This window comes from Pseudomonas sp. W2Jun17 (assembly GCF_023127795.1).
Classification (GTDB): domain Bacteria; phylum Pseudomonadota; class Gammaproteobacteria; order Pseudomonadales; family Pseudomonadaceae; genus Aquipseudomonas; species Aquipseudomonas synxantha_A.
Map to the genome: position 1 here is coordinate 58,632 of NZ_SPKO01000039.1, position 55,704 is coordinate 114,335.

A 55,704-nucleotide genomic window follows, 5' to 3' on the forward strand; every position below is an offset into this window, starting at 1 on the left:
CCTCAATGATCGTCGGTTGCTGCTGCAAGGCGAGGCTGTCGAGCATCCCAATGGCCGCCGTGAACTGCTTATTCGCTGACTGCGTTTGTACCCTCCATAACAATAATCAGCTGGTGCGCAGGTGCCGGCCCAGGAGTTCGTGATGATCGCTATTCGATGCATGCAATGGGGGCTGGCTGCCGTTATCAGCGGCGCAATGGCATGCGCTCAGGCGGCGGAGCCGAAGGTCAATATCTATAACTGGTATGACTTCATTGCACCCAACACGCTGAAGGATTTCCAGGCGCAGACCGGCATTCAATCGGCCTACGACGTGTTCGACAACAGCGAGGTCATGCAAAGCAAACTCATGGCCGGGCGCAGTGGCTATGACGTGGTGGTCGCTACCGGCGACCTGTTGCCGAACCTGATCAAGGCCGGCGTGCTCAAGGAACTGGATCGCTCGCAACTGCCCAACCTGTCACATCTGGATCCGGATATCCTGGCAAAGGTCAGCAGCAACGACCCCGGTAATCGTTTTGCCGTGCCTTATCTGTGGGGCACCACCGGCATCGGTTACGACGTCGCCAAAGTCCACGCGCTCCTGGGTGACAACGCACCGGTAGATTCCTGGGACCTGATTTTCAAAGAAGAAAACCTCGCCAAGCTGGGCGAGTGCGGCGTAGCCATGTTGGATGCACCCGCTGAAATCATCCCGATCGCCTTGCAGTATCTGGGGTTGCCCTATAACAGCCAGAACCCGGAAGACTACCTCAAGGCCCAGGCCCTGCTGTTGAAACTGCGCCCGCACATTCGCTACTTCGACTCCTCGCGCTTTATCACCGATCTGGCCAATGGCGATATCTGCGCTGTCGTCGGCTGGGCGGGCGGCGTAATGGACGCTCGCAAAGCGGCCGATGCCGCCGGCAATGGTCGCCGGATCCAGTACAGCATTCCCAAGGAAGGCGCGCCGATCTGGGTGGAAAACCTGGTGCTGCTCAACGATGCACCGAATCCCCAGCAGGGCCTGGCGTTCATCGACTACATGCTGCGCCCGCCGGTGATTGCCGCGTCGTCCAATTACCTCAGCTATGCCAATGCCAACAAGGACGCCAAAGGGCTGGTTGATGCGAAGGTGCGCGATAATCCTGGGGTTTATCCTTCCAAGGCAGTGCTGGATACGCTGTTTGCGCTGGAGCCGCTGCCGTTGAAACTGGAGCGGGTGCGTACGCGGGTCTGGAGCAAGGTCAAGAGTGGGACCTGAGCTTGCGTAGCCAGGTGCTTATGGCTTCAACGAGTTCGACCTTGCATTCCACCGGCAACCAATGCCCGCCGGGTAGGCTTGCCACGGTGAGATCTACGCAGGCCGCCCGCATTGGATCGCCCAGCTGATTACCTTTGATGGTGTTCATTTGATCGTAGTCGCCGTTCACAAACAGTACGGGCAATGACAAGAGGCCGCCATTTAACGCCCGGTGCGCATATTCAATGTTGGCATCGTCGTTTAAATACCAGGCGCAGGGAGCGCGGAAACCCTGCGCCTGGAAACTGCGCACCAATTGCGCGAAGTCTGCAGGCGGCCAGAGTGCAAGGTCTGGCTGGGTGAGGGGGGCCCGGTGCGCTTGGCCGAACCGCCCGCCCTTGCGGGTCACTTCGGCATTCGCTGCAATCTTGCCGATATTCGCCGGGTCGCCTCGGCGATAAATCGACGCCAGCGACGCGGCTTTATCCGCATCAAGGTCAGCGACAGCGCACGCAAAGTGCGTGTTGTAGTAGCGGTAATAATCCCATTGACCGTCCGGATACGTGTCCGCCGGGTAGATCGAGCGATCAACCAGCGGGACGAGCGTTGGCAGCGCGTTAGTGGTGGGGAAGTACGGGACCGAAATCAATACAACACCGCAACTGCGCTGAGGCTCATGAGCGACCAGTTCACCCGCCACGACGCTGCCCCAATCGTGGCCTACCCAAATGGCGGGCCTGCCACCGAGATGGTCGTGAAGCTCTGCCATGTCGGCCACGATGTTTTCAAGGGTGTACGCCTGCGTGGGCGCGGGTGCAGAAGAACGACCATAACCGCGCATGTCGGGTGCAACGCAGTGCCAGCCTTGTGCCGCGAATGCTTGGATCTGTGCGCGCCAGATCAGGCTGAGCTCCGGCCAACCGTGCAGGAACAGCATCAATGGCCCATCGGCCGGTCCCATCTCTACATAGTGCGTCGTATGGCGCGGTGTATTGAGAACACGCGAGGTCAGCTTGGAAGTGGACACAGTCTCTCCTCATGCTACGTCGGCTGATAAACTCGAAGCGGCAACACTATACTGAGCGGTAGGCTTCATGTTTCGTTCCCATTCGGCGCTTCCAGCGCCCGAGGCAAAGTCTTGCGTGTGAATGAAATTTATCCAAGGTGGAATGCTTTCTCGGTACATACACTCAGGGAAGAGCGAAAGGCGGCAATAGCAGTCGCGTTTTTCAACACAGGTGCATTGAGGATCAAGTATGTTGAATGTTGACCAGCCCCCCACAACCACACGCGAACCCAGTGAATACGAGAGCCTGGTCGCGATGGGGACTCACTTGCTCGATGTGATTCCGGGGGCAATTTACCTCTGTGACCGCGACGGGTGGCTCGTCAGGTTCAACAGCGAAGCGGTTAGTTTGTGGGGACGAACACCAGCCCTCGGTAAGCATGGCGACCGCTATTGCGGCTCATATCGACTTTATACGACAGACGGCGCTCCATTGGCGGTCGACGAATGTCCGATGGCGTCGACGCTCAACGCTGGCCTGTGTGCGCGTAACCAGGAAGTCTTGATCGAGCGCCCTGACGGATCTCGATTCGTAGCGCTCATGAATGTCCGCACGCTTAGCGATCGCCATGGACGAATCCAGGGCGCGATCAATTGCTTTCAGGACGTCTCGGCGCACCACGCAATAGCCGAGGAGCTGCGACGCAAAAGTTCCGACCTCGAAGACTTTTTCGAAAACAGCGCCGTGGGCCTGCATATTGTCAGCGGCGAAGGCATTATCCTGCGCGCCAATAAAGCCGAGTTATCGCTGCTGGGCTATTGCGCGGACGAATACATCGGCCGTCACATCACTGAATTTCATGTGGATGAACCGGTCATCGGCGACATCCTCCATAAACTCGGCAGCGGCGATTGCCTGAACAGCTACCCGGCGCGCCTGCGGGCCAAGGACGGCAGCATCAGGCACGTAGCGATTACCTCGAATGGGCGATTCGAAGACGGCAAGTTCTTCAACACACGTTGCTTCACGATTGACGTGACCCGCGTGCACGACGCCGAAACCGGGCGCCAGGAGAGCGATGACCGGCTGGCGGCGACCTACGAGGCGGCGACCATCGGCATTGCCGAGGCTGGCGAGGACGGTCGCCTGCTGCGGGTCAACGATGCCCTTTGCACCATGCTCGGGCGCCCTCGTGAGCAATTGCTGGCGATGACCTTCCTGGACTACACCCACCCAGACAGTGTCGAGCAGGACGCGGCGTTATACGCACGACAGGTGGCGGGTGAACTGGACAACTACGTGTTGCGCAAACGCGCGTTCAAGCTCGATGGCCAGGCGCTTTATCTGGATGTTCATAGCTCGTCGGTCAGGGCGCCGGATGGCCGATTCCGCTATGGTGTGCGGGTCATTCAGGACGTCACGCTGGCCCGAAAAATGGAAAACCGCGTGCGTGAAAGCGAGCGGCACATGCGCGATCTGCTCGAGGCGCTGCCGGCAGCGGTCTACACCACCGACGCCGAAGGGCGTATCACTTTTTATAATCGTGCGGCCGTCGAGTTGTCGGGGCGCACGCCGCAACTGGGCGACCTGTGGTGTGTCACCTGGAAACTGTTCAACACCGACGGCTCTTTTCTGCCTCACGACCAATGCCCGATGGCCGTGGCACTCAAGGAAAACCGCGCCATACGCGGCGTCGAGGCCGTCGCCGAGCGTCCGGATGGCACCCGCGTGTCTTTCACGCCGTATCCGACCCCGCTGCACGATGCCGATGGCAATCTGATCGGCGCGATCAACATGCTTGTGGATATCACCGAGCGAAAGCAAGCCGAAGACCGACAAAAGAACTTGATCGATGAACTCAATCATCGGGTCAAGAACACTCTGGCCACGGTCCAGTCCCTGGCGTCCCAGACCGCGCGTAACGCGCAGGATGCCAAGGACGGCTACACCCGGTTCGAAGCCCGATTGCTCGCCTTGTCGCGTGCCCATGACCTGCTGACGAAGCGGCATTGGGGCCTTACGCCGCTGGGAGTGCTGGCCCAGGAAGTGTTGGTGCCGGTGTTTGGCCATGATTCCGGTCGCGTGGTGATTGCCGGTGATGCCATCGAGGTCGACACCCGCGTCGCCCTGAACCTGACCATGACACTTAACGAACTGGCGATCAACGCCCTCAAATACGGAGCGATGTCCACCGACACCGGGACACTCTCGGTGAGCTGGAGCGTGCGACCCCAGCCCAGCGGCGCGCTGCTCACCGTGGACTGGCGCGAACAAGGCGGGCCTTCGGTATCCACGCCGGAGCGCGAAGGCTTGGGGTCGCGGTTGATGAAGCGCTGTATCGAGCGTGATCTAGGCGGTTCGTTCGAACTCGACTTCGCCCCTGAGGGCGTTCACTGCCGCTTCTCGTTTATGCTCGCTGAGAACCAGACATGACCACGTTCCCAGGCACCAGAGTGCTTCTGGTTGAAGACGAGGGCACCATCGCCATGTTGATCGAGGAAATGCTCGAAGACCTGGAGTGCACCGTAGTCGCCTCCGTGGCCCAACTCGCCAAGGCGATACACGTGGCAGGGGTGGTGGATGTCGACTTGGCGATCCTCGACGTGAACCTGGCTGGAGAATACGTCTTCCCAGTGGCGCGGATTCTGCGCGCACGCCACATTCCGTTTTTGTTCAGTACGGGCTACGGCGGCAGTGGCCTGCCGGAAGAGTTCAGGGGCTGTCCGGTGTTGCATAAGCCATTTGCGGAAAAGGATCTTCGGTTGAAAATTGCGCTGACGCTGGAGTCTTAGGTAACACCCACGGTGTTGCGCAGGTAACGGGCCGGTGAGGTGCCCAGGGTTTTACGAAACATCGTGATGAACGAGCTGACTGACTCGTAGCCGAGCGCTTCAGCGGTTCTCTGCACTGATTGCCCTTCGGCCAGGCTTTGCAGGGCGACGATGATCTGCCATTGCTTGCGCCATTGTCCGAAGGTCAGGCCGGTTTCGGCTTTTACCAGGCGGGCCAGCGAGCGTTCGCTCATGGCCACGTGGCGTGCCCAGTTTGCCATGGTGGCGCGGTTGGCGGGATCTTGCGCCAGGGCCCGGGCGATGGTACGCAACGGGTTCGAGGCGGGTAGAGGCAGGTAGAGTTGTTCGGTGGGGGCCAGTTCAAGCGCTTCGAGCAGTACGTGGGCCAATCGAGCAGTGCGTGAATCGGCCGGGTAATCCTGAGCCTGGCCGCTCAGGTGCAGGATCAGCTCAAGGATCAATGGCGACAGCGCCAAGGTACAGCAGCGATCCGGCAGCGATGCAGCGCCGGGCTCCACGAACAGAAAACACACCTGCCCGTTGGCTGTCACGCGGTTGCTATGGGCGACGCCCCCCGGGATCCACACGCCGAACCCTGACGGCACCATCCACACGCCATCTTCCACCGTACACACAATGCCACCGCAACACGCCACCACCAGTTGCCCCTTGCGGTGCTTGTGTACGGCAGACTCGCTGTCGTTGCGCTGGGGTTCCAGCATCAGCGCTACGGCGGGCTGGGAAAGGGTGTCGTACTCAAACTGATCGACTTGGATCTGTGTCATGCAAGGTCATCCAGGGTTGTCCGGATTTGATTATATTTTGGCAGTGTACTCAATATCGGCAGTGGCAGTAATTCCCTAGCATCACCTACAAGCCTTGCCTTCCTTGGGCGGGCGACTGCTAGAACCTTCCGAATCCCGGTGCTTGCCATGCTTAGCGAAATCTCGATTGCCAACCTCTACTTTCCGCCCTTGTTGATCTACCTCGGTGCGTCCCTCCTGGCCTACCGGCTGATCGAACGTCTGGCCGGTCGCTGGCTGGACCGAGCGTGGCACCCGGCGCTGGCGCGTTTTTTTGTCTCGCTCATCGTCGTGTCGACGATGGTCGTCCATTGCTGAGCGAGGCCGCGCATGTCTATCGTCAAACTGCTTAAAACTGCCGCCACCGTGGGGCTTGGCGTGCTGGCCCTGGTGTTTTGCCTGCAACTCTGGCGGGCATACGTGCTGGCGCCCTGGACGCGGGATGGGCGGGTGAGTGCACAGGTGATCCGCATTGCGCCCGAGGTGTCCGGCCAAATCGATCAGTTATGGGTCAGTGACAACCAATGGGTGGCAAAGGGTGCTTTGCTCTATCGGATTGATACGCGTGCTTATCGATTGACCCAGCAGCAGCGCGCAGCGCAATTCGCAGAAGCGCGGAGTGTGTTCGAGCAGCGCAGTGCGCAGTTCAAGCGGCGCGCGCAACTGGGCGGCGCCATCGCCCGGGAAGAGATCGACAACGCGGCGCGTGACTTGGCCGTGGCCCAAGCACGTTTGGACGCGGCACGCAGCCAGTTGGCCCAGGCCCAGCTCGACCTTGACCGCACGACTGTGCGTTCGCCAGTGGACGGCTACGTCACGCAACTGCGGTTGCAGCCCGGTGACTATGCGCAGGCGGGTGCTACCAACCTGTTCGTGGTCGACGCTCATAGTTTCTGGATCACGGGCTATTTTGAAGAGACCAAGCTGCCGGGTGTACTCATCGGCGCACCGGTGTCGATCAAGCTGATGGGCTTTGACCCGCTGCTGGAAGGCCACGTGGCAAGCCTGGGCAGAGGCATTGCCGACACCAATGAGTTGCGCAACGACAGCGGCTTGCCCCAGGTGAGCCCGACCTTCAGTTGGATTCGTCTGGCCCAGCGAGTGCCCGTGCGCATCGAGTTGGACAAGGTGCCGGACGGGGTAGAGTTGGCGGCGGGCATGACCGCCAGTGTCGAAGTGACGCAGCCGGGCGCCGCAGCGCGCTGGCGACTCACCCAATGGCTGCAGGCGTTCATGTGATGACTGGCCTGGCGACACGCTTTTTCGCGGCGATCCCTCGGCCCTGGACGTCCGCCACGCTTGCCTACGTGCTGCGCAGTATCCTGGCGGCAAGCCTGGCACTCTGGCTTGGTTTCCAACTGCATCTGGATTCGCCATTCTCGGGTGCGTCCACGGTGTTGTTGCTGGTGCAGCCCATCCAAGGGGCAGTGCGAGGCAAGGGTGTGTACCGGATGCTGGGCACCCTGGTCGGCATGGTCGCAGCCTTTGTGCTGATGGGGCTGTTCGCGCAACAGATGCTGTTGTTCATACTGGGCGTCGGTATATGGCTGGGCCTGTGCGTCGGTGCAATGACGGTTTTGCGTCATTACCAGGCCACCGCGGCAGTGGTGGCGGGCTATACGGTGTGTTTGGCGCTGGGCCCTGCCATCGTCGCCCCGGAACAGGGCTTCGACCACATCATCACTCGTGGCACGGCGGTAGCGCTCGGCGTGCTCAGCTTGAGCCTGGTAGCGACGCTGTTCAGCGCCAAGACCATGGCGCATAAAGTTCGAAGCTCGCTGATCGACGCCTGTGCGCGCAGCGCCCGGCTGCTCGCGGCAAGCCTTGTGGGTGAAGAGCCTGCGCAGCTGGCGATGCAACGGCACCAGCTCGCGATCGATATCAGCAAGGTGGACGACCAGCTTGGGCTCGGCCGTGGCGAATCGTCGCTGATCCGCTCGCGGCAGCTGGCGATTCAGGCCGGCCTGGCGCATCTGCAGTCGGCTGTGCTCGACGTGCACCCGGACGACCCCGACCCCGCAATCGACCCCGCGTTGCGCGCCCGCATAAGCACAGGCTTGCAGCAACTGAGTGAATGCCTGGCGCAGGCTCGCTGCGACTTTCGCGCCGCGGCCGCGACACTGGAGCAACTGCGTCGCTGGGTGGATGATTGCGCCCACTCAAGCCCACACCTGCGGTTGCGCAGCGAACGCTTGGACGACCAATTGGCGGACTTGGGCGAGGCCCTGTTGAACTTCGCCAGCCTCGACCAGGCTCGCCGCGCACCGGTACGCGCCGTGGGGTATCACCGCCATTACGCGGATGCGGCGCGAAACGGCATCCGGGCACTGCTCGCCATACTGAGTGTGGGTGCGATCTGGTATTTCAGCGGCTGGGATCAAGGGCCCACATTACTGGCGGTGCTGGGGCCGTACTGCAGCCTGGTGGCGACAGCTGCCGCGCCAGCCCAAGGTATCAACGGTTTTATCCGCGGCACGCTCTACGCGATTGTGGCGGCGGCGCTGTGCAAATTCCTGTTGATGCCACAGATCAACGGCTTCCCTCTGTTGTTGCTGGTCATGGCAGGCTTCTGGTCGTTCGGCATCCATGCCACGAGCCAGCCGCGCCATGCCCTGCAAGGGGTTGCCTACCTGATCGGCTTCAACACCTTGGTTAGCACCGGCATGACCGCCACCTACGATTTCGTCGGTTTCGCCAACCAGGCGCTGGCCTGGATCGTGGCGATGATTGTGTGCCTCCTGGCGTTTCAGATCCTGCCCAAAGATCCAGCCAGGCAGGTACGCGCATTGACACGTGCGCTGCACCGGCACACACGCCTGCTGCTACGCCAGGCAAATACAATCGATCATGCTCAATGGCAAGCGGAGCAACAACACCGGTTAGTTACGTTGAAGAGTTTGCTTGGCGCTGATCACCCGCACGCTGACCCGGCGGGCTACTTGTCGCTGCAACTGAGCAAGCAATTGAATCGGCTACAGCGCAAAGCCAGCGGTGTTGATCCGGCATCTCCCGTGGCCCGATGCGTGCAAAGCGGTGCGCGGCGGGTTGCACGATATGCCCATCATCCCGCGATCGGCGCCGCACAGGCGCGGCGCACATCCCGGTCGTTGAGCAGGCTTGGTGCGCCTCATCTGGCGAGCGGTTATCAGAACCTGGCGCGGCTGCTGGAGCAATACGCGAACCTGGTGCTTTAGGGCTAACATGAGTCAATGCTCATGCTCAGCGCTTACTGCTAACTCGCCGGACACCCTATCTATGAGAGATCTGCCGCCCACCGCGACCTTGCGCGCCTTCGAAGCCGCCACTCGCCACCCGACCTTTACCGCGGCCGCGCAGGAGTTGCATGTTACTCAGAGCGCGGTCAGCCACCAGCTCAAGCACCTGGAAGCGCTGTGGGGCCTGGCGTTGTTCGAGCGTGGCCAGTCGTTACGCCTGACCCCGGCGGGGGCTACCCTGGCGCCCATCGTGCGCGAATTCTTCATGAGCCTGGAGGCGACCCTGGCCGACCTGCGCGAGCAAAAGGGCAGGGTACGGCTCAAGGTCAGCACCACTTATTCCTTTGCCTTGAAATGGCTGCTGCCACGCTTGCCGAACCTCGCCCGCCAGCACCCCGAGCTGCTGGTTGCGCTGGACACCACGGACGACGTCATCCACTTTTCCGACGCCCAAGCGGATGTCGCGGTCCGGCTGGGCAAGGGGAATTACCCGGGCCTGTATTCGGAGTTTTTGTTCGGCGAGCAGGTGTTTCCCGTGGCCAGCCCCGAACTGTTGCGGCGCCTTGGCACCCCGGGCAGCCCCGCCCATTTATTGGACTTCCCGCTGCTGGCCCGCGATGGCGCCGAGCTGGCACCGAAATGGGAGGTCTGGTTTCAAGCCGAGGGGCTGGCCTTTACGCCGCTCAGGGAAAGCGTCAGGTTTGGCGACACCAACATGACCGTCGAGGCGGCCCTGCTCGGCCATGGCATCGCGTTGGTGCGCAGCGGGCATGTGGAGCAGGAAATCAGCGATGGCCGCCTGGTGCGCCTGTTCGATGTGCCGTTCCCGTCACCGCTTGCCTACTATTTTGTGTGCCCCAAGGGCATCGAAACCCAGCCGCATATCTTCAGCTTTCGTCAATGGCTGATGAGCGAGGCGCTGAAAGTACAACGGGCGGATCAATGAGGTATGAGTATCTGTTCATGCTGTGATGAGCAGACTTCGCTGTAAGCCGGGGCCTTGGCTTGCCTAAGATGGCCCATGCCTACTCATATCATCTTCCTGGTGCTGTTCGCCGCCCTGCTTCATGCCAGCTGGAACGCGCTATTGCGTGGTGGTGCCGACCGGCTATGGTCGATGACTGTCATGTGCATGGCCATTGCCTTCACCAGTCTCATCGCCGCTACGTTCATGGTGACGCCGGCGATTGAGAGCTGGGGCTATGGGGTGCTTTCGGCGTTGCTGCATGTCGGTTACAACCTGTTCCTGGTGCGCAGCTACCGGGTGGGCGACCTGGGGCAGATCTATCCGATTTCCCGGGGCTCGTCGCCGGCGCTGATCACCCTGGGGGCTGCGGTATTTGCCGGGGAACGCATTGCGCCCGTCGAGTTGCTGGGGATTGCACTGGTGTCAGGCGCGATTATTTCCTTGGCTTTCAGCGGGCGTCGGTTGTCGGTTCCCAGCCTGCCTTATGCGCTGGGAACGGGCTGTTTCATCGCAGCCTACAGCGTTGTCGACGGCATTGGCGCCAGGCTCTCCGGCGCGCCGCTGGCCTATACCGTATGGATGTGCGCGTTGTGGGGCGTGATGATGCCAGCGGTGTACATCGGCCTGCGCGATGCCCGCAGTTTATTAAGCCTGCGCCCCGGTACCTTGGCCGCAGTGGTCGGCGGGCTGGTGTCTTTGCTGGCCTATGCAATTGTGATCTACGCGATGAACGAAGCGCCGTTGGGCGCGGTATCGGCATTGCGCGAAACCAGCGTGTTGTTCGCGATGTTGATTGGCTACTTTTTTCTTGGCGAAACCCTTACCGCGCGCAGGGTCCTGGCGTGCGTGGTGATCGCCGGCGGCACCCTCATCATCGGCTGATACAGCCATCTCCCAAGGAGGTATTTTCAATGGTTGACGTCTCGCAGGCACCGCTGATCCTGATCACCGGTGGCAGTCGTGGAGTGGGTGCCGCGACCGCCCGGCCATCGACCGCAGGTTCGGGCGCCTCGACGTACTGGTCAATAATACCGGCGTGCTGACGACTCAGTCGCGTCTGGAGGACCTGAGCCTGGAGCGCATGCAGCGCATCTTCGCGGTCAACGCCATCGGCCCGATGCCCGTGTGGTTAAAGGTGAGCACTGGTAGAACGGTGCCCGGCCCTGGAGGTTGCTTGCACTGGCCCTGAAGCATCGGTTGTTTCACTTGAGGCGAGTGTGGCAGAGGTTGAAGGCGCGATAGATGATCTTGAGCAGGCGCTGTTGAGTTTTCAGCAGGGTGGGGCGTGAGCCGTATGGTCTGGTTCAAGCCGAGGCGAGGCTGTTGGTGTAGGAAATTTCTGTGGGTGCTATTGCTGCAGTGCAAGCAGAGTGCTTGTATGCTTGCGCCCAGAAACCGGTGGCCTCTGTAAGTGCCGACGTTCGAATGATGGCTGGACTGGAAACCGGACTTCCTTAAGGTGCTGACGTGAAGCGCGATACCCGCCTTGTGATGCTTTTGCTGTTGGTGATTGGTTGCTCCCTGACCTCGTTGACGATCTGGAAGGTTCTGTCTTCGCGTGAGCGCGCGCTGGCGGAAGTGGATGTGCATGGTTTGAACCTGACCCAGGCACTCAATACCTATACCGAAGGTATCGTCCGGCAAAGCGCGCTGTTGTTGCTGGGCCTGGTCGAGCGCCTCGAAACCGAAGGCAGTGGCCCGGTGCAAATCGAGCGTATCCATGCGCTGATCAACCGCCAGCAGCCGCTGATGCCGCAGCTCAGTGGCATCACGGTGTATGACCGTCAGGGCGGCTGGTTGATGTCCTCCAACCGGCGGATTCCAGAGGGGGCCAATAGCAGCGATCGCGCCTATTTCATTCATCATCGTGACGATCCGAGCCCCGAGCCGTTCATTGGCCCACCGATTCAGAGCCGTGCCAATCAGGAATGGGTGGTTACCGTCAGCCGCCGATTCAATGATGCATCGGGCAATTTTGCCGGGGTGGTCGCGGTGACGCTGGGGGTGGAAAACTTTCTGCGCGTGTTCGGTAAGCTTGACGTTGGCCAGGAGGGTGCCATCGGCTTGTCCTACACCGACGGCACGTTGCTGGTGCGCTATCCCTTCCGTGAACAGGACATGGGGCGCAATTTTTCCAAGTCGCCTATCTATGCCAAGTATTTCGATCAGCCTTTCGGCACCACCGCGCATACCTCCAGCCTGGATGGTGTGGAGCGGCTATATGCCTTTCGCAAAAGCGAAACGCTGCCGCTGATTACCACCGTCGCGCTGGGCAAGCATGAAGCCCTCGCGGCGTGGCGCACCGAGGCGGCACTGTCGGCAGTCGTGGTGGCGGGCTTGTTGGGGCTGACCGGGCTGATCGGCTGGTTCCTGATTCTGGATATTCGCCGGCGAACCGCGGCGGAAGAGGCGCTGCGCGTCGCCCAGCAACAGTTGCTCGATTCCAATCGGCAATTGGCGTTCCTGGCGATGAAGGACGCGTTGACCGGTTTGGCGAACCGCCGTTGTTTCGATGAAACACTGGCCCTGGAAGCACGCCGGGCGCAGCGTGAAGGTACGTCGCTGGCGTTGCTGATGATCGATATCGACCATTTCAAACGCTACAACGATGCCTTCGGTCACGTGGTCGGCGACACTTGCTTGCAGAGGGTCAGCAGGCTATTGGAACGATGCGCGCGACGACCGTCAGACCTGGTGGCGCGTTATGGCGGTGAGGAAATGGCGATCATCATGCCCGGCACCGACAGCGAAGGCGCGGCGGTGGTCGCGCAACGAATCCTTGAGTCGCTGCAGCACGAAAACATCACGCACCCAGGCAGCCCGTTCGGTTACGTCAGTGTGAGTATCGGCATTGCCACGGGCACGGGTTCGCGTCTGGAGCCGGCGCTCGGATTGATCGAGGCGGCTGATCAGGCGCTTTACTCGGCGAAGGCTGCGGGACGCAATGGATTTTCCCTGCACGCCACGGGGCATTGATTGTCTGCTCTAACCTCACATCCCCAGCGTCGGAATCATCACTTCACCACACTCCATGAGTTGGCCCGCCGTCACTTCCAACTGCGCAGTGGGCTTGGCCGCATAGCCAGCGATGAAGCCGGCGCTTAGCAGTACAAGGTATAGGGCGGCTTTTCTCAGAATCATGCGCGCAGTTCTCAAATTAGGTCGCAAGGGAAATGCACAGATTGTGTATTCAAGAAAAGGTTCCTGAACAAGGCGTCACACCGTTAGCTGATCGCCAATAGGCAAGCGCCGAACACGCATGCCGGTGGCCGCCGCAAGGGCATTTCAACTCCTCGCCGATGCGCCGGGTTGGAGTAATCAGGGCAGTGGGTCAAATAATCCATCAGGCGCCCAGCCCATCACTGTTTCAAGGTGACCTGTGTGTTCGTCCCGTTGCTCTCTGAGTGCGATAAAACCGTGCTTCTTGTAGAAGTCAAGGCTGGGAACATTCTGCGAATACACGCTCAGTTGAAGTGAGGTTCTGGCTGCCTGCGCGTCCTTGAGCAATTGTGTACCGATACCATTGCCCTGATGCTCAGGTGCGACAAACAGCGCCGCCAGGGTGTCTTCATATACGCAACTGAAGCCCAGCACTTTCCCGTCGGCTTCAAACACACGGGTCACGGCGCTGGGCAGGTAGACCTCGCGCATGGCGCCCAGTTGGTCATGCCAGAAGGTGGGGTCGATAAAGTGGTGGGCCAGGATGGACGCGTGCAGCCAAATATCCAGGACGGGTTCCAGGTCGGCAGGTTGAAAGTGGCGAATCATAGTGCCTCAGTGTTTGAGTGAGCAGGCCGAACCCTGGCGAGGCCAGCGCCGCCGCGCTTGAAGGTTCCTGCTGCTGCGATGGTGAGTAGGCGGCGAAAAGTCGGGCATTGTGCGTGGTTGGGGGCAGGGCAGGCGGCCGCATGGCGCAAGCCCCGGCTCATCGCCTGCAGGTGTTTGACCGTGGCATCAATCTCGTCGGCCTTGGACAGCAGCACCGCTCTATCCACATTGGCCTGGCCATTGGGTGACAGCATGGCGTGTATCTCGTCCAGCGACAGGCCACCCGCCTGCCCGAGGGCGATGACCGCCAACTGCTCAACGACCGCTGCTGCGAAATGACGGCGAGCACCGGGCGGGCTGGTCGATGTAATCAACCCCTTCTTTTCATAAAAACGCAGCGTATGGGCAGGAATGCCCGTGCGTTTGACGACCTCGGTGATATCCATTGGCAGACCATTGACTTGAAGTTGACTTCAACTTCTATGATGCCTGCGCAGGTCGAATGGGTCCATGACTAAGAGGTAGGTATGACAGCGCTGGAAGGGGTTGCACAGGTGGTGTTGTTGGGGGCAGGGGCTACCGTGGTGATGGATATGTGGATGCTGCTGATGAAGGTGCTTGGCTTTCCGACCCTGAATTTTGCGTTCGTTGGGCGTTGGGTCGGCCATGCGTGCCGGGGGCGATTTGCGCATTCAAGCATTGGGCAAGCGCTTCCCGTTCGAGGTGAAGTAGCCCTGGGTTGGATCGCGCATTACGTCACCGGAGTGGTGTTCGCGTGGGTGCTGGTGTGGATTGAAGGCGATGCCTGGTTGCTGGCGCCGACCTTTGTACCTGCACTGGCGTGGGGTGTTGTGACAGTGGCCGTTCCGCTGTTTGTGATACAGCCGGCCATGGGGGCCGGGTTTGCATCGTCCAGGACGCCGACGCCAGGCAAGAACCGACTGCGCAGCCTGATCAACCACGGCGTGTTTGGTGTGGGCCTTTACCTGGCGGCGTGGGTGATCGCCTGGGCCTGGGCCTGATGCAGATCAGCGCAGGAATTTGACGTACACACACTCGGGGTCGTCTTCGTCGAGGTTCTCGATCTGCCCGCTGGGTATGAATCCGGCCTTTGTCATCAATGCCTGGGACGCGCGATTGGAGGCGTTGGTGGAGGCGAACAACTTCGGCGTCTTGCAGGCCGCCTCGGCCGCCGCCAGCAGGCGCAGGGCCACACCCTGGCGCTGGCAGGTCGGTGATACCACCACAAGGGCAATAAAGCCGTGATCGAAAAAGTCGTGGGTGAGCACCAGGTACCCGGCGCACGCGTGGTCGCTGACTGCCACCAGGCATTGCTGGTTAACCACGGCGTCGTGGATAAATACGCGGCGGTGGGCATGGGCAGCCGCGTAGGCGTCCAGTTCAACCAGGGCGTGTACGTCGTCGGGTTGGGCCTGGCGGATCAGCCACTCTGCGGCGGTGGGGGAGCGGTGTTCAGTCATGGGCGTTCTGGTTTTTTCTTCCACGTGGCGAGTGCCGGCTTCACGTTCATGTATGAGTCCCTAGCGCATAGGGATAGCACATTTTTATTACGCAACGGTAGGCGCGAGCTTGCTCGTGAAAAACTCTCAGGCGCCGTGTTCATTCAGAAAGTACACGTCAGCGTTGATGATTTTCGCGAACAAGCTCGCTCCTACAACAAAAAGGGAAATCTGTCGGCAACGGTTATCCGATTTTATGAAAATTGCTCTGAACTATCGCGCTCGGCACGCCCTCGCAACAGTATCCATACACAGGAGGGAATCCGATGAACCACTACCCAACACCACCCTTCAATCCCCAGCAGCAGCCCGTTCCGGGCGACCAGCGCAAGATGGACCCGGTGCCGGATTGCGGTGAGCAAAGCTACAAAGGCTCGGGGCGCCTGGCCAACAAGATTGCGTTGATCACCGGCGCCGACAGCGGTATCGGGCGTGCGGTGGCGATTGCCTTTGCTCGCGAAGGCGCGGACGTCGCGGTGTCGTATCTGGACGAGCATGAGGACGCCAAGGAGACCGCTCGCTGGGTCGAAGCGGCAGGGCGCCAGTGCCTGTTGCTGCCCGGCGACCTGGGCGACGCGGCGCAGTGCACGGCGATCGTCAATGACACCGTCGAGAAATTCGGCCGTATCGATGTGCTAGTCAATAACGCTGCGTTCCAGATGACCTATAAATCCCTGGAAGATATTCCCGACGAGGATTGGGTGAAAACCTTCAACGTCAATATCACGGCGATGTTTCGCATCTGCAAGGCGGCGCTGCCGCATATGGCGCAAGGCAGTTCGATCATCAACACCTCGTCGGTCAATTCCGATATGCCCAACCCGACCCTGTTGCCCTATGCGGCCACCAAGGGTGCCATTGCCAACTTCACCGCCGGCCTGGCGCAGATGCTGGGCGAGCGTGGCATTCGGGTGAACAGCGTAGCGCCGGGGCCGATCTGGACGCCGTTGATCGTGTCGACCATGCCCGAGGAGTCGGTGAAGCATTTCGGTGGCAACACGCCACTGGGCCGCCCAGGCCAGCCGGTGGAAGTGGCGCCCATCTATGTGTTGCTGGCGTCGGATGAAGGCAGTTACATCTCTGGCGAGCGCTATGGCGTGACGGGGGGCAAGCCGATTCTTTGAACAGGCACATAACCCTGATTCAAGCAGCTCTAAAATGTGGGAGGGGGCTTGCCCCCGATAGCCATGGGTATCTACACAACTTCGTAGCAGCCACCAGTAACCACGATGCGAAGCGAGCCGCTCTTGATCTTGATCTGCTTTTGATCTCAATCTGAGGCGCCCCGTCAAACCACGCTGGCCGGAATTCGACAGGGATTTGGGGGGTAAACCGGCAGGGATGCCGGTTTAGCCGCCCCGCGCCATGGATGGCGCGTGGCGGCGGCCCCCCAAATCCCTGGCGGATTACGGGCACACCGAGCCTAGGCGAGGTGCCGAGTGGTGGGGAAAGAGCGCTTTGGTTACTTTCGCGCTTTTCGAAAGTGACCCGCTGTAAAAGCGGAACCAATAGCAGCCGTGACTCAAATAACGGATATGTACTCGGTCAAAGTCAAGCATCCTGGTCGGCTCTTAGGCCGCCATCGGGGGCAAGCCCCCTCCCACAGGTCCGGCGTCACACCAAAGGTGTGTAGACACCCATGCCCCGATAGCGACAAACCAGTCCACGCTTTGTTGACTGACACGCCCCGGACGGGGCGTGTCTTTTTTGTAGGATCGAGCTTGCTCGCGAAAGACTCACAAGCGCCGCGTCCCTTCAGGTTTACGCATTATCGTTGACATTTTTCGCGAGCAAGCTCGCTCCTACGTTCTCATAGCCCGCCGTATACGCATCCACTCTCGATAAGCCGCAGTCCGCTTCGCATCCGCAAGCTTCTTCGCCTCCGTGAAGCGCGCCCAGGTCGTTGCATCGCCGCTGTAGTGTTCGATGATGTTATACGCCTGCGCATCCAGTCGATCCGCTTCGAAAAACATCTGGGTGTTCTGCGCAATCTCCTCATCCCACCTTTGACTGATTGTGTAATCCAGCACCTGACTGTTCATTGTGTGACACCCTCCGCCCACTGAATTTCTTCCGCCCCGCACCAGCGCACATCGGTAATGCCGTATTTTTCCGCCATCGGCTTGGACACGCGCTTGAGGTTGTTTTGACCGAACCTGGGGATGACCGCCACGCCGGCATCGCAACTGGCCCAGTGCCATGCTTCAGCATTGTTCATGCGTGCCGTACGCACGATAAAGGACCTCGGCTCGCCGTGAAGTTGATACTTGATGGTAAATAGCTCGTTGGTTTTCATGAGGCCTCCCTATGCTCATGAACTACAGATAATTGGCGTCAAAAAAAATTCAAAGAACTTGTCGGGCAATTCGATGGCGGGCTGTCAGCGCTGTGGCAGTCAGTCATCCACTGTAAATTATACCCACCCGGCTTTGTCAGCGGGCCGCTCTATCTGGGCGATTACACCGCCGACGGAGGTACCGTCTGGCAAGTTCACCATGACGAAATTGGGATGGCCGGGCCACTCCAGTGGAGTGTCAAAGACCAGGCGAATCAGGGTAGGTTTACCGCTACCTGTCAGATTTACGTCAACGTGTTCGTTGAGGCGTTCATCTGCTTGGGTTCCGAGGTGACGCGAAGCCGTGATGATGCTGGCGGAGCCTTGATAATCGTAAGACATGTTGCAATACCTCATGCAAAGGGCGGCGGATGCAGCCGTATTCTTGTGTGGCAAGCGCGGGTCAATGATTGTTCAATCCAGATGACCCGGCGGCGCCGTCAGTGCCGGTGGGGCGTTGCGGTAGGGTCGTCGATCTGGATGATCGTGCCGTGGCGCCAGGCATCCGCCCCGGGTGCAATGGCCGGTGGGGCTATATCGGCGCGAGAGTGCTTCTTCTCGGTGCTGTCGATACCCAGGCGTTGATCGCGCTCGGCGACCATCCTTGGATCAGCCTGGCCGTCAGCGGTAAACCCCATCATCAGTTGAGGCACACCCAATGGCAGGCGCTTGTGCAGGTCGGTATGCCAGGTGTGCCAGGTCTTGCCGTAGGTGTGCACCAGCTTTTCCATCAGCGCGTGCTCGGCCACCGCGGGAATGCCAGGCGCGACCAGCTGGCCGGACTTCACCTCATGCACATGGCTGTGCCACAAGGCTTTCTCCGGTGCCGGCAGGCTGTTGAACAACTGCTCGCTGATGATGTATTCCACGCCCATCAACTTGGCGTCCTTGCGGTTGCCGTCGTAAATCACGCACTGGATCACCTCCTCATTGAGGATGGCGCAGTAGTGGTGCGCTTCCATCTGCACGTCGGGGTGGCCGTTGTAGAAGTGAAAGCCGTCCAGGTAGGCATTGAGCGCGTCGATGGGCGGACGTGACTGCAGCAGGGCGGCACCGGTATCGAGTGCTCGCGTGCTCGGCGATTTGGCATCACCTGGCGCCACCACGTTTGAGGCTGAGTCGTTGCCCGCGCACGCTGTCAACGAGGCGACGCAAATTGCCAGGCACAGCGATGGCAGTGCAGGTTGCAGGCGGTGAATGTTCATCGGGGATTCCCTCCATGGGCAGTTGTCGAGAACATCTAGAAAGCCTGCCGAGGAGGGTGTTCAACCGGATAGGGGGGGCGCATGGTTTGCGAAGATTTGTGGAACAAGCGTTCAGCGTACCGGGTCATTTTTCACAAGCGTGCAGTTCGGTGCAAATAGCAGTCGCCACCACCGGTTTGCTGGGGCCTGACGGCAAGGACGGCATTCCGGCCGGGACCATCTGTAGCGAGTCCCTAGCCCTGGAGTTTGATGGTCACCAGCAGTTCATTGGCGTTGTTCTTGCCGGCATCAACGACAACGCCGTGATAGGTGCGGCCTTCGGTTTTGATCTGAACCGTATGGGCCTTCAATAGTTGTTCCGGCCACGGCGAGAGAATTTGCAGCGACACGCCCGCACCCGCTTCCATGACCTTCGCCATGCACTCGCAAGACAGGGGGTTCACGCCGAGCAGCGTGTCTTGAAGGTAGTCGATTTTGACGCGTTGCAAGGGGGTAGCAGCACCAGCGTGCATGGCAAGCCTCGTTGATTTTTGCGTTTACTCCACGGAGGAGAGGCGGGACGATTGTCGCGAAACTACCATGTCTTCCAGGATTTCCCGAACGAGCCGATTGATCCCTGGCTCGCCGTGATACTGGGCACGGTTGATGTTGGCGATGGTGAACTGGTTGGCATCGGGCGCGAGCACCGTCACCGACAGGCTGTTATCCGGATTGATCGTGCAGGAGACACGGCAGTTGCACAGCCGCCTCGCAAGCGCGCGCTGGATTTGCGCTTTGGTCAACGTGTCCATGGGGTCACCGGATAGCAGGCCTTAACGGATCAAGGGTAGCTCAAATTGGTCGTGCGTAAAGGCTAGCGAGTTGATGGCAAGCCACTCGTCAGTCGCTGAGGCTGCGCGTTGAACATATGGGCGGTTGCGCCAGCCTGATACAGCATAGGCTGATGCATCACCCAAACATCGCTAGGGGAATCTCATGAAGAAGTTATATATGTGCCTGGGCTTGTGCAGTGTGTTCATGCTGCACGGTTGTTTTGACAGTTCCGATAACACCACCAAAGACAACACCAGCGGCAGCAAGTCTTCGGTGCAGATGCAGGAAGGCAAGGCGGACGAAAGCAAATAGAGGTCCCCGAGCCAAATGTGAGAGGGGGCCTGCTGCCGATATAGGTGTGTCAGTCTATGCAACTGTGACTGAACCACCGCAATCGGGAGCAAGCCCCCTCCCACGGTTCATACATCACTCAGCGCATATGCAGGATGATCGGGCTGCTGCTCGCAGGGTCAGTATGCCCGCGCAACTTGCTCACCGCCTTCGCCTCGACCGCGCCACCGTTGTTGCCCCAGGTTCCGCGCACGTAGCTCAGCACATCAGCGATTTCCTGATCGGACAGCTGCTCACGAAACGCCGGCATCCGGTAGGCGTCCGGCATCCCGGCCGCCACCACGCGCTGCGAGCCGTTGAGGGTGATGTTGATCGCCGAGGCGCTTTCCTTGGCCAGTGCCGACGTGGCGCCGGCCAGGGGAGGCATCCATTCGGGCTGGCCTTTGCCGTCGAGGCCGTGGCAGGAGGCGCAGCGGGTCGCGTAAGTGTGGGCGCCGGGCACATCCTGGTTTGCTGTCACCGCCTGATACTGCCAGGGGCTGCCATCACGCTGCGGGTCACCGGGCAGTGATTTGAGATAGCGGGCGATAGCGGCCAGGTCCTCGTCCTGCATGAACTGCGTGGAGTTGTTGAAGGCTTCGGTCATCGAGCCGTAGACCACGGCATGGGCATTGCGCCCCGTCTTGAGGAACTGCACGATCTGCGCTTCGCTCCAGCGGCCCAGGCCGGTGTTGGGGTCCTGGCGCAGGCTGGGTGCGTACCAGCCGTCAAGCAGCGCTCCAGCGAGGAACGGCGCGCCGGATTCGTCCAGGGCTTTCTCGTTGAAGGCCAGGCCACGCGGTGTGTGGCAACTGCCGCAGTGGCCGGGGCCCTGGACAATGTAGGCGCCACGGTTCCACAGCGCGTCCTGGTCGGGCTTGGCGGCGTAAGTGGCGGTGGGCGCAAACACGCCATTCCACAGGGCGATGGGCCAGCGCAGGTTGAGCGGCCAGGGAATATCGCTGGGGATGTTCGGCTGGTTGGCCGGTTGCACGCCCTTCATGAAAAACGCATACAGCGCCTTCACATCGTCGTCGCTGAGCTTGACGTAAGACGGATAGGGCATGGCCGGGTACAGCCGACGGCCGCCCGGTGCAACACCCTGGCGTACGGCGCGATCAAAGTCGGCCAGGCTGTAGGTGCCGATGCCATGCTCGCGGTCGGGGGTGATGTTGGTGGCGTGGATCGCCCCCAGGGGCGTGGCCATTTCCAGGCCACCGGCGAAGGGCTGCTTGCCGGCCAGGCTGTGACAAGCCACACAGTCACTCACCCGCGCGACGTATTCGCCGCGACTGACCAATGCAGGGTCGAAACTGGTGGCCTGTTGCTGTTCAAACGGCGAGGCGGGCTCGCGGGTGACGTACCAGGCCAGCAGGCCTGCGGCGACCAGGCAGGGCAGCGCCAGCCAGCCTGCGGTTCTTGCGAATCGGCGGTTGTTCATGGGCGTTCCCTGTGGGTTAACTGAAGGTGTGGCGGCTCAACGGCAAGCTGCGGATGCGCTGGCCGGTCAACTGTGCCACCGCATTGATCACCGCCGGTGCCACGGCGGGCAATGGCGGTTCACCGATGCCACCCATCTTTTCGCCGCTCTCGACGATCTTCACGTGCACCTGCGCCATACGTGAGGGCGGCAGGATCGGATACAGGTCGTAGTTACGCGCCCGTGGCATACCGTCCACGTACACCGCTTCCTCCAGCAACGTTTGCGACAGCCCCAAGGCTACCGCGCCGCTGACCTGGGCTTGAATGATCGCCGGGTTGACGATGCTGCCCGGGTCGATGGCCTCCCAGATATGGTGAACCTTGACCTGGCCGTTCTCGATCGACACTTCGGCGACTACCGCCGCGTGAGAGCCAAAGGGCGAAGCCATGGCCACCCCGCGTGCACGGCGCGTGCCGTCTTCGGCGGTGTAGGGGCCACGCTTCCAGCCACCGGACAGCTCCCCCACCGCTTGCAGCAAGGTGGTCAGCCGCGGGTTGTCGCGCAGCAGGTGCAGGCGCAACTCATACGGGTCGTGGCCGCCCTTGTCCGCCAGCTCATCCAGGAATGATTCGTAGAAAAAATCGTTAAGGGAATTACCCACTGAACGCCAGTAGCCGAGCATGGGCGCGCCCTTGACGTAGATCTGCGCGATGCGCTTGTTGGGGATCGCATAACTCTTGCCCGACAGGCCTTCCAGGGCGGTGGGGTCGATCTGCTCGCCCTGTTTGCCACTGAGGGCTTCGGTAGGGCCTTCGGTGGCACTCACCGCTTCGATGGCCACCGGCAGGCCCTTGTCGTCCAGGGCTGCACGAAACTTCACCACGGCGAGCGGGCGCAATACATCGCGCAGGAACTCTTCTTCACGGCTCCAGATCAGCTTGATCGGGCGGCCGACGGCCTTGGCCAGCGCGATAGCCTGCGGGTACGGATTAGCCGAGTCATACAGGAAATGCCGACCAAAAAAGCCCCCCAGCAGTGGGGAGTGCAGGGTGATTTGCTCGGTGGCGAGGCCGGTGCGCTTGGCAATGTCGGCGCGGAACATATCCGGCGCCTGGTTGGGCAGCCACACCTCAAGCGTGCCGTCGGGGTTGAAGCGCGCCAAGGCTGAAGGCGGCTCCAGCTGGGCATGGTTGAGGTATTGGTTATGGTAGGTGGCTTCGACCCGAGTCTTGGCGCCAGCCAGGGCGCCGGCGACATCGCCCTGGTTTTCGTCATCGCGGGCCGGGCCCTGCTGGGCGGCGAGGAAGTCGAGGTATTTGTCGCTGGAAAAATCCGCCGGCATCGCCCGTACGGTCGAGTCGGCAGAGGCTTCCTGCCATTCAACCTGGATGGCCTCCACCGCACGCTTGGCGTGCCACCAGCGTTCGGCCACCACCGCCACGGCGCCTGGCAAGGTATGAACCGAATGCACCCCCGGCATGGCCTCGACTTGGGCCTGGTTGCGCAGGCTGCCCACGCTCATGCCCAGGCGCGGCGCGTGCTGGACGGCGGCGTGGAGCATGTTGTCGAGTTTAAGGTCGATGGTGTAAAGCGCCTTGCCGGTGGATTTGTCATAGGCATCCAGGCGTTTGACCGGCTTGCCGATCCAACGGAACTGGCTAGGGTCGCGCAGGGTGATGGTAGCGGGGTCGGGCACCGGCATATCGAGGGCACGACCGGCCAGTTCACCGTAGCCCACGGAGCGGCCGGAAGCGGCGTGTACCACGCGGCCAGGCTGGGTGGTCAGCTCGCTGAGCGGCACGCGCAGTTGCTCGGCGCCGGCCTGCATCAGCATGGCGCGGGCGAGGGCGCCGAGGCGGCGCATGGTCGGGTAGCTCATGCGCACCGACATGCTGCCGCCGGTGATGCGCAGGCCGTTTTCCATTACCACGTAGGCTTCACCCGGGGGGGCGGCTTCGACGATGAAGGTGGCGGGGTCGGCATCCAACTCTTCGCCGATGATCTGTGCCATGGCGGTGTGGGTGCCCTGGCCGCCTTCCATGAAGGGGCTGAGCAGGCGCACGCTACCGTCCGGGCGAATTTCCAGGAACGCCGGCACTTGGGTGCCGCGTTCAGCAGCGCCGGTGGCGGCCTGCACCCGCGACGAGCCCAGGGGCAAGCCAAAGCCGATGACCAGCGCACCTACGGCGGTACTGGCGAGAAAGCGCCGACGCGACAGGTTGATCGGCTCGTCCAATTTAACGCCGGGCAGGATCTCGGACATATTCATCAGGCGGTCTCCTTCCCGGCGGCCAAGCCATCCATGGCGGCATGGATGGCGTTGTAAGTGCCGCAGCGGCACAGGTTGACTATTGCCGCATCGATCTGCGCTTTCGACGGAGCGGGGGTGTGCTTGAGCAGCGCGGTGGCCGCCATCACTTGCCCGGACTGGCAGTAGCCGCACTGCGCCACCTGGTGCTCGACCCAGGCAGAGACCACGCGTTTGCCCACCTCGTCGGCCTCGATGGCTTCGATGGTGGTGATCTCGCGACCGACCACCCCGGCTACCGGCGTCACGCACGAGCGCACCACATTGCCGTCCACCAGCACCGAACAGGCGCCGCACTGGGCCAGGCCGCAGCCGTACTTGGTGCCGGTCAGGCCCAGGTTGTCGCGGATCACCCACAACAACGGCGTGTCTGCCTCGGCCTCGACTTGATAGGCCTTTTGGTTAATACGTAATTCCATGGCTGGCTCACCTGCTGATCATCGGTTGGTGCTGCAAAATTCTTATAGGAACGGTGCGACTGTACGTCGCCCATCGTCGAACTCTAGACCACCGCGCAACAGCTATCTATGCAATCGACTTCAAGTTCAGAGGATCAGGCAAGAATTCAACAGGATTGGGTCACTGTCCTCTGTAGGAGCGAGCCTTCATCAGCTGCCAGTGAATTGAAACCCGCCTGACAGTTTTTCCTTCAAATACCCCACCAGCACCGTCACGGACCTGGGCACATGGGGCGAGTAGGGCCGAATCAAATAAATTTCATCGGCAAACGCGCCCTTGAGCGTCCAGCCCTTCAACACCTGCACCAGCTTGCCGCTGGCCAGGGCGGCATGGGCGCTGAAGTCCGGCAGCAAGGCGACGCCCAAGTGATTGAGCGCCGCGTCGCGCAAGGCCTCGCTGTTGTTGGTTGAAAAGCTGCCGGCGATGGGCACGGTGGTGCGCTCGATATTTTTGCTGCCGCGCTCGAAGGTCCAGGCCGGTTGGTCGCTGCCCCGTGGGTAGTAAAGGCAGTTGTGGGCGCCCAGGTCTGCCGGGGTTCGCGGTTCACCGTGGCGTTGCAGGTAGTCCCGGGTAGCCACCAGCACTGAGGTGGTATCGCACAGCTTCCACGCCACATGCGTCTCCGGCACCTGGAAACCGTGGCGCACCGCCAGGTCGTAGCCTTCGGCCGCCAGTGAGCTCAAGGCGTCGGACACGTCTAGCTGGATGCGCACTTGCGGGTACTGCTGCAAAAAACCGGAAAGGTGCGGCACCAGTTGTTGCCGGGCAAACGCCACGGGGGCGGTCAGGCGCACCAGGCCGCGAATTTCGCCGACGGAGTCGCGCACCGACGAGAAGCTGCGGGCAATCTGCGCATAGGCACTGCGCACTTCGCGGGTCAAAGACAGCCCGGCTTCGGTCAATCGCACGCTGCGGGTGGTGCGGGTCACCAGGCGCGTACCGGTGGCTTTCTCCAGATCGGAGATGCGCTGGCTGACCGCCGATTTGCTCACCCCCAACCGTGCCGCGGCGGCGGTGTAGGTGCCTTGTTCTTCCAGCACCGACAGCCAGTGGATATGGGTCCACAGCCCTTCGATCTCAGCCTTTTCCATGAGTGTATTGTTCGCATAAAAGGACAATAAGTTCTGGATTCTGCTCTGGTTTGGAACAAATCGAAAGCCTATCGTGTGTCCCAACGCTACCTACCTGGGATCCATTGCCATGACCACGACCATCGAGCACTACATCAACGACCAGCGCGTGAGCCGCGATGATCGCTATCAGGACGTCTATAACCCGGCCACCGGTGACGTCACCGCGCGCGTGGCCCTGGCCAGCCGCCAGACCGTAGGCGAAGCCGTCGCTGCCGCCCAGGCTGCATTCGCCGGCTGGGCCGACACCCCGCCGATCCGCCGCGCCCGCGTGTTGTTTGAATACCTGCACCTGCTGCGTGAGCGCAAGGATGACTTGGCGCGCATCATTGTCGCCGAGCACGGCAAGGTCTTCACCGACGCCCAGGGCGAAGTCGACCGTGGCATCGACATTCTCGAATTTGCCTGCGGCATTCCCAACCTGCTCAAGGGCGAGCATTCCGACCAGGTCTCCCGTGGCATGGACAACTGGACCATGCGCCAGCCGCTGGGCGTGGTGGCCGGCGTGACGCCATTCAACTTCCCGGTGATGGTGCCGATGTGGATGTACCCGATCGCCATCGCGGCGGGCAACACCTTCATCCTCAAGCCAAGCCCCACCGACCCGAGCGCTTCGTTGTTCATGGCCGAGCTGCTGCGTGAAGCGGGCTTGCCCAAAGGCGTGTTCAACGTGGTGCAGGGCGACAAGGAATCGGTGGATGCGCTGATCGAACACCCGGACGTCAAGGCCGTGAGCTTTGTCGGTTCTACGCCGATTGCCCAGTACATCTATGAGAGCGGCGCCCGCAACGGCAAGCGCGTACAAGGCCTGGGCGGGGCGAAAAACCACATGGTGGTGATGCCCGACGCCGATATCGAGCGCACCGTCGATGCACTGATGGGCGCTGCCTACGGTAGCGCCGGCGAGCGCTGCATGGCCATTTCGGTGGCGGTGCTGGTGGGGGATGTGGGTGATAAGGTCATCGCCGCCTTGAGCGAGCGCGCCAAGACGCTGCGCATCACTGATGGCCGCGACTTAAAAGCCGAGATGGGCCCGATCGTGTCGCGGGCCGCCCTGGAGCGCATCAGCGGCTATATCGAGCAAGGTGTACAGGCCAGCGCGCAATTGCTACTCGACGGTCGTGACTACGTGCCCACCGAACCCGGCCTGGAAAACGGCTTCTGGCTTGGCGCCACGCTGTTCGACCACGTGACCCAAGACATGAGCATCTACCGCGAAGAAATCTTCGGCCCGGTGCTGGCCTGCGTGCGCGTCAACGATTTCGCCGAAGCGGTGAAGCTGGTCAACGACCACGAGTTTGGCAACGGCGTCAGCTGCTTCACCCGCGACGGCAACATCGCCCGCGAATTCGCCCGGCGCATTGAAGTGGGCATGGTTGGCATCAACGTGCCGATCCCTGTACCGATGGCCTGGCATGGTTTTGGCGGCTGGAAGAAGAGCCTGTTTGGCGACATGCATGCCTACGGCACTGAGGGGGTGCGTTTCTACACCAAGCAGAAGTCGATCATGCAGCGTTGGTCGGAGAGTATTGAACAGGGTGCGGAGTTTGCGATGCCGGTGTCGAAGTAAGGTCTCACGAGCACTGTAAGTCCAAGTGTGGGAGGGGGCTTGCTCCCGATAGCAGAGTGTCAGTCAGTCTCTATGTGACTGAAACACCGCTATCGGGAGCAAGCCCCCTCCCACATTTCGTACGCGTTTGTTCTGAATTGACGCGATGAGCATAAAAGTCCAGTATGGAATTATAAGTACAAAACAGCTGCTGTCCGTTTTTCTTCACTCTTGCCAAACCAACAACAACCCGCGAGAACCCGCTCATGAAGAAACGCCACCTTATTCCCGCCCTGGCCCTGAGTCTGTTCGCTGCCAGCCACCTGCTGGCCGCCGAGAAAACCCTGCGCATCGGCATCGAGGCCGCTTACCCACCGTTTGCGTCCAAGACCGGCGACGGCAAGATCGTCGGCTTCGACTACGACATCGGCAACGCCCTGTGCGCGCAAATGAAGGTCAAGTGCGTGTGGGTTGAAGGTGAGTTCGATGGTTTGATCCCGTCCCTCAAGGTCAAGAAAATCGACCTGGCGCTGTCGTCCATGACCATCAACGAGGACCGCAAGAAGTCGGTGGATTTCACCCACAAATACTACTTCACCTCCTCACGCCTGGTGATGAAGGACGGCGCAGTGGTGGATGACCAGTACGCCAGCCTCAAGGGCAAGAACGTCGGCGTACAGCGCGCCACCACCACCGACCGTTATGCCACCGAGGTGTTCGAACCCAAGGGCATCAACGTCAAGCGCTACAGCAATAACGAAGAAATCTACATGGACCTGGCCGCAGGGCGCCTGGACGCGATTTTTGCTGACACCATCCCCTTGAGTGACTTCCTCTCGATGCCACGCGGCCAGGGTTACGCGTTTGTGGGGCCGGAACTCAAGGATCCGAAATACGTGGGCGAGGGCGCGGGGATTGCGGTGCGCAAGGGCAATGGCGAGTTGGTCAGCGAATTGAATGCGGCCATCGACGGCATTCGTGCCAGTGGTGAATACCAGAAGATTTCACAGCAGTACTTCAAGGCTGATATCTACGGCGACTGATCCAGGGAAATACGCAGTCAATGTGGGAGCTGTCGAGCTCCCACAGGGGGGCGGCGCTGTCTTCAGAAAGGGCTCAACCCTTGAGTTCCTTCAAATGCTTGTAGACCGTCGCCCGCCCCATGCCCAGTACGTTGGCGACATAGTTGGACGCGCTCTTGCCCTTGAACGCGCCTTCGGCGTGTAACGCCAACACCAGTTCACGTTTGTGGTCGCGGGTCAGCAGGTTCAGGCTCAACTGACGCTCACGCAGCCAGCCATGCAGAAAGGTGTTGATGCGCTCCTGCCAATCATCGCGAAACAGCGCGTCCGGCTGGGCGATCAGCTTGCTCGGCGACAGGAACAGGTCCAGCGCGGCCTTGGCGTTTTCCAGCAGTGAGATATTCAGGTTGATGCACAGCACGGCCAGCCTGCGACCGTTGTGGTCGTGCAGCACGGTGCTCAGGCTGCGGATTTTCTGGCCGTCCCAGTTGAGCTTTTCATAAGGCCCGATATTCACTTCACTGACGTCACCGTCGAGCATGTCCTCCAGCGACGAGTCGTCACCCAGGCTGCGTTTGGACAGATTGTTGGCGATGTAATCGACGGTTTGCGTGCGCAGGTCATGCAGGACCACCTCCGCATGGGGAAAGAACAGCGTGGCGATCGCATCGGCAATCGCACGAAAGTTCTGCATGACGTTGTCGTGTTCAGCGGTGTTCATCAAAGGGGCTCCAGGCGGACGGGGGAGAGCATACCAGCGTCCAGCCCGAACTGTACGAGGTGCTCGGGCAGCGGCTCGCCGCGCACCAGTGCAGCGCTGGCCTGGCCCATGGCCGGTGAGGTCTGGATGCCATAACCGCCCTGTGCCGCCACCCAGAACAGCCCCGGTACCTGTGGGTCAAAACCGCTGAGCAAATCCCCATCGGCCACAAAACTGCGCAGGCCGGCCCAGGTGCGCGTCGGGCGGCGGATGGTCAGGGTGGTGGCTTCCTCGATCTGGTAGATGCCCATGGCGATATCCAGCTCTTCGGGTTGCACGTCCTGGGCCTGGACCGGGTCGGCATTGGCGGGCGAGCCGAGGAACATGCCCGCGTCGGGCTTCATGTAGAAGGCTTCGTCAAGGGCCACCAGCATCGGCCAGTCATGGGCATCGACGCCGTCCGGGCCGGCGAAGATAAATGCGGAGCGACGTTTGGGTTGCAAACCGATGGAGGCCGCGCCTGCCAGGCCGCCGATATGGTCGGCCCAGGCGCCGGCAGCATTGATGATGACCGGCGCGGTGAAGGTCCCATCCTGGGTACGCACGTGCCACAGGCCGTCGATGTCGCGGCTCAAGCCCAGCACATAGCTGTCGGTGCGCACTTGGCCATTGTTGCGACGGATGCCGCGCAGGTAGCCCTGGTGCAGGGCGTCGGTATCGATGTCGCACGCCGTTGGGTCATAGATTGCGCCGTGGACTTTTTCCCGGCGCAGGATCGGCAAGCGTTTACAGGCCTCGTCGGCGCTCAAGCGTTGTACCTGTGCCACGGTGGCTTTGGCGCTCAGGTATTGACTATCGAGTTCGGCCGGGTCGCCGGTGAAATCGACGGTCATTTCGCCCCGCGGAGTGAGCAGTGGGTGTTCGCAGAAACCTGCTGGCGGCTGGTCGAAAAACGCCCGGCTGGCCAGGGTCAGCGCGCGCACTTGCGGGGTGCCGTATGCAGCGGTGTAGAGCGCCGCCGAGCGCCCCGTGGAGTGATAGGCCGGATGGTTTTCGCGCTCCAGCACCAGCACCTTGGCGTGCTGCGACAACCAGAAGCCGGTGGACGCGCCGGCAATGCCGCCGCCGATGATGATGAAGTCTGCGTGGTGCATGTGAATCTCCTGATTAGCGCTGGCGTTGGTACAGGGCATTGGCCAATGCAATATCTTCCAGGCCCAGGCCGATAGAGCGGAAAAACACATGGCGCTGAGGGTCCGGGCGCTGCGCCATATCGCTGAGCAGTTCGGGCAGGTCGCCGAGCACCGCACGTTTATCCCAGCCATGCTGTTCGCTGGCAATCAGCATGTCGCCCGCCGCATCCGGGGTGGTCTGGCGATAATCGCAGTACACCTGCATCTGTTCGAGGCACACGGGAGGCACTTCGTGGGCACGCGGTGCGTTGGTGCTGATGGAGGTGATCAACGCGGGCTTGCTCAGGCGCATCGGGTCGATCACAGGGCCTGCCGATGAGGTGCAGAGCAGAATCACATCGGCATCTTGCAGCGCGGCATCGCAGCTGGCGGCGAGGCTCAGGCGCGGGTCCAGCGCGTTGAGTTGCGCGCGCGTTTCGGCGCTGGCACTGCCAAGGCTTGGGGAATACAGGCGGATGTGCTGCCAGTCACGCAGGTTTTGCACATAGCGCAGGTGTGCCTGGGCGACCTTGCCGCTGCCGATAATCGCCAGGCGCTGCGCCGACAGCGGCGCCAGCGCGTCGACTGCCAATGCGGTGGTGGCGGCCGTGCGTGCGGTGGTCAATTCAGCGGCATCGCACAACAGCAGCGGCTGGCCGCTGTGCATCGACATCAGCAGGGTCCACGCCGTCACCAGCGGGCCCTGTTCACGCACGATGTAGGGCGAGGTCTTGACGCCATACACGCCATCTTCTGCCAGCACTCCCAGGTAATTGATGAAATCTCCCGCGCCTTGGGGAAACTCCACCCACTGCTGCGCCGGCTGCACCGCCTGCCCGGCGGCGAGCTCGCGAAACAGCTTGCGCAGGATAGCGGGCACGTCGATTTGAGCCAGCAAGGTACGGGCCTGGGCCTGGTCGATGATGAGGGGGGGATTGGACATGGACGCCTCTGAATAAACTTATTTGTCCATTATGGACTTTTAGTTTGCGTTCGCAATAACCCATGGAAAAAATCAGATCAATGTGGGAGGGGCGGTGCGACGATTCGACTTGCCCCCGATGGCGGCGGGTCAGTCACAGATGTGCTTCTGACACTCCCTCATCGGGAGCAAGCCCCCTCCCACAGTTTTAACCATGGCGCGCCCAAAGGCGCCACTAACCAATGTGCAATATCGACAGTGAGCAATAGCGAAAACGGCATGTAACACGTGCCACGCTTATTGGAGGAACCTATTCGCTTGGAGGTGCGACTCATCTGACGGCTGATGTAGTTACGAGGGGCGCGCGATCTGTGTACGCAAACTCCACCAGCGCAGCCTGCCCCCTATGATGCAGTCAGGTGGGGTAATCGCAATTGTCTGGAAAAGGTACCTCATCAATGTTCTTGGATGATTTTTCTTCACTGAGCCCCGATTGCTATTTGCCCGGTGATCCCTCGTATTCAGAGATCACGGGCGCACTGGATTTCCCCAGCAACAATACAGCTGACCCTCTCAGCGAAACATCGAGCATTCTGGCCCGACCTCTGTCCCAAGAGGCGCTTTACACTACGATCATCCATGGACCTTTCACGGGCTCTTTGCGCAATACCCTGGAAGAACAGCTGCAGTGTATCGATGCGTATGCCCTCCGGGTTACCGCGCTGATCGATAGCATAGAACGGGGGAACGAAGGTGAGCGCAATATCCGGTTCCAACAGACTCGTCAGTTCCTGGAACCTGCAGGTTACTTTAGCGCCGGATTGTTGGCCGCTGGGTACGACCCCCATGAAAAAATCAGCGTGACATTCAACACTTACGTAGGGAAATGGACGCCGGAGGTAAAAACCAACACGGACACACGCACCTACTTTGCTTGGGAAATAGCAGCTGGCGCGCTAAAGCACGACCGGACATCGGAAGGTGGCCTGGTCAATTTCCGAACAACCCACATCGAGCCACAAGACCGCAGCAGGATCAGTGATCTGGAGGCGTTGGGAGCGCGACTCCAGGGCCATTGGGAAGCTGAGGTAGCCAAGCCAATGAGCGATGAGTCAGGGCCACTGGCCGAGCGCTCGGGCAAAGCGGATGTCTATGTGCTGCGCGGCACCTTGCAAAGCCTGTTAAACGATAAGACTGGCTTCGAAAAGTTAAGCGTTGAAACACAAGAGGCGATCCATCGAACGTTATATTGGAACGGCCAAGTCATTATTCCCAATCTCTATGGTTACCCATTGGCAGGCTATGCCTTTATTCCTGACTTGCCCTTTGATGGGAATGTCGAGCATCGACCCAATAAGGGGTTGATGATTGATTTGAAGAGCGGCAAGGCCAGTGAAATATCGGGCGATAGAGGGTTTTCCGAGTGGGCCAAAGAAAATCGCCATAGCATCGTCAGTCGATTCAATGCCAGCGACAGACAAGGCGGTAAAGACGCGCATTGGCCCAAAGCTGGCGAGGTACTTGATCATTACATTGCGGGCAATCTTGCTACCTATCCGGGGCGTCAAAACATAGTCAAAGACAAGGCTGTGCCGGTGTGGGAAACATTCAATTATACGAAGTCGCGAGGCAGTGATTATTTTTTGAAGCACGGTAGCCTCAGCTCCGGTATTGCCGCAGCGTACCAAGGGTTAAATGCCAATAATGCGGTGTGGAATGACCAGACACAGGTATTTGGCGCCTCGCAGCAACGATGGAAGGCAATAAAAGAAGTATGGGGCAGTACCTTTGGTTATGCGCCCGTCGTTGGCAATCTGGGCCAGATCGTTTTCGGAGTGCACGACTCCATTTATGGCATGACGGCTAATGATCGCGTGGCAGGCAATGCCGCAGCGGCCATTTCAGCTTTGCAGCTGGCGCACGAGCTGTCGCCAGTCGGGCCAGAGGCGCAGGAGCCGCCGCTCATACCGTTTAACGCCAGCGCCAATGATCGTTACCAATGGCACCCTGCAGCGCAGCCTAACGAAGTTGAACTGACGCGAATATCAAATGCTCCGGCCACTACGCCGTCCACCCCAGCGCCAACCTTTGCGGGAATGCGCGAGGTGGAGTTCAGGGGCAAGAAGTATTTGGTTGCTGACAAACCCGATGTGGCAGATGGTGAACATTACAAGTTGCGAGTACCCGACGCGCAAGACCCCTCAAAATTGGCATATAGCGGCATTGCCGCCAAGCCGGATGAGGCGGGAGTGTGGACAAGAATGGGCGTCCCGGGTGGCGGGCTGAAAGAATATTTTTCCCGTAAATACAGGCAGGCACGGGAAACGTTGGACGCCGTTGCTCAACAACATGCCGACATGGCGCTCCCCGTCAAGGAACACGAGGTAGAGCAGTTTACAAAGACGCTGGTTACACTTATGGGCGAGAGTAATGCGGGTGAGTTCGAATGGATTGAAACCTACACTCACGCGGATTCCGACTTTGTCAACGGACCACTGAGAGCGGGTAAGACCACGCCTGAGCTTGAAGCGTTTATCGGCGAGTTCAATCAATTGAACCCTTATGAAGGCAAAGCTTATCGCTCGGCTTTTGTTACGGATGAAGGCGCGAAAAGGCTTAAAGATGGTGTTGGGAAAGTGTTCCAGGACCCGGGGGTACAATCTGCTTCGGCGACGGTGCGTAATTCTGCCGAATGGGAAGGATGGGCCAAAGGCGCGGCGAAGCAGCGAACCCATGCCACCCAGCAGGTGGTGTATGTATTTGATGAGTCAGTGCCGAAAATGAATATGTCGACGGACTTTTTGAAGGACCATGTTGCCATAGGTGCTGGAAAGGTTTTGCAGGTGCTGGCTTTCAAAGAGCAGGGCCAAAAGTTGTTTGTGTACCTCGCTTCGCCCTCCAAAATACCGAAGCATGTTTACAATCTATTTGATGGGAAGATCATTTACTGATTGCCTGAGCCCCTCAGTCGGCTGGATGGCGGCATGACTATGTGCGCCACGCCGCCGTTTTGAGGGACTGGCGAATCAGCGCCGTCCTGCCCGCGTACTCACATCCACCCACACCGCCACTACCAAAATGCTGCCCTTGACGATCATCTGCCAGTAACTGTCCACGTCGAGCATCGACATGCCGTTATCCAGGCTGGTAATCACCAATGCTCCGAGCAACGCGCCATACACCGTGCCCGAGCCACCGCGCATCGAGGTGCCGCCAATAAAACATGCGGCGATGGCGTCGAGTTCGCCCATGTTGCCCGCCGACGGTGACCCGGCGGCGAGGCGGGCGGTGTTGACCAGACCGGCGAGGGCGCACATCACGCCCATGATGCCGAAGATCCACAGTTTCACCGCTTGCACATTGATGCCCGACAGGCGCGTGGCTTCCATATTGCTGCCCACCGCATAGACGCGGCGGCCGAACACGGTCTGGCGAGTGACGTAGCTGAAAACGCCGAGCAGCACCAGTAACAACAGCACCGGTACCGGAATGCCGTCGTAGCGGTTCAGCGTGGTGACAAACCCGGCGAGCACCGCACCGATCAGCACCACGCGCAATCCATCACGCACCGGCGAGTGCGCGGCCAAACCATGCAGCGCGCGGTTGCGCCGTTGTTTCCAGGTGAGGAATACCGTCAGGGCAAACAGCAACACCCCGAGCCCGATACCGACGGTGTGGGGCAAATACCCCTGGCCCACATACACCAGCGACGGCGACACCGGTGCAATGGTGGTGCCGCCGGTAATCCCCAGCAAAATCCCGCGAAACGCCAGCATCCCGCCCAGGCCGACGATAAACGAGGGGATGCGCAGATAGGCGGTCATGTAACCGTTGGCCAGGCCGATCATCAACCCGCACAGCGCCACCAGGCTGAGGTTGGCCAGCAGCGGTACGTGATAGACCACGTCCAGAATCGCCGCCAGCCCGCCCAACAGTCCGAGCAACGAACCTACCGACAAATCGATCTCGCCGCTGATAATCACCAGCACCATACCGCACGCCAATATGCCGGTGATCGACATCTGCCGCAGCAGGTTGGACAAGTTGCGCGGCGTGACGAAGCCGCCCTCGGTCTGCCAACTGAAAAACAGCCAGATGAACGCCACGGCGATCACCAGGGCGAGCATTTTGTAGCGGGTGAAAAGCTGTTTGACCTGATTCATCTACGCGGTCTTCCGATTATTAGGGTGTTGGCTGAGCGCAGCGGCGAGCACCTGTTCCTGGGTAAGCCCCTCGTTGATGAAGTCACCGCGCAGTTGGCCGTCGCCGATTACCAGCACGCGGTTGGATACGCCGAGCACTTCGGCCAGCTCCGAGGAAACCATGATGATCGACACACCTTCGGCCGCCAGCGCGCCCATCAGTTTGTAGATCTCATACTTGGCGCCCACATCCACCCCACGTGTGGGTTCGTCGAGGATCAGCACCTTGGGCTTGGCCATCAGCATTTTCGCGAGCACGGCCTTTTGCTGATTGCCGCCGGACAGGCTGGTGATCGGCAGCAACGGGCTGGCGGTCTTGAGGTGCATACGTGCGATTTGCTGGTCGATGCTGCCCAGTTCGGCCTCTGCGTCGATGCGGCTCAGGTGCGCATAGGTGTCGAGCACAGCCAGGGTGATGTTATGGCCGACGCCCAGGTCGGGAATGATGCCTTGGCGCTTGCGGTCTTCGGGCACCATGCACAACCCGGCGCGGATCGATTTGAGCGGTGTGCGCGTATCGACGATTTGGCCGTCCAGCCACACCTGCGCGCTGTAGCGTCCGGGGTAGGCGCCGAACAGTGCCGACACCAGTTCGGTGCGCCCGGCGCCCACGAGCCCTGCAATGCCGAGGATTTCGCCGCGCTTGAGCACAAACGAAATATCGTCGACGCGCTTGCGCTTGGGGTTGTCGACGTCGTAGCAGGTGACGTTGCGCGCTTCAAAAATCACCTCGCCCACTGCATGTGGCTCGGTGGGGTAGAGGTTGCTCATTTCGCGGCCGACCATTTGGGTGATGATCTGTGCAATGTCCATGTCCGCCATGGCGGTGGTCGCGATGTGCTTGCCGTCGCGGATCACTGCGATGGTGTCGCACACCGCCGCCACTTCATCGAGCTTGTGCGAGATATACACGCAGGCCACGCCCTTGGCCTTGAGGCCCTGGATGATGTCCAGCAGCACTTCGATTTCCGAGCGGGTCAGGTCTGAGGACGGCTCGTCAAGGATCAACAGGCGCGCTTGCTTGTTGAGGGCCTTGGCGATTTCCACCAGTTGCTGGTAGCCGCCGCCGTACTGCGACACTGGCAGCGCCACGTTCATGTCCGGCACCTTGAGTTCGCGCATCAAGGCTTCGGCCCGTTGCAGCATCGCCGGGTAGTTCATGCGCCCGCCGGGCAGGGTCAGCTCGTGGCCCATGAAGATGTTTTCGGCTACCGACAGGTCGGGCACCAGGGTCAGTTCCTGGTGAATGATGACGATGCCGGCGGCCTCGGTTTCGCGAATGGACTGGGCCTTGAGCGGCTGCCCGTCCCAGAGGATTTCGCCCTCCCAGGTACCGTAGGGGTAGACCGCCGACAGCACCTTCATCAAGGTGGATTTACCGGCACCGTTCTCACCGCACAGCCCGACGCACTCTCCCGGGCGTACCTTGATATCGATGCCATTGAGGGCGTTGATACCGCCAAAGCTTTTGACGATGCCGTTCATTTGCAGCAGATAGTCGGCGGCCATGGCGGTCATTGCCCGCCGATCTGCTCTTTGGTGTAGAACCCATCCTTCTCCAGTACGTCGATATTGGCTTTGGTCAGCGGCGTTGGGGTGAGCAGGATGGTGTCGACTTTCTTGCTGCCGTTGTCGTACTGCGAGCTGTAGGTCGGCTTTTCGCTGCGCGCCAGTTGCACCGAGAGCTTGGCGGCTTCGGTGGCGATCAGCTTGAGCGGCTTGTAGACGGTCATGGTCTGGGTGCCGTCGATCACACGCTTGATCGCCGCGAGGTCAGCGTCCTGGCCGGAGATCGGCACCTTGCCCGCCAGCTTCTGTGCGGCCAGGGCCTGGATCGCGCCGCCGGCGGTGGCGTCGTTGGAGGCAACGATGGCATCGATCTTGTTGTCATTACGGGTCAGGGCATTTTCGACAATGCTCAAGGCTTCGGTAGGGTTCCACTCCTTGACCCACTGCTGGCCGACAATCTTGATGTCGCCCTTGTCGATAGCCGGTTGCAGCACCTTCATCTGGCCTTCGCGCAGCACCTTGGCGTTGTTGTCCGTCGGTGCGCCGCCGAGCAGGAAGTAATTGCCCTTGGGCGCCGCTTGCAGCACGCCGTTGGCCTGCATCTCACCGACTTTTTCGTTATCAAACGAGATGTACGCGTCGATGTCTGCGTTGAGGATCAGGCGGTCATAAGACACCACTTTGATCCCGGCCTTCTTGGCTTCGGCTACGGCGTTGGTCAGCACCGTGGCGTTGAACGGCACGATCACGATCACATCGACGCCACGGGAGATCAGGTTTTCGATTTGCGAGATTTGCTTTTGCTCGTTGGCATCAGCGGACTGCACGAAGACCTTGGCATCAAGTTTTTCCGCGGCGGCGACGAAGTAATCGCGGTCGCGGGACCAGCGCTCCAGGCGCAAGTCATCGATGGAAAACCCGATTTTCGGATGGGCCGGATCGGCCATCACCGGCAAGGCGAGCAGGGCCAGGGCAGTGGCGAGCAGGGTGCGTGTGAATGACTTCATGGTGGTGCGTCCTTTTATTGTTGTTGGAAAGACACTAGGTGAAGACTCTCATTGTGGCGAGAAAGCTTGCTCCCTCGCCACAGGACACTCAGGTGTAGATAAACCGATTCACAACCCCCTCAAGCATCTCCTGTCGACCACTCACGGCCTGCGGATTCAGTTCGTGGGCAAACGCATGTTCAGCCAATGATTCCAGGCTGAACTCGCCCGCCAGCACCGCCTGGCCCAATGGCTGCTGCCACCCGGCGTAACGCTGGTCCTTGAATTGCTGCAACGTGTCGTTCTGCACCATCGCCGCCGCACGTTCCAGGGCCAGCGCCAGCACATCCATGGCTGCCACATGCCCGTGGAACAGGTCCACCTCGTCCAGGCTTTGGCGGCGCACCTTGGAATCGAAATTGTAGCCACCGTTCTTGAAGCCTCCGGCCTTGAGGATTTCATAGGTGGCCAGGGTCATTTCTTCGACGCTGTTGGGGAACTGGTCGGTGTCCCAGCCGTTCTGCGGGTCGCCGCGGTTGGCGTCGATGCTGCCGAAGATCCCGAGGGACACGGCCGTGGCAATTTCATGATGAAAACTGTGCCCGGCCAACGTCGCGTGGTTGGCCTCGATGTTCACCTTGATTTCGTTCTCCAGGCCGTATTCATGCAGGAAGCCGAACACCGTGGCACTGTCGTAGTCGTACTGGTGCTTGGTAGGCTCCTGGGGTTTTGGCTCGATCAACAGGTCACCCGTAAAGCCGATCTTGTGCTTGTGCTCCACCACCATGCGCATAAACCGGCCGAGCTGCTCACGCTCACGCTTGAGGTCGGTGTTGAGCAGGGTTTCATAACCTTCACGGCCGCCCCACAACACATAGTTGGCGCCCTTGAGACGCAGCGTGGCATTCATCGCACTGAACACCTGCGCGGCGGCGAAGGCGAACACTTCCGGGTCGGGATTACTCGCGGCCCCGGCGGCAAAGCGCGGGTTGCTGAAGCAATTGGCGGTGCCCCACAGCAGCTTGATGCCGGTCTGTTCCTGATGGCGCTCCAGGTGATCGACCATCTGTGCGAAATGGTTGCGGTACTCCTTGAGCGAGCTGCCTTCCGGCGCTACGTCGGTGTCGTGAAAGCTGTAGTAGTCGATGCCCAATTTGGAGAAAAACTCAAAGGCCGCCTCCGCTTTGCCGATTGCCACCTCCATCGGATCGCCATTGCGCTGCCATGGGCGTTTGAACGTACCCATGCCAAACATATCCGCTCCCGGCCACACAAAGGTATGCCAGTAACAAGCGGCCATGCGCAGGTGCTCACGCATGGGTTTGCCGAGGATCAGCTTGTTGGCGTCGTAATGGCGAAAGGCGAGGGGGGATGCGCTGGCAGGGCCTTCGAAGCGAACCTTCTCGACACCGGGGAAGTACGGCATGGCGGTTTCCTTATTGTTCTGGGCGGTGTCTGGATACTAGCAACGGCGCCCTGGCCGCTGATTATGAAAATCACCAAGGTGTAGTGCGATTTTGCACAGCGAGGTTTAGTCTGCACCTACCGGCCCCAAGGACAAAAACAATGAAAACCCTACCGCCCGTGCACCGCATCGCCTTGCTCTTCAACGGCAGCAAAATCTACGACCGCGGCATCATCACCGGTATCGGCAATTACCTGAGCAGCACCCGCGCGTCCTGGGACTTGTTCCTGGAAGAGGATTTTCTCTGCCGTCTGCGCGGTATCGAGCGTTGGCAGGGAGACGGCATCATTGCCGACTTCGATGACCCGTTGATCGGCGAGGCGCTGGCCGGGAGTCGGATACCGGTGGTGGCGGTGGGGGGATCTTACGAGGATGTCAGCGCGTACCCCAAGGGCATTCCCTATGTCGCGACCGATAACCACGCCTTGATGAAGCTGGCCTACGAGCATTTGATCGAGGCCGGGCTGACGCGGTTTGCCTGTTTCAGCCTGCCCGAGGCCCAGGCCAATCGCTGGGCGCAGGAGCGTGAGAAAGCCTTTCGCGGCTTGGTGCAACGCGATGGCTTGCCGGTGGAGATCTATCGCGGCCTGGGCACCAGTGCGCCGTTGTGGGACAGCGCGGTGGAGCAGCAGATTGCCTGGCTGCACAGCCTGCCCAAGCCCATCGGTATTATCGCGGTCACCGATGCTCGTGCCCGGCAGTTGTTGCAAGCTTGCCTGACGGCGGGCATTGCGGTGCCGGAGGAGGTGGCGTTGATCGGGATCGACAACGACCCGCTGACCCGCACCCTCACGCGGGTGCCGCTGAGTTCGGTGATCCAGGGCACCGAGACCATGGGCCGTACTGCCGCGGCCTTGCTGCATCAGATGCTGCACGGCAAGCCCTGCACCGGCACGCAGGTGCTGGTGCCGCCGGACGCGATCAACGTGCAGGCCTCCAGCCTGCATCAGCCCTTGGGCAACCCTTATGTGATGCAGGCATTGCTGTTTATCCGTCAGTACGCGTGCCAGGGGATCAAGACCGACCAGGTCGCCGCCTATGTCGGGGTCTCACGCTCGTCATTGGAAGCGCACTTTCGCAAGGTGCGCGGGTGCAGCGTGCATGACGAAATCCTGCGCTTCAAACTCGCCGCCGCCGCCAAGGGCCTGGAGAACCAGGACCTGGCCATCGCCGACATCGCCGCCCGCTGCGGCTTCACCTCTGCGCAGTACTTGCATACGGTGTTTCGCCGCGAGTTTGGCTGTACGCCACGTCAGTATCAGCAGGGCATGCCAGTTGCAGCGCCTGTTGCATGCTTGCCAGCTTGATCTGGGTTTCTTCGTACTCATTGGCTGGCAGCGAGCCCTCGACAATCCCACAGCCGGCAAACGCATGGCAGTGCCTGGGGGTGATCAGCGCCGAGCGCAGGGCCACGAGAAAATCGCCATTGCCCTCGGCGTCCAGCCAGCCCACTGGCGCGGCATACCAGCCGCGATCAAAGCCTTCGTGTTCACGGATAAAATCCAGCGCAGGCGCGCGCGGTAGACCGCCGACCGCGGGGGTAGGGTGCAAGGCTTGGATACCGTCCAGCAGGCGCTTGCCGGTGTTGAGCCTCGCGGTGATGGGCGTGCTCAAATGCTGCACGGTGGCAAGTTTCAGCAAGTTGGGGTGCGGCGCGGCGTGCAGGTCGCTGACCTTGTCACCCAAGGCTTGGGTAATGGTCTGCACCACCAGTCGATGCTCGTGCTGCTCTTTCGGGTCGGCCAATAAACGTTTCCCCAGCGCCTGATCTTCATTGGGCTTTAACCCACGATGGGTGCTGCCTGCCAGGGCGTGGGTGGTGAGACGGCCCGCCTCGCAACTGAGCAACCGCTCGGGTGTGGCGCCCATGAAGCAGTGTTCGCCCCGGTGAATCGCGAACAAGTGCGAGGCGTTACGCCGAGCGTGCAGGCGGCCCATCACCGCGCCAGTGTCGAGCGCGGCGTCCATGTGGTGGTCGATATGCCGCGCCAGCACCACCTTGCTCAAGTCACCCCGGGCGATAACGTTCAAGGCGGTGTCGACCTTGGCCTGCCATTGATCCCGCGGCAGTGCGACGCGTTCCACTACATGGGGGGCGGGGGCAACGTGGGTGGCTGGGTTGAGCAGTTGTTCAAGGGCGGCCAGGCTTGCTTGCACCAAGGTCGCAGGATCGCTGCCGGGCTCGACCACACGCTGGCAGCGCAGCCAGCGCCCGTGGCTGTCCTCGCTGAGCAACCAGTGGGCAAGGTGGAAGCTGGCATCGGCAAACGGCGCCCAATGGGATGCGCAGGGCTGCTGCTCATCAAAGCGCATACCGCCCAGCAGCAAGGGCGGATGCGGGCCGTCCACCAGCGCATCGGCGCACAGTGCGAACCATTGGCGATCCACTTCGGCCATGCGCTGGGACCCCGAGGCTTCGATCTGCCAGGTGCAGCCGAGGCCGAACAAACTCAAGTCCGGCGAGTGCGCACACCAGAAGAAACCCTGGCGATGGGCCTCGTACAGTGCCAGGGGCGCCAGCGTCGGCGCGGGGTAGGCGCTGACGGCAATAACGGGGCGCTGGTACGCCACCGCCCGTTGGTGCGCGGCCTGGAAGGTCTTGAGCAAATCGGCCGCGTTCATACGCACTGGCTCTTTTTCTGTAGCCAGAAGGCCGTCTGCTCAGCGATGTACCAGTGGATGATCTGGTTGAACAGGCCCTCGACAAACTCGCCATCCAGCCCGACCTCCTGCGCCCACTGCCGGCGCTGGGGCAACATCGCCGCAACGCGATCGGGTGCGGCAATGCTGGCCTGGTCGGGTTTGAATGCGGAGGCGGCCTTGACGTATTGCATGCGCAGGCCGAGGGCGTCGATGATCTGCTTGTCGAGGCTGTCGATGGCATGGCGAATGTCGTGAAGGCCAGTGCAGTGTTCCGGGGTTTTCATCGTGCGTCTCCCTGAAGGTAGGCGGTGCGCTGCAACAGGTGGTCGATCACCGGTCGCGGCTGATGCTTGAGGTAAAAGTGGTCGCCGTCGAACAGGCGGATGTCCGGGGTATGGCGGCTCAGGTCGGCCCAGGCGCGAGCCTGCTCCAGGCTGACTTCGGCGTCATCGCGGGCCAGCAGCACGTCCAGCGGTGCCGTCAACGGCTGCAGGTTCGCGGGGCGCCAGGTTTCGATGGCCTGGTAGTCGCTGCGCAACGCCGGCAGAAACAGCGTGCGTAACTGCGGGTTGGCCCACAGGTCGGCGGCCTGGGCGTCCTGGCGCAGGATGTCGGCAATCAACGCGCTGTCGTCCTGGCGATGCAGGTCGCTGGAGGGTTGCCGGTGCGGCGGTGCGTGGGCCGAAACAAATACGTGGTCAGGGCCGACACCGCCGGCCTCCAGCAGCGTGCCGACGGCATAGGCAAGCGCCGCGCCCATGCTGTGGCCGAACAGCCACAGGGGCCGCGCAGGCAAGGTCAGCAACGCCTGGCTGATGTGCTCGGCGAGGGTCGCCAGGCATGGGATATGCGCTTCGTTGAAGCGCTCTTCGCGCCCGGGGTACTGCACTGCCAACAGGTCAATGTCACCCGGCAAATGCGCCAGCCACGGCCGAAAAAAGCTCGCGCTGCCACCGGCGTGGGGCAGGCACACCAGGCGTGCGCGGGGCTGTTGCCCCTCACGCAATACACGTAGCCACGGGCTCATAAGGCCAGCACCTGTTCCGCCAGGGCCTTGCGGTTGACCTTGCCCAGGCGCGTCAGCGGAAACTCGCGCAGCACCTGCAAGCGGTCTGGCAACTTGTAGGCCGCCAGCCCACGCTCGCGCAGCCAGGCGTTGATCGACGCCAGGTCCAATGGCGCGCCGTGGGCCAGTACGCAGGCGCAACTGCGCTCACCCAGCAACTCGTCGGCCAGCGCCACCAACGCCACATCGCGGATCAGCGGATGGCCGAGCAGCAGGTTCTCGATCTCTTCCACCGGAATCTTTTCGCCGCCCCGGTTGATCACATCCTTGCTGCGCCCCTCGACGATCAAATGCCCTTCGGGCAGGCGCCGTACCAGGTCGCCGCTGCGATAAAAGCCATCGGCGGTAAAGGCGCGCTGGTTGTGCTCGCGAGCGTTGTAGTAACCGCGAATGGTGTAGGGCCCGCGCACCAGCAATTCACCGACGGCGCCGGGAGCCACCGGCACATCGTCGGCATCGACGATACGGATCTCGTCTGCGCCGGTCAGCGGCAGGCCCTGGGTGTCGAAGACCAGCGCCTGCGGGTCATCCAGCCTGGTAAAACACAGCAATCCTTCGGCCATGCCGTACACCTGTTGCAGGCCACAGCCCAGGGTGGGGCGGATGCGTGCGGCGATCTCGGCCTTGAGGCGTGCGCCACCGACTTGCAGCCATTGCAGGCTGCTGAGGTCGTTGTCGGACCATTGCGCCACTTCCAGCCACAGCAACACCAGTGGCGGGATCAAGGCCGTGTGGGTAATGCGTTCGCGCTCGATCAGTTCGAAGGCGGTGTCGGGGCTTGGTTCCGGCGCCAGTACCAGGGTGGCGCCGACACTGAACACCCCGAGTGCCCCCGGCGAGGCCAGCGGGAAGTTATGTGCCACCGGCAGCGCCGCCAGGTAACGGGTGTGGCGGTCGAAACCGCAGGCTTGCGCCGCCAGCCGGGCATTGCACGCATAGTCGTCATGGGTGCGCGGGATCAGCTTGGGCAGGCCAGTGGTGCCGCCGGACAGCAATAGCACCGCCACATCGCGAGCGTCCGGCGCCGGGAACGGGTGGGGGGTGGCGACGCAGTCGGCCAGGGCCACGAATTCCTCGGCCGCGCCTACCACCCACACCTGTTGCAGGCTCGACACCTGGCTACGCAACGTGCGCGCCAGGGGCCGATAATCGAAGCCCAAGTGCTGGTCGATAATCACATAGGCCACCGCTTGGCTAAGGTGCGCCAAGTGGGCCAATTCATGTTCGCGGTGGGCCGGCAACGCAAACACCGGGATCGCTCCCAGGCGCAACAGAGCGAAGGTCAGGCTGAAAAACTCGGCGATATTGGGCAGTTGCACCAGCACTCGCTGGCCGGCGACCAGCCCGCGCGCGGCGAGGCCGGCGGCCAGGCGGTCGGCGTGTTGGTCCAGCTCGGCGTAGCTCCAGCGTCGGTTGCCGTCCACCAGCGCCTCTTGCTGCGGCGTACGCTGGGCTTGCTCACGCAGCAGTTGGCCCAGTGGCACGCCTTGCCAGTAGCCTTGCTCGCGGTAGCGGCGGATAAAATCTTCGGGCCAGTCTGTGAATCCATCAAGCATGGCTATCTCCATGTGCAGTCGGGCAGCTCAGCAATTGCGCACCGTGTAACGTCAATGGTTGCGCCAGGCCGGCGACTTGCACCGCCTGTACGCCGGTAAATTCGGCGGGTTGCAGGTGCAACATCGGGTCATCGCCCGCGAGCAGGTTGAGGGCGCTGTGATCGGCGGGGCTTACGCCCAGGTGAATGGCCGCCAGCCCCGTGGCGCCGTTGGGATGGATCAGTCGCTGCGGGTGCTGGGAGGGTGAATAGGGCGTGACCAGAAACGGCAGGCGCTCATGCCGTGGGTAAACAAACCGAAAGCGCGTCTGGCTGCCGTCCGCACAGGTGCGTTGCCACTTCACCACACGGCCCATGGCCACGCCGCCGGCCGCCAGGTTTGTCAGACGGGGTGCCAGGGCCAGGTCATCGCAGAGCAGCGCGAGGTCGCAAAACCCCTCACCCTGGGCAGCCCAGCGCAACATGCGCCGCCCGGCGCCACGCCCGGCCAGGCAGTCGATGGGCCACTTGAACAACCAGGCATGACGCGGGGTGGTGAGCAGCTCGATGATCGGCCCGCGGCTGAACCAGATATGCGCATGTTGCGCGCGGGCCTCGGCGGTGGCGTAGATGACCTCGAAACCGGCGGCGCGAAAGTTCGCCACCGCCTGGTGCAGGTCGCGAACCCACAGCAGCACATGGCTGCAGGACGAACGGGATTGGGCAGTGTTCAAAAGGGCAGGGCTCCCACGAGTTGCGCGCTGGGGTCAGCGCCAGGCGGCTGTACGGCGTCGGCGCAGCGATGCAGTTCGGTCATCGGCAGCGCACGGGGAATCGGCGGTTCAATCAGTTCCGGCATGCCGATCAGGCTGTTCATTTCACGCCAGGCCATCGACACCTCGGTGGCCCACATGCCGCTGCGCAGGCGCTGCGCCGGTTCGGCGATGTCGGCGCACAGCGCATCCAGGGCGAGGCTGACCGCATCGGGCCAGAGCTGGTTGAACACCTGGTGATAGCTGGCGGGTATGTGCGGGTCGAGCACCACCATGCTCGGCCCGGCCAATCGTTCACTGCCTTTGCCTGCCATGATCAGGCGGTCGGTGTCGTCCCGTGGTGCGTGCAGGCGTGGGTTCCACAGCACCGGGCCGTGGGTGTCGCACAGGCTCAGCACCCCGGCTTCACAACCCACTTCAAGGCGATGCAGCAGGAACGAGTGGTTATCCGGGTCCTGGGGATGTACCTGGTTTTGCACGCGCAGGCTGATCGGCACGCCATTGAAGCTGGCGTTCAACCGCGTGAAGGGCTGCGCACCGACACTGGCGGCCGGCGCCGCAAATACCCAGGGCCGCAAACCACCGGCCAGGCGCCCGAGAATATCCAGCAACGGGTAGGCCACCTGGCTGTTACAGGCCGCGTCGATATAGGCCAGCCCTTGTTGCTCACGCAGGTACGCGGCTACCGCCAGAAAACGCCGGATCGCAAGGATATTCGGGTACAGCGTATTGACCGCATAGGCCGCCTGGCCCTGACGCGCCGCCTGCATGCACGCGGCGATTTCGCGGTGATGCACCGGGTGTTCCTGCAATACGTGAATGCCACGGCGCAAGAACTGCTGGGCCAGTTCGCTGCCCACGCCACCGGTGGCGCCGGAACGCACCACCACGCAGGCAATGTCGACGCTATCGGGCACCTGCTCGACGGCCTCGTACAGCGCCACCCCGAAGTGATCGGCGCAGGCCTTCGAATAGGCATTGCCACGCGACAGGATACCGACCAATTCATAGCGCTCATGGGCACGAGCCAAGGCTTGCAGGTAGATGCGGCCGAACGCGGTGCCGGCGACGATCACGCGTGGACGAGCGCGGCTCATGACCAGGTCACCGGCAGGCAGTGGGCACCGCGAAAGAACGTCGCCGTTTTCCACTGCACCTGCCCGCAGCGTTGCAGGTTGGGCAGGCGTTCTACCAAGGCTTGCAACGCCTCTTGCAACTCCACCCGCGCCAGCGCCGAGCCGATGCAGTGATGCAGGCCGTGGCCGAAGCCGAAATGGCCGCCGGCATCGCGTTGCAGGTTGAGGGTTTGCGGGTCGGCAAAGCGCGCCGGGTCATGGTTGGCCGCACCGATGGACGCGAAAACGGCTTCGCCCTGGCGAACCAGGGTTTCACCCACCTGGATATCTTGGAGGGCGTAATGCACAAACATCGCCGCCGACGCCAGCGGGATATAGCGCAGCAGTTCTTCCACCGCCTGGGGAATCTGCTCGGGATGGGCCTTGAGTTGTTGCCACTGTGCGGGATTGTCCAGCAACACCAGAATGAAATTGGGGATCTGCGAAGCACTGCCTTCGTAGCCGGCGACGAGGATGGCGATGCACAACAGCAGCAGTTGGTCTTCGCTCAGGCGCTCGCCTTGGTCATCGGCCTGGGCCAGGGCGGTCATGAAATCGTCCTGAGGCTGACGGCGCCGCTCGGCGACCAGGCCCTTGATGTACTCGGCCAGTTCACCCAAGTGCTGTTGGGTCAACGCGGCGTCTTCGGCGCGGGTCGACAGCAATGAGTCGTTCCATACCTTAAAGCGTTCACGGTCTTGCAGCGGTACGCCCAGCAGCTCGCAAATCAACGCCAGGGGCAACGGTAAGGCATAGTCGCTAACCAAGTCGGCGGGCGGGCCGGCGGCGAGCATACGGTCGATCAACTCATGGGCGTAGGCCCGGGCATGGGGGCGCAGTGCTTCGACGCGCCGCCGGGTAAACGCCTGGGCGGCGCGGGAGCGGATCCGCGTGAGTTGCGGCGGGTCCATCATCACGATGCCGCCGGCAATTCGCGGGAATGCTCGCGGGGCATCGTCGCGGCGAAATGCTTCGCTGCGGCTGAAGCGCCGGTCGCCCAGCACCAGGCGCACATCGTCATAGCGCGTGGCGAGCCAGGCGGGCGCGCCGATGGGCATCTGGATACGCAGCAGGCCCGGTGCTTGCTGGGCATGGCGGTAAGGCTCGGCGAGCTCCAGGTCGGTGAAGGCATTGAAAGGGTAGGCCAGCGGGGTCATGGCAAGTCCTTGGCGGTAGGCAGGTCGGGCAAACGGTCGAGCAGTTCCAGGTGCAGGTCTGGGTGTTCCAGGTGCGCGGCCAGCGCGGCGCGGCTCAAGCGTTGGCAGGGCACTTGGGCGACGAACACACGATGGCCGAGCGACGCCAGCGGGTGGTCGGCGGCGGGCAGGCTGCGATTGCCCTGGAACCCGGCGCGGGCCAGGGCGGTTTGCCATTGGTTGAGGTCCAGGAAGGTACTGCTGCTCAGCGCGCGCTCATCGCTGGCCTGGTTGAGCATGAAAGCCTGGGAGGCCATCACCCAGAACTCCTCCTGGGTCGGCTCGCTGAACACCAGCCAGCCGCCGGGTTTGAGCAAGGCGAGCAGGGTGGCCAGGGAGCGCTCGGTGTCGCGGGCGGCATTCAGCACGCCCCCGGCGACGATCAGGTCCCAACTCTGGGTGCGATAGCCTTGGGCAGGGGCGGGGCGGTCGATATCAAACACCCCGTGGCGCACCCACGGCCAGGCGTGCAGACGCTCGGCGGCCTGTTCGCTGAAGTAGCGCGACACGTCGGTGCACAGATAGTCCACCGTGACCTTGGCCAGGGCCGGCACTACGGCCTGGGTGGTGGAACCGGTGCCGGCACCGACTTCCAGCACCCGCAAGGGCTCGGTGCCGCTCTGGCGCGCAGCCCAGGCGCCAATCCAGTGAGCCACGGCGCGATGCTGGTACTGCGCCGCCAGGCTTTCGCGGTACAACGCTGCCGCACGTTCGGTGCGGCCTTCGGGAAACAGCAGGTGCACCGCTGCGCACTCACCGCGCATCAACGCCGGCAACTGGCGAGCGTTGTCGCGCGCGTAATCGAGGGTGGCGCTGCCGCCGGTGTTGCGCGCCCAGTCCAGGCTCAACTGTGCCCAGATGCCCTCCAGGCTGGCGTCGCTCCAGGTGCTGGCGTCGAGGTTGGGATGCAGGTGGTCGCCTTGGCGGCGCAGCAAATCCTCGGCTTGGAGCACGTCGAACCAGCGTGCGATGAGCGGGCGGTGGCCGGGGGCGATGCCGGCATTGGCGAGGCTGTGCGCCACATCGTTGAGCGGTGCGGGCAGCAGGCCGCACTGCTCCAGGCCATTGAGCATCGACAGCAAAGCGGCGTGGCTCAAGCGCTGGTTCAACTGTACGGCGTCGGTCAGCTGCGTGACGCTGAACTGCTGATCGACGGCGGCTGCGGTCGCGTCCAACTGATCGTCCACTGTCGCCGGTTTGCAAGGCTGGGGCACCGCGAACAGCGTCGTGCCGTGCAGCGCCACCGCATTCACCTGGGGATGTTCCAGCGCCCGCTGGCACCAGCGCTGGTGCTCACGCTTGACGCTGACCAGGTCGCGCCCGTCATCGGTAAAACCCTCTACGTGGCAATCGAGCTGCGCCGCTGCCCGTTCCGCCAACTGCCAGTCGCCCGGTCGGAGGCTGATGAACAACAGTTGTTGCAGATGGCTCAGATCACTCAGGGCCAGGGCGGGAAAGTCCAGCAGACGCTCCAGTTGTTCGGCGCTCATCATTACCACCGCCGGACGCTGGCGTTCGAGCACTGCCAGCAAACGGGCCGGGGCCTGTTGATGCAGGCCCAGGTCGGTAAAGACCGGCAAGCGCCAGGGGTGCTTGCCGGCGGGCAGTTCGATCAGCAAGGTGTCGATATTCATGCTCAAACTCCTCTGGCCTGGAACAAGCGCTGCCCCGCAGCAGCGAGCGGTTCGCCCGCGTCAGGCCATACCTCCAGCAACTCAAAACCTGCGACCTGCAAGGCCTGGCGCCACGCGTCGACGGCCATGAAGGCTTCATCGCCAGCACGCAGCGGCGCATCGGCCGGCGGCGACAGCAACAGGTGCATGAAGGTCAGCATCGCCGGGTTGTCGGCGATGGATTCACTGAACAGCAAGGCGCCGCCGTCGCGCAGGCTGGTGCGGATCTGGCCGAGGCAGTCGGGCAGGTCGCGGGCGTTGTGCAGCGCGTTGCCGGCAATCACCAGGTCTTGGCTGCGAGGCGCTATGCCCTGGTCGCTGAAGCGGCGATTGAGATCGAGCAGGCCGAACTGCATCCCCGGCTCAAGACGAAACTGACGCTGGGCCGCACTGGTGAACAGCGAGCTGATGTCGGTAAAGCGATAATCCTTCTCGCGTTCTTGCAGCGCCGTCAGCACCGTAGCGGTGGTGCAACCGGCGCCGCCGCCCAGCTCCAGCACCTGCAGCGGCCCGGCAGCGGCGCTGACTTGCCGCGCCCGGGTGCCCAAAGCGTGATTGATCGCCGCAGTGAAGTGGTTGTGCTGGTAGGTGCCCATCACCTTCACCGGGTCCCCGCCAAGCATCAGCAAGTGGGTGAGGGTGAACTGATCGCGCAGCAGGTCGGGCAGGCATTCGATCACTTGGGTATGCAGGCGCGCCATGCTGGCTGGAAAGCCCAATGCGGCATACAGGCGCGGCAGTTCACCCACTTGCGGGTCATCGGGGGGCACTTGCCAACCCAGGCGTTTACCTTCCTCGTGCAGCAGGCCGGCACGGGTCAACGCGGCCAGCCAGCGGCGTACCACCCAGGCATGACGGGCCGCCGTGCCCAGGGCCTGGTTGATGTGCTCGGCAGTGCGCCACGCCTGCAACGGCAACGCCTGGCTGTGCAGTAACACCTGGGCCATCACGCCCAGGCTCAAGTGTTCCAGCTCGTTCAGGGCGGTGTTCATAGGCAACCTTCTTGGGCGACATGCAGTTGATCGAGCGGGCCGTGCAACAGGTTCAAGCTTAGAATCGCCGAGGTGCACAGCAGGCGCTCCAGGCTGGCGGCGGGCGGCAAGGCCTGGGCCGCTTCATGGCAGCCGGCGCTGATCTCACCCTCCACCACGCTGATCACCGTGATCGCGGCCATGGCTGCGGTGAGCGCCGCATTGCCTGCGCCACTGAGCACCAGGCTGCGGGTCCGGACCTCGCTATCGTGCAGGCCCTCCAGTTGCAGCAGCAGGGTGACGAAGGGCGCCTGGCCGCTGAGATCCAGGCGGCTGGCTTCGCACAAGCGCTGCACCGCTTCTGCCCTTGGCAAGCCGTGAGCCTGGTCAAACGCCTTGAGCACGTAGCCGTCGGTGATCACGTTGAACCACTGGCCGACGTCCAGGTTCAGGTCCATGGCCAGACGTTCACCCTCAAGGTTCAGGTAGGGCAACAGGTGAACCGAGCCGGGAAAGCACGGCACCGACACCTCGCGCCGGCGCCGCAGTGCGCGGCTGCGACGCCCGTGTTGCCAGGCCGCCAACGGCTCGCTGCTGCCGTCCACCGCGCCTTGCAAAAAGTCGTCGGCAGCCACGGCGGTGAAGTGATCGCGCAAGCCGAAATAGCTGGTCAGGCTGCGCACCTGAGTGAACGCCTGCTCGGCCAGCCAGCGCGGCAGCAGGCCGGTGAGCCCCGGTTGCAGGCCTGCGCCCAATATCGCGCAGCGGCCACGCCATTGGGCGGGGTCGAGGTGCATATGACCGGCGGCGTCGACGTAATGCGCGTCGGCCTGCAACGCTGCCTGCGCGGCACGGTCCTGCACGCGCCACGAGGGGCCCGCGCAGTTGAGCAGCACAGCGCAACCACGGGCGAAGGTGGCCAAAGCCTGGGCATCGTTGAAGTCCACTGCGGCCCATTGCAAATGGGCTTGGGGCCACTGCTGCTGGAGAACCTGCACGCAGTGCGCGCCCTTGGCGGCATCGCGCCCGCCCAGGCGCAGATCGTTCACTCCCAGCGTCAACAACGCCTTGGCGCTGGCCAGCCCCACGTCGCCACTGGCGCCCAACACCCCGATCAGCATGGCTGCGCCTCGGCTTTCAAGCGCCAGCCGCCGGCGCGCTGGCGGTCATGCCAGAACCCGGCGTAGCGACCGTTTTGGGCAAGTAATTGTGCGTGCGTCCCCGATTCCACCAATCGGCCCTCATCCAGCACCAGTATCTGGTCGGCGGCCATGATGGTGGGCAGGCGATGGGCGATCACCAGCACTGTGGCGTTTTGCATCAAGGCGTGAATCGCCGTCTGCACGAAGGCTTCGTTGTGCGGGTCCAGGGCTGCCGTGGCTTCATCCAGTAGTACGATGGGCGCCCGCTTGAGCAGGGCCCGGGCCAGGGATACCCGTTGGCGTTCGCCGCCGGACAGCGCCGCGCCACCTTCGCCTACCGGGGTGTTCCAGCCCTGGGGCAGGCGCGCGACGATTTCATCCACACCGGCCAATCGCGCCGCTTCGGCCACTTGCTCGGCGCTGGCGTCCGGGTTGCCGACGCGAATGTTGGCCTCCAGGCTGTCGTCGAACAGGTAGACGTCCTGCATCACCAGAGACAACTGCGCCATCAGCGCTGCGTTGGACAGCTCGCGTACGTCTACACCGCCAACCCTGACGCTGCCCTCGCTGGCATCGAAAAAGCGCATCAACAAGCGGGTGACAGTGGTTTTGCCCGAGCCCGAAGCGCCGACAATCGCGGTCATCGAATGCGCCGGTGCGCTGAAGGTCAGGTTATGCAGCACCTTTGGTCCGCTGGGGTACCCGAAGCTGACCTTGTCGAAGGCCAGGGTGCCGGGTGCCGTCAGCGGTTGGCTCACCGCGGGTTCCGGCAGCGGCGGCTCGCGCAGGATGCCCACCAGTTGCTCCAGGTCGTTAGCGGCCATGCGTAACAGACCACTGCGCGCCGCCGCTTCGGCCAGCGGCCCGACAAAACGTGCCGCCAGCGCGAGCAAGGCGACCAACTGGATGGCGTCGATTTCGCCATGGGCGGCCAGGGCGATTCCCACGCCCACCAGCAACGCAAACGCCAGTTGCACGGTCAGGCCACCGGCCAGCAACTTGGGAAAGGTCTGCGACAGCATCGAGCCGCCCGCGTGTTTCTGCGCCAGGTTGGCGGCCTGCAACGGCGCGTAGCCGTCCTGGGTGCGACCAAAGGCGCGCAGCACTGGCTGGTAGCGGGCGAACTCGACCACGCGGTTACCGGCCAGAGTCGCGGCGGCTTCCACGCGCGCATCATTGCTGCCGATGGCGGCGGCCGACCAGTGATGGGTGAAGTAGATCAGCGGCGCGCACAATGCGGCGGTCAGGCCCAGGCGCCAGTCGAACACGAACAGGGTCAGCGCCACGGTAGCCGGCACTACCACGCCAGACACCACCGGCCCCAGGTAATGGGCAAACAAGCCGGTGACCATCAGCGTGCCGCTAGTGGCACTGCGCGACAGACGCCCGACCTTCTCGGAGTTGAACCAGCCCAGCGGCAGGCTGACCAGGTGCTGGCCAAGGCGGTCATGCAAGGTGGTCAACACCAGCAGCGCCAGGGCAAAGCCCTTCATGGCCTGCTGGTAATGGGCGATGCAGGTCAGCACCACCATCGCCGCCAGGCCAGCCAGCCAGAGGGACGCGCTGTGCAGGTCAGCGGCAAACAGCGCGTGCAGGATCGGCACCAGCAACGCCACGGCCAGCCCTTGCAACACGGCACTGGTCACCAGCCAGGCGAGGTAGCGGTACAGGCGTGCGGCGTGGGCCGGGCCCAATAAAGTCACGAGGCTGCGGATCACAAGGACATCTCCAGGTCGGGGGCGGTGGTTTCGGTGCCGGCGCGCCACAGGCGGGCATAGGTGCCGTTCGCTGCCAGCAATTGCTCGTGAGTACCGTTTTCCAGCACGCGGCCCTGGTCGAGCACCACGATCTGGTCGACGCCGCAGATACTCGCCAGACGGTGGGCAATCACCAGTACCGTGCGGCCGCGGGCCAGGGCAGAGAGGGCATCCTGGATCAGCGCTTCGGATTCGGGGTCGGCGTGGGAGGTGGCTTCATCGAGGATCAGCACCGGCGTATCGGCCAACAGCGTGCGAGCGATGGACAAGCGCTGGGCTTCACCGCCGGAAAAAATCGCGTCTTCGCCGATCACCGACTGATAGCCGCGGGGCAGGGCACGGATGCGTTGATGAATCTGCGCGGAGCGTGCCGCTGCCTCGACGTCGGCATCGCTGGCCTCGGGGCGGCCCAGGCGCAGATTGTCGGCGACGGTGCCGTGCACCAGTTGCGCGTCCTGCAACACAAAGCCCACGTGTTGATACAGCTGGCGCGGGTCAATCTCGCGCACATCCACACCACCCACGCAGACCCGCCCGGCGTTGACGTCGTGAAAGCGCGGCACCAACTTGGCCAGGGTCGATTTGCCCGCGCCGGAGGCACCCACCAGCGCAGTGACGCTGCCGGCCGGGCAGTATAGGTCGACGCCATTGAGGATCAGGTGCTCGGGGTCATAGCCGAACTGCACCTGTTCAAAGCGAATATCACTGCCCTGGGGCATCCTGCACACCTTGGGCGTGGGCAGTTCCTCAACCTCAAGCAGCGCCTCGATGCGGTCGGCGGCCGCGAGGGCAGTGCGCTGGGCGGTGAGGCTCTGGTTGATCACCAGCAACGACTGCGGAATCACCACGGCTACCAGGGTTTCGGCGAACAACTCCAGCGCTGTAATCCAGCCCTGGGCCAGCAACAGGCTGCCCACCCCCAGGCTCACCAACAGAATTACCGGCACGCTCAGGGCCATCGATGAAAACGCTTCCAGGCGCAGCAGCGGCCGCACCCAGCCAGCGTATTGCGTGCTGAACTGGTCGACCGCCTGCTGATAGCTGCGATGGGCCTGGCCCACCTGGCCGAACGCCTTGACCACGGCAATGCCGTGGACAAACTCGACAATCGCCGCGCTGACCCGGGTCATGCTCTTGTCGAGCAACTGCATCTTGGCGCCGAAGCCGCGCATCATCAGGCTGTAGGCCACCGCGTAGATCGGCAGGGTCAGCACCGCCAGCAGCGCCAGGCGCCAGTTCAATGTGGCCAACCAGATCAGCCCTGCCAGCGGGGTGACTATCGCCGCCGTCACTTCCACTGCGTGATGGGCAACCAGGTGGTGCAGGTCTTCCAGGTCGTCCTGCACCACTTTGCGCACCGCGCCGGAGGTGGTGTCGGTGTACCAGCCCAGCGGCACGCGCCCCAGCTTGCGCACCATGGCTTCGCGCAAGCTCGATTGCAGGCGGTGGTCGGCCAGGTGGGTCAGCCACAGCGCGACGCCGCTGGCCATCCAGCCAAGGCTCAGGGCGACCACTACCAGCGCCGCCCACAGCCACAACGTGTGGCTGTGGGCATTGCCGGCCAGCAGCAAGCGGCCCAGTTCGGTCAGGCCGATAAAGGGCACCAGGTTGACCAGTGCGCCGACGGCGGCGAATACCACACCGAGGCGGATCAGGCGGTTGACCGGGCGTTTGAGGGTATCGAGTGCGGTGCTCATGAGTTTTTCCGAAGGGCCTCAAGCAGGTGCGCGGTGACGGTGTGCACGTGGGGTGGCTCGATGACGCTGAAATGGTTGCCCGGCACGTCGATCAGGTTGAATTGCCCCAGGCACGCGTCCTCCCAGAACGGCGCCGCCAGATGGCCGACGCCGCCGGTGATCCCGAACGATTGCTGCTCCAGACAGCGCAGGTAGGTCATGTTGCCGAGGAACGGCGGCGGATCGAACCGTGCCGCCCGCATGCTGTGGCGGCATACGCGGAACAGCGTGGGCACCAGCTCCGGGCCGATGGGCACCCCGGCCTGGCCGGACGCCAGGCGCGCATACTCGGCCAGGCGTTCTTCCTGGCTGCGCGCCGACTGTTGCTGCACCGCCAATGCCAGCGCCTCCAGGCCCGGGTCGCCGCCCAAGGCAGCCATGGCCCCGGCGGGTACGCGGCGGTTGTCGCGGGCCATCAGCAGGTCGATGGCGCGGTACACGTCGTAGTCTTCGATATGCGCGCCGAACACGGTTTTCACCGGGTCCAGGTTGAGGTTGGGCACGAAGATCGCCTCATAGGCCAGCTCTTCGTCGGTGTCGATAAACATCGGGATACTGTCGATCAGGCTCAGGTCCACCACCTCCATGCCACGTTCCAGCAGGCGCCGGGCGACTTCGGTGGCGAGCAGGCCGCCCAGGCAGTAGCCGATCAACTGGAAGCGCTGATGGCCGTCGGCGATCAAGCGTTCGGTGTAGTCCTGGGCCACGCTTTCGATCAGGCGCTTGGGTTCCAGGGCCAGGTACTGCGCGGTGTCGGCCACCGCAAAACCGATCACCGGGCCGGCCTGCTGAGCGGCGAGTGAGCGGCCCAGGTGCTGGAAATAATCCAGGGTGCCGAGGGCCGCGTGGAACATCACCCGCACCGGGCCGACGTCGCCGCCGCCAAAGGGCACCACCAACGCGTTGCTGTTGGATGAACGCTGGGATTGGCCGGGATTAACCGCAGACGGTGCGCTTTCTCCATGGTTGAGCAGGCGCGCCAGTGCGCTGACAGTCGGCTCGTTGAGCATCTGCCGCAACAGGGTGTCGTAGCTCAGGCGTTGCGCCTGGGGCAGTTGTTCGCGCAACTGGCCGGCGACCCGGGCGAGGATCAGCGAGTCGGCGCCTTTTTCGTAGAAGCTGTCGTCGGCACCGATCTGCGCCAGGCCCAGGGCCTCGGCCCACACTTGGCAAAGCTGCGCGGTGAGTGGGTCACTGGGTACCTGCTCGCTGCTGGCGGCTTGGGTATCCACGGCGGGGCGCCAGTTGGCCAGAGTCTTGCGGTCGACCTTGCC

53 protein-coding genes and 1 pseudogene (2 of these 54 running past the window's edge) are annotated in these 55,704 nt (G+C 62.2%); 18 read left to right on the top strand and 36 right to left on the bottom strand.

The features are described from left to right. Positions 1-79, top strand: partial view of a carbon-nitrogen hydrolase family protein gene (locus E4O98_RS25735; protein ID WP_248136596.1) — the final stretch only. Its footprint begins 737 nt before the window's first position; 79 of the gene's 816 nt are visible here — the last part of the coding sequence; its start codon lies off the left edge, out of view; its stop codon occupies positions 77-79. 63 nt (positions 80-142) lie between these two features. Further along, the gene (locus E4O98_RS25740; RefSeq protein WP_248136598.1) at positions 143-1,243 is read left to right on the top strand and encodes a polyamine ABC transporter substrate-binding protein; all 1,101 of its coding nucleotides are present in this window, start codon (positions 143-145) and stop codon (positions 1,241-1,243) included. Here the strand turns inward: E4O98_RS25740 and E4O98_RS25745 are convergent. Then, positions 1,227-2,249: an alpha/beta hydrolase gene (locus E4O98_RS25745; RefSeq protein ID WP_223018790.1), complete on the bottom strand. Its 1,023-nt coding sequence runs from the start codon at positions 2,247-2,249 to the stop codon at positions 1,227-1,229. The two genes, E4O98_RS25740 and E4O98_RS25745, sit on opposite strands and share 17 nt — an antisense overlap. Positions 2,250-2,478: 229 nt before the next feature. Here E4O98_RS25745 and E4O98_RS25750 point away from each other — a divergent pair, with 229 nt between their 5' ends. Together E4O98_RS25750 and E4O98_RS25755 are read left to right on the top strand one after the other, a co-directional pair. Continuing rightward, positions 2,479-4,662 (top strand): PAS domain S-box protein, encoded by a 2,184-nt coding sequence (locus E4O98_RS25750; protein WP_248136599.1) that lies wholly within the window; start codon positions 2,479-2,481, stop codon positions 4,660-4,662. Further along, the gene (locus E4O98_RS25755; RefSeq protein WP_248130747.1) at positions 4,659-5,021 is read left to right on the top strand and encodes a response regulator; all 363 of its coding nucleotides are present in this window, start codon (positions 4,659-4,661) and stop codon (positions 5,019-5,021) included. Before E4O98_RS25750 ends, E4O98_RS25755 begins: the two co-directional genes overlap by 4 nt. Here the strand turns inward: E4O98_RS25755 and E4O98_RS25760 are convergent. Then, complete coding sequence (locus E4O98_RS25760; RefSeq protein ID WP_248136600.1) at positions 5,018-5,806, bottom strand: helix-turn-helix transcriptional regulator; 789 nt, start codon at positions 5,804-5,806, stop codon at positions 5,018-5,020. The genes E4O98_RS25755 and E4O98_RS25760 overlap by 4 nt on opposite strands. A 147-nt stretch (positions 5,807-5,953) precedes the next feature. On the opposite strand from E4O98_RS25760, the gene E4O98_RS25765 reads away from it, so the two are divergent. The 7 genes and pseudogenes from E4O98_RS25765 to E4O98_RS25795 all read left to right on the top strand — a co-directional run bounded on the left by E4O98_RS25765 (position 5,954) and on the right by E4O98_RS25795 (position 12,982). Then, a complete protein-coding gene (locus E4O98_RS25765; protein ID WP_032876622.1) occupies positions 5,954-6,142 on the top strand; it encodes a DUF1656 domain-containing protein in 189 nt (62 codons plus the stop codon). 12 nt (positions 6,143-6,154) lie between these two features. Then, on the top strand, positions 6,155-7,063 hold the full coding sequence (locus tag E4O98_RS25770) for an HlyD family secretion protein (RefSeq protein WP_032876619.1): 909 nt from the start codon (positions 6,155-6,157) through the stop codon (positions 7,061-7,063). After that, positions 7,063-9,018 (top strand): FUSC family protein, encoded by a 1,956-nt coding sequence (locus tag E4O98_RS25775; protein ID WP_248136660.1) that lies wholly within the window; start codon positions 7,063-7,065, stop codon positions 9,016-9,018. Before E4O98_RS25770 ends, E4O98_RS25775 begins: the two co-directional genes overlap by 1 nt. A gap of 61 nt (positions 9,019-9,079) precedes the next feature. Next, on the top strand, positions 9,080-9,985 hold the full coding sequence (gcvA, locus tag E4O98_RS25780) for a transcriptional regulator GcvA (protein WP_248136601.1): 906 nt from the start codon (positions 9,080-9,082) through the stop codon (positions 9,983-9,985). A gap of 75 nt (positions 9,986-10,060) precedes the next feature. Continuing rightward, complete coding sequence (locus E4O98_RS25785; protein ID WP_032876610.1) at positions 10,061-10,888, top strand: DMT family transporter; 828 nt, start codon at positions 10,061-10,063, stop codon at positions 10,886-10,888. A gap of 29 nt (positions 10,889-10,917) precedes the next feature. Continuing rightward, a pseudogene (locus E4O98_RS25790) lies at positions 10,918-11,126 on the top strand (SDR family NAD(P)-dependent oxidoreductase); the annotation flags it as partial. Between the two features lie 347 nt (positions 11,127-11,473). Then, the gene (locus E4O98_RS25795; protein WP_248136602.1) at positions 11,474-12,982 is read left to right on the top strand and encodes a sensor domain-containing diguanylate cyclase; all 1,509 of its coding nucleotides are present in this window, start codon (positions 11,474-11,476) and stop codon (positions 12,980-12,982) included. 15 nt (positions 12,983-12,997) lie between these two features. On the opposite strand, the gene E4O98_RS25800 is transcribed toward E4O98_RS25795, so the two are convergent. The 3 genes from E4O98_RS25800 to E4O98_RS25810 form a co-directional block, all read right to left on the bottom strand. Next, a complete protein-coding gene (locus tag E4O98_RS25800) occupies positions 12,998-13,147 on the bottom strand; it encodes a hypothetical protein (protein WP_198287281.1) in 150 nt (49 codons plus the stop codon). Positions 13,148-13,324: 177 nt separating this feature from the next. Next, complete coding sequence (locus E4O98_RS25805; protein WP_248136604.1) at positions 13,325-13,774, bottom strand: N-acetyltransferase; 450 nt, start codon at positions 13,772-13,774, stop codon at positions 13,325-13,327. After that, entirely contained in the window at positions 13,771-14,220 is a 450-nt protein-coding gene (locus E4O98_RS25810; protein WP_148854123.1) for a helix-turn-helix domain-containing protein, read from the bottom strand. The genes E4O98_RS25805 and E4O98_RS25810 overlap by 4 nt, the downstream gene beginning before the upstream one ends. An 81-nt stretch (positions 14,221-14,301) precedes the next feature. Here E4O98_RS25810 and E4O98_RS25815 point away from each other — a divergent pair, with 81 nt between their 5' ends. Then, positions 14,302-14,796, top strand: a complete 495-nt coding sequence (locus E4O98_RS25815) for a DUF2938 domain-containing protein (RefSeq protein WP_248090102.1) — start codon at positions 14,302-14,304, stop codon at positions 14,794-14,796. 6 nt (positions 14,797-14,802) lie between these two features. On the opposite strand, the gene E4O98_RS25820 is transcribed toward E4O98_RS25815, so the two are convergent. Further along, on the bottom strand, positions 14,803-15,255 hold the full coding sequence (locus E4O98_RS25820; protein WP_248136606.1) for a GNAT family N-acetyltransferase: 453 nt from the start codon (positions 15,253-15,255) through the stop codon (positions 14,803-14,805). Between the two features lie 305 nt (positions 15,256-15,560). Between E4O98_RS25820 and E4O98_RS25825 the strand changes: the two genes are divergently transcribed. Next, positions 15,561-16,418: an SDR family oxidoreductase gene (locus E4O98_RS25825; protein WP_032876588.1), complete on the top strand. Its 858-nt coding sequence runs from the start codon at positions 15,561-15,563 to the stop codon at positions 16,416-16,418. 678 nt (positions 16,419-17,096) lie between these two features. On the opposite strand, the gene E4O98_RS25830 is transcribed toward E4O98_RS25825, so the two are convergent. The 6 genes from E4O98_RS25830 to E4O98_RS25855 all read right to left on the bottom strand — a co-directional run bounded on the left by E4O98_RS25830 (position 17,097) and on the right by E4O98_RS25855 (position 19,625). Continuing rightward, positions 17,097-17,336, bottom strand: coding sequence for a hypothetical protein (locus tag E4O98_RS25830; protein WP_248136608.1), 240 nt, complete (start codon positions 17,334-17,336; stop codon positions 17,097-17,099). Beyond that, positions 17,333-17,590 (bottom strand): DUF6555 family protein, encoded by a 258-nt coding sequence (locus E4O98_RS25835; RefSeq protein ID WP_005787382.1) that lies wholly within the window; start codon positions 17,588-17,590, stop codon positions 17,333-17,335. The genes E4O98_RS25830 and E4O98_RS25835 overlap by 4 nt, the downstream gene beginning before the upstream one ends. Before the next feature lie 117 nt (positions 17,591-17,707). Then, positions 17,708-17,971: a hypothetical protein gene (locus E4O98_RS25840; protein WP_248136610.1), complete on the bottom strand. Its 264-nt coding sequence runs from the start codon at positions 17,969-17,971 to the stop codon at positions 17,708-17,710. A gap of 98 nt (positions 17,972-18,069) precedes the next feature. Further along, positions 18,070-18,834 carry an OBAP family protein gene (locus tag E4O98_RS25845; protein ID WP_248136612.1) on the bottom strand — a complete coding sequence of 255 codons (765 nt, stop codon included), beginning with the start codon at positions 18,832-18,834 and terminating at the stop codon, positions 18,070-18,072. A gap of 233 nt (positions 18,835-19,067) precedes the next feature. Beyond that, the gene (locus E4O98_RS25850) at positions 19,068-19,346 is read right to left on the bottom strand and encodes a hypothetical protein (protein ID WP_032876579.1); all 279 of its coding nucleotides are present in this window, start codon (positions 19,344-19,346) and stop codon (positions 19,068-19,070) included. A 24-nt stretch (positions 19,347-19,370) separates the two neighbouring features. Beyond that, positions 19,371-19,625, bottom strand: coding sequence for a hypothetical protein (locus E4O98_RS25855; protein WP_005787385.1), 255 nt, complete (start codon positions 19,623-19,625; stop codon positions 19,371-19,373). 184 nt (positions 19,626-19,809) lie between these two features. Between E4O98_RS25855 and E4O98_RS25860 the strand changes: the two genes are divergently transcribed. Further along, a complete protein-coding gene (locus E4O98_RS25860; protein ID WP_005787387.1) occupies positions 19,810-19,959 on the top strand; it encodes a hypothetical protein in 150 nt (49 codons plus the stop codon). Between the two features lie 118 nt (positions 19,960-20,077). Here the strand turns inward: E4O98_RS25860 and E4O98_RS25865 are convergent, their stop codons facing one another. The 4 genes from E4O98_RS25865 to E4O98_RS25880 form a co-directional block, all read right to left on the bottom strand. Next, the gene (locus tag E4O98_RS25865; protein WP_223018785.1) at positions 20,078-21,418 is read right to left on the bottom strand and encodes a cytochrome c; all 1,341 of its coding nucleotides are present in this window, start codon (positions 21,416-21,418) and stop codon (positions 20,078-20,080) included. A 16-nt stretch (positions 21,419-21,434) separates the two neighbouring features. Beyond that, positions 21,435-23,669 (bottom strand): xanthine dehydrogenase family protein molybdopterin-binding subunit, encoded by a 2,235-nt coding sequence (locus tag E4O98_RS25870; protein ID WP_103735315.1) that lies wholly within the window; start codon positions 23,667-23,669, stop codon positions 21,435-21,437. Next, a complete protein-coding gene (locus E4O98_RS25875; RefSeq protein ID WP_248136614.1) occupies positions 23,669-24,127 on the bottom strand; it encodes a (2Fe-2S)-binding protein in 459 nt (152 codons plus the stop codon). Before E4O98_RS25875 ends, E4O98_RS25870 begins: the two co-directional genes overlap by 1 nt. 189 nt (positions 24,128-24,316) lie before the next feature. Then, the gene (locus E4O98_RS25880) at positions 24,317-25,258 is read right to left on the bottom strand and encodes a LysR family transcriptional regulator (RefSeq protein WP_148854117.1); all 942 of its coding nucleotides are present in this window, start codon (positions 25,256-25,258) and stop codon (positions 24,317-24,319) included. Between the two features lie 109 nt (positions 25,259-25,367). Here E4O98_RS25880 and E4O98_RS25885 point away from each other — a divergent pair, with 109 nt between their 5' ends. Beyond that, positions 25,368-26,867 (top strand): CoA-acylating methylmalonate-semialdehyde dehydrogenase, encoded by a 1,500-nt coding sequence (locus tag E4O98_RS25885; protein ID WP_248136615.1) that lies wholly within the window; start codon positions 25,368-25,370, stop codon positions 26,865-26,867. A gap of 245 nt (positions 26,868-27,112) precedes the next feature. Next, positions 27,113-27,889 (top strand): ABC transporter substrate-binding protein, encoded by a 777-nt coding sequence (locus tag E4O98_RS25890; protein WP_032876562.1) that lies wholly within the window; start codon positions 27,113-27,115, stop codon positions 27,887-27,889. A gap of 73 nt (positions 27,890-27,962) precedes the next feature. Here the strand turns inward: E4O98_RS25890 and E4O98_RS25895 are convergent, their stop codons facing one another. The 3 genes from E4O98_RS25895 to E4O98_RS25905 are packed head-to-tail and all read right to left on the bottom strand — an operon-like array spanning position 27,963 to position 30,683. After that, positions 27,963-28,589, bottom strand: a complete 627-nt coding sequence (locus E4O98_RS25895; RefSeq protein ID WP_005787407.1) for a PAS domain-containing protein — start codon at positions 28,587-28,589, stop codon at positions 27,963-27,965. Beyond that, a complete protein-coding gene (locus tag E4O98_RS25900) occupies positions 28,589-29,722 on the bottom strand; it encodes an FAD-binding oxidoreductase (RefSeq protein WP_248136618.1) in 1,134 nt (377 codons plus the stop codon). Before E4O98_RS25900 ends, E4O98_RS25895 begins: the two co-directional genes overlap by 1 nt. Before the next feature lie 13 nt (positions 29,723-29,735). Then, positions 29,736-30,683: an ornithine cyclodeaminase family protein gene (locus tag E4O98_RS25905; RefSeq protein WP_228309713.1), complete on the bottom strand. Its 948-nt coding sequence runs from the start codon at positions 30,681-30,683 to the stop codon at positions 29,736-29,738. Between the two features lie 437 nt (positions 30,684-31,120). Between E4O98_RS25905 and E4O98_RS25910 the strand changes: the two genes are divergently transcribed. Further along, complete coding sequence (locus E4O98_RS25910; RefSeq protein WP_248136622.1) at positions 31,121-33,613, top strand: hypothetical protein; 2,493 nt, start codon at positions 31,121-31,123, stop codon at positions 33,611-33,613. A gap of 75 nt (positions 33,614-33,688) precedes the next feature. On the opposite strand, the gene E4O98_RS25915 is transcribed toward E4O98_RS25910, so the two are convergent. The 4 genes from E4O98_RS25915 to xylA form a co-directional block, all read right to left on the bottom strand. Then, entirely contained in the window at positions 33,689-34,825 is a 1,137-nt protein-coding gene (locus tag E4O98_RS25915) for a sugar ABC transporter permease (protein WP_032876554.1), read from the bottom strand. Further along, positions 34,826-36,382 carry a D-xylose ABC transporter ATP-binding protein gene (gene xylG, locus E4O98_RS25920; RefSeq protein ID WP_248136625.1) on the bottom strand — a complete coding sequence of 519 codons (1,557 nt, stop codon included), beginning with the start codon at positions 36,380-36,382 and terminating at the stop codon, positions 34,826-34,828. It abuts the gene before it with no gap. Continuing rightward, positions 36,379-37,380, bottom strand: coding sequence for a D-xylose ABC transporter substrate-binding protein (xylF, locus tag E4O98_RS25925; RefSeq protein ID WP_223018777.1), 1,002 nt, complete (start codon positions 37,378-37,380; stop codon positions 36,379-36,381). The genes xylG and xylF overlap by 4 nt, the downstream gene beginning before the upstream one ends. 88 nt (positions 37,381-37,468) lie before the next feature. Further along, positions 37,469-38,785: a xylose isomerase gene (gene xylA / locus E4O98_RS25930; RefSeq protein ID WP_248136628.1), complete on the bottom strand. Its 1,317-nt coding sequence runs from the start codon at positions 38,783-38,785 to the stop codon at positions 37,469-37,471. A 140-nt stretch (positions 38,786-38,925) separates the two neighbouring features. Here xylA and E4O98_RS25935 point away from each other — a divergent pair, with 140 nt between their 5' ends. After that, on the top strand, positions 38,926-40,131 hold the full coding sequence (locus tag E4O98_RS25935; RefSeq protein ID WP_081883272.1) for a XylR family transcriptional regulator: 1,206 nt from the start codon (positions 38,926-38,928) through the stop codon (positions 40,129-40,131). Here the strand turns inward: E4O98_RS25935 and E4O98_RS25940 are convergent. The 13 genes in view from E4O98_RS25940 to E4O98_RS27680 are tightly spaced (at most 2 nt apart) and all read right to left on the bottom strand, a layout consistent with a single transcriptional unit that may run on beyond the window. Further along, positions 40,019-41,446, bottom strand: a complete 1,428-nt coding sequence (locus E4O98_RS25940; protein ID WP_248136630.1) for an isochorismate synthase — start codon at positions 41,444-41,446, stop codon at positions 40,019-40,021. The genes E4O98_RS25935 and E4O98_RS25940 overlap by 113 nt on opposite strands. After that, positions 41,443-41,751, bottom strand: coding sequence for an isochorismate lyase (locus tag E4O98_RS25945; protein WP_005787433.1), 309 nt, complete (start codon positions 41,749-41,751; stop codon positions 41,443-41,445). Before E4O98_RS25945 ends, E4O98_RS25940 begins: the two co-directional genes overlap by 4 nt. Beyond that, the gene (locus E4O98_RS25950) at positions 41,748-42,494 is read right to left on the bottom strand and encodes an alpha/beta fold hydrolase (protein WP_148854109.1); all 747 of its coding nucleotides are present in this window, start codon (positions 42,492-42,494) and stop codon (positions 41,748-41,750) included. Before E4O98_RS25950 ends, E4O98_RS25945 begins: the two co-directional genes overlap by 4 nt. Beyond that, positions 42,491-44,089: an AMP-binding protein gene (locus E4O98_RS25955; protein ID WP_032876538.1), complete on the bottom strand. Its 1,599-nt coding sequence runs from the start codon at positions 44,087-44,089 to the stop codon at positions 42,491-42,493. Before E4O98_RS25955 ends, E4O98_RS25950 begins: the two co-directional genes overlap by 4 nt. Beyond that, positions 44,082-44,801, bottom strand: coding sequence for a VOC family protein (locus E4O98_RS25960; RefSeq protein ID WP_248089609.1), 720 nt, complete (start codon positions 44,799-44,801; stop codon positions 44,082-44,084). Before E4O98_RS25960 ends, E4O98_RS25955 begins: the two co-directional genes overlap by 8 nt. Further along, positions 44,798-45,937 (bottom strand): Gfo/Idh/MocA family oxidoreductase, encoded by a 1,140-nt coding sequence (locus tag E4O98_RS25965; RefSeq protein ID WP_248136632.1) that lies wholly within the window; start codon positions 45,935-45,937, stop codon positions 44,798-44,800. The genes E4O98_RS25960 and E4O98_RS25965 overlap by 4 nt, the downstream gene beginning before the upstream one ends. Next, on the bottom strand, positions 45,934-47,112 hold the full coding sequence (locus tag E4O98_RS25970; protein ID WP_248136634.1) for a cytochrome P450: 1,179 nt from the start codon (positions 47,110-47,112) through the stop codon (positions 45,934-45,936). Before E4O98_RS25970 ends, E4O98_RS25965 begins: the two co-directional genes overlap by 4 nt. Then, positions 47,109-48,785 carry a class I SAM-dependent methyltransferase gene (locus E4O98_RS25975; RefSeq protein ID WP_248136636.1) on the bottom strand — a complete coding sequence of 559 codons (1,677 nt, stop codon included), beginning with the start codon at positions 48,783-48,785 and terminating at the stop codon, positions 47,109-47,111. Before E4O98_RS25975 ends, E4O98_RS25970 begins: the two co-directional genes overlap by 4 nt. Positions 48,786-48,787: 2 nt before the next feature. Beyond that, positions 48,788-49,816 carry a class I SAM-dependent methyltransferase gene (locus E4O98_RS25980; RefSeq protein ID WP_248136638.1) on the bottom strand — a complete coding sequence of 343 codons (1,029 nt, stop codon included), beginning with the start codon at positions 49,814-49,816 and terminating at the stop codon, positions 48,788-48,790. After that, entirely contained in the window at positions 49,813-50,916 is a 1,104-nt protein-coding gene (locus E4O98_RS25985; protein ID WP_248136641.1) for a saccharopine dehydrogenase NADP-binding domain-containing protein, read from the bottom strand. The genes E4O98_RS25980 and E4O98_RS25985 overlap by 4 nt, the downstream gene beginning before the upstream one ends. Further along, entirely contained in the window at positions 50,910-52,655 is a 1,746-nt protein-coding gene (locus E4O98_RS25990) for an ABC transporter ATP-binding protein (protein ID WP_248136642.1), read from the bottom strand. Before E4O98_RS25990 ends, E4O98_RS25985 begins: the two co-directional genes overlap by 7 nt. Beyond that, complete coding sequence (locus E4O98_RS25995) at positions 52,652-54,391, bottom strand: ABC transporter ATP-binding protein (RefSeq protein WP_032876516.1); 1,740 nt, start codon at positions 54,389-54,391, stop codon at positions 52,652-52,654. Before E4O98_RS25995 ends, E4O98_RS25990 begins: the two co-directional genes overlap by 4 nt. Then, on the bottom strand, positions 54,388-55,704 hold the final stretch of the coding sequence (locus E4O98_RS27680; RefSeq protein WP_282445174.1) for a non-ribosomal peptide synthetase. The gene runs 4,137 nt beyond the window's last position; 1,317 of the gene's 5,454 nt are visible here — the last part of the coding sequence; the start codon falls outside the window, past its right edge; its stop codon occupies positions 54,388-54,390. Before E4O98_RS27680 ends, E4O98_RS25995 begins: the two co-directional genes overlap by 4 nt.

What these genes read in the sequence shown, in the direction of transcription:
- E4O98_RS25740 (WP_248136598.1), top strand. Translation starts at nt 143, where the DNA reads ATGATCGCTATTCGATGCATGCAATGGGGGCTGGCTGCCGTTATCAGC.
- E4O98_RS25750 (WP_248136599.1), top strand. Translation starts at nt 2,479, where the DNA reads ATGTTGAATGTTGACCAGCCCCCCACAACCACACGCGAACCCAGTGAA.
- E4O98_RS25755 (WP_248130747.1), top strand. Translation starts at nt 4,659, where the DNA reads ATGACCACGTTCCCAGGCACCAGAGTGCTTCTGGTTGAAGACGAGGGC.
- E4O98_RS25760 (WP_248136600.1), bottom strand. Translation starts at nt 5,806, where the DNA reads ATGACACAGATCCAAGTCGATCAGTTTGAGTACGACACCCTTTCCCAG.
- E4O98_RS25765 (WP_032876622.1), top strand. Translation starts at nt 5,954, where the DNA reads ATGCTTAGCGAAATCTCGATTGCCAACCTCTACTTTCCGCCCTTGTTG.
- E4O98_RS25770 (WP_032876619.1), top strand. Translation starts at nt 6,155, where the DNA reads ATGTCTATCGTCAAACTGCTTAAAACTGCCGCCACCGTGGGGCTTGGC.
- E4O98_RS25775 (WP_248136660.1), top strand. Translation starts at nt 7,063, where the DNA reads ATGACTGGCCTGGCGACACGCTTTTTCGCGGCGATCCCTCGGCCCTGG.
- gcvA (WP_248136601.1), top strand. Translation starts at nt 9,080, where the DNA reads ATGAGAGATCTGCCGCCCACCGCGACCTTGCGCGCCTTCGAAGCCGCC.
- E4O98_RS25785 (WP_032876610.1), top strand. Translation starts at nt 10,061, where the DNA reads ATGCCTACTCATATCATCTTCCTGGTGCTGTTCGCCGCCCTGCTTCAT.
- E4O98_RS25800 (WP_198287281.1), bottom strand. Translation starts at nt 13,147, where the DNA reads ATGATTCTGAGAAAAGCCGCCCTATACCTTGTACTGCTAAGCGCCGGC.
- E4O98_RS25805 (WP_248136604.1), bottom strand. Translation starts at nt 13,774, where the DNA reads ATGATTCGCCACTTTCAACCTGCCGACCTGGAACCCGTCCTGGATATT.
- E4O98_RS25810 (WP_148854123.1), bottom strand. Translation starts at nt 14,220, where the DNA reads ATGGATATCACCGAGGTCGTCAAACGCACGGGCATTCCTGCCCATACG.
- E4O98_RS25815 (WP_248090102.1), top strand. Translation starts at nt 14,302, where the DNA reads ATGACAGCGCTGGAAGGGGTTGCACAGGTGGTGTTGTTGGGGGCAGGG.
- E4O98_RS25820 (WP_248136606.1), bottom strand. Translation starts at nt 15,255, where the DNA reads ATGACTGAACACCGCTCCCCCACCGCCGCAGAGTGGCTGATCCGCCAG.
- E4O98_RS25825 (WP_032876588.1), top strand. Translation starts at nt 15,561, where the DNA reads ATGAACCACTACCCAACACCACCCTTCAATCCCCAGCAGCAGCCCGTT.
- E4O98_RS25830 (WP_248136608.1), bottom strand. Translation starts at nt 17,336, where the DNA reads ATGAACAGTCAGGTGCTGGATTACACAATCAGTCAAAGGTGGGATGAG.
- E4O98_RS25835 (WP_005787382.1), bottom strand. Translation starts at nt 17,590, where the DNA reads ATGAAAACCAACGAGCTATTTACCATCAAGTATCAACTTCACGGCGAG.
- E4O98_RS25840 (WP_248136610.1), bottom strand. Translation starts at nt 17,971, where the DNA reads ATGTCTTACGATTATCAAGGCTCCGCCAGCATCATCACGGCTTCGCGT.
- E4O98_RS25845 (WP_248136612.1), bottom strand. Translation starts at nt 18,834, where the DNA reads ATGAACATTCACCGCCTGCAACCTGCACTGCCATCGCTGTGCCTGGCA.
- E4O98_RS25850 (WP_032876579.1), bottom strand. Translation starts at nt 19,346, where the DNA reads ATGCACGCTGGTGCTGCTACCCCCTTGCAACGCGTCAAAATCGACTAC.
- E4O98_RS25855 (WP_005787385.1), bottom strand. Translation starts at nt 19,625, where the DNA reads ATGGACACGTTGACCAAAGCGCAAATCCAGCGCGCGCTTGCGAGGCGG.
- E4O98_RS25860 (WP_005787387.1), top strand. Translation starts at nt 19,810, where the DNA reads ATGAAGAAGTTATATATGTGCCTGGGCTTGTGCAGTGTGTTCATGCTG.
- E4O98_RS25865 (WP_223018785.1), bottom strand. Translation starts at nt 21,418, where the DNA reads ATGAACAACCGCCGATTCGCAAGAACCGCAGGCTGGCTGGCGCTGCCC.
- E4O98_RS25870 (WP_103735315.1), bottom strand. Translation starts at nt 23,669, where the DNA reads ATGAATATGTCCGAGATCCTGCCCGGCGTTAAATTGGACGAGCCGATC.
- E4O98_RS25875 (WP_248136614.1), bottom strand. Translation starts at nt 24,127, where the DNA reads ATGGAATTACGTATTAACCAAAAGGCCTATCAAGTCGAGGCCGAGGCA.
- E4O98_RS25880 (WP_148854117.1), bottom strand. Translation starts at nt 25,258, where the DNA reads ATGGAAAAGGCTGAGATCGAAGGGCTGTGGACCCATATCCACTGGCTG.
- E4O98_RS25885 (WP_248136615.1), top strand. Translation starts at nt 25,368, where the DNA reads ATGACCACGACCATCGAGCACTACATCAACGACCAGCGCGTGAGCCGC.
- E4O98_RS25890 (WP_032876562.1), top strand. Translation starts at nt 27,113, where the DNA reads ATGAAGAAACGCCACCTTATTCCCGCCCTGGCCCTGAGTCTGTTCGCT.
- E4O98_RS25895 (WP_005787407.1), bottom strand. Translation starts at nt 28,589, where the DNA reads ATGAACACCGCTGAACACGACAACGTCATGCAGAACTTTCGTGCGATT.
- E4O98_RS25900 (WP_248136618.1), bottom strand. Translation starts at nt 29,722, where the DNA reads ATGCACCACGCAGACTTCATCATCATCGGCGGCGGCATTGCCGGCGCG.
- E4O98_RS25905 (WP_228309713.1), bottom strand. Translation starts at nt 30,683, where the DNA reads ATGTCCAATCCCCCCCTCATCATCGACCAGGCCCAGGCCCGTACCTTG.
- E4O98_RS25910 (WP_248136622.1), top strand. Translation starts at nt 31,121, where the DNA reads ATGTTCTTGGATGATTTTTCTTCACTGAGCCCCGATTGCTATTTGCCC.
- E4O98_RS25915 (WP_032876554.1), bottom strand. Translation starts at nt 34,825, where the DNA reads ATGAATCAGGTCAAACAGCTTTTCACCCGCTACAAAATGCTCGCCCTG.
- xylG (WP_248136625.1), bottom strand. Translation starts at nt 36,382, where the DNA reads ATGACCGCCATGGCCGCCGACTATCTGCTGCAAATGAACGGCATCGTC.
- xylF (WP_223018777.1), bottom strand. Translation starts at nt 37,380, where the DNA reads ATGAAGTCATTCACACGCACCCTGCTCGCCACTGCCCTGGCCCTGCTC.
- xylA (WP_248136628.1), bottom strand. Translation starts at nt 38,785, where the DNA reads ATGCCGTACTTCCCCGGTGTCGAGAAGGTTCGCTTCGAAGGCCCTGCC.
- E4O98_RS25935 (WP_081883272.1), top strand. Translation starts at nt 38,926, where the DNA reads ATGAAAACCCTACCGCCCGTGCACCGCATCGCCTTGCTCTTCAACGGC.
- E4O98_RS25940 (WP_248136630.1), bottom strand. Translation starts at nt 41,446, where the DNA reads ATGAACGCGGCCGATTTGCTCAAGACCTTCCAGGCCGCGCACCAACGG.
- E4O98_RS25945 (WP_005787433.1), bottom strand. Translation starts at nt 41,751, where the DNA reads ATGAAAACCCCGGAACACTGCACTGGCCTTCACGACATTCGCCATGCC.
- E4O98_RS25950 (WP_148854109.1), bottom strand. Translation starts at nt 42,494, where the DNA reads ATGAGCCCGTGGCTACGTGTATTGCGTGAGGGGCAACAGCCCCGCGCA.
- E4O98_RS25955 (WP_032876538.1), bottom strand. Translation starts at nt 44,089, where the DNA reads ATGCTTGATGGATTCACAGACTGGCCCGAAGATTTTATCCGCCGCTAC.
- E4O98_RS25965 (WP_248136632.1), bottom strand. Translation starts at nt 45,937, where the DNA reads ATGAGCCGCGCTCGTCCACGCGTGATCGTCGCCGGCACCGCGTTCGGC.
- E4O98_RS25970 (WP_248136634.1), bottom strand. Translation starts at nt 47,112, where the DNA reads ATGACCCCGCTGGCCTACCCTTTCAATGCCTTCACCGACCTGGAGCTC.
- E4O98_RS25975 (WP_248136636.1), bottom strand. Translation starts at nt 48,785, where the DNA reads ATGAATATCGACACCTTGCTGATCGAACTGCCCGCCGGCAAGCACCCC.
- E4O98_RS25980 (WP_248136638.1), bottom strand. Translation starts at nt 49,816, where the DNA reads ATGAACACCGCCCTGAACGAGCTGGAACACTTGAGCCTGGGCGTGATG.
- E4O98_RS25985 (WP_248136641.1), bottom strand. Translation starts at nt 50,916, where the DNA reads ATGCTGATCGGGGTGTTGGGCGCCAGTGGCGACGTGGGGCTGGCCAGC.
- E4O98_RS25995 (WP_032876516.1), bottom strand. Translation starts at nt 54,391, where the DNA reads ATGAGCACCGCACTCGATACCCTCAAACGCCCGGTCAACCGCCTGATC.